The following is a 57671-nucleotide window of genomic DNA, read 5'->3' on the forward strand; positions in this document are numbered from 1 at the left end:
TCAAAAAAGCCTTTGCAAAAAAGGAAAAAGAAGCCTGCGGTCTAACTGTACCCAGTTGACCGTCAGGTTAGTTCACTCAGAGAGATTATTCGATCGTCATCAAGGCAATAGAAAATGAGAGCCTGATTGCTGAAACAGTCCTTAAACGTTGCTTCTAGCCATTCCGAAATCTTGAATTGATATCTGTATTCAGCAACGCCACAGACACTTGGGGGAGAGCAATTCTTGCAATCTGGCTGCGATCGCTTCAGTTTCTGGAGCAGGCACATTCCGATCGCGAGTACGATCGACATTTATAGTACGTCGTTTTCCCACAGAGAGTTCTGGCGTTACTGAAAGCACTATATACCAAGGCTTGGAGGCAAGCGATAAGTTCCCCGCTTCGGGGAACTTAAGCTTAATTGTCACCAATGGCCGCAGGCATCGCACCCACATACAGCAGATTGCCAGCTTACAGATGACAGTAGCAGCATTTAGCAAACCAGTTTTTTAGATGTTGAGGATTGATTAAATCGAGTGCGACGGCAATTACGGCAATTAATGTATCAATCATTTTTTATTTCCTGGAAAAAATACGCAGAAAAGACTTAAGTTGCGACCAATATAATTCCATGATACTGATGGCTTAGAAGCTTTGAAAACAGCTATATTTTAGACATTTGTGCGCTGGTTGCAAGAAAATATAGACGTATTTACTGCCTATAAAGCCAGTTTGAAATTTATTTGGGTTAAATTTGTTTAAGTCCCGCTAAGAAACTCTCAAAGCTGTTTCAGACATCGCAATGAAATTTTTCGCTAAAACTCGCTGGTGAATTGGAATATCAATAATAAACTTTGCCCCCTGATTAGGAGCGGAAATACAATTGAGCTGGCCGCCATGTTTCTCCACTACAATCTGATGGGAAATTGACAACCCAATACCGATGCCCTTCCCAAGAGGTTTAGTAGTAAAAAATGGCTCAAATAGGTGTCTGCTGATATCTTCTGTCATCCCAGACCCGTTATCTTTAATCTGGATTACTACCCGATTGCTGTCCGTGACTTCAGTGCGAATGACAATCTTAGAGGGATTGGCTTTAATTTCACTTAGCGATCGCGTCGCATTGTAATCATCTAGGGCATCAATAGCATTAGCGACAAGATTCATAAACACCTGGTTAAGCTGACCGGCATAACACTCTACCAGAGGCAGATTGCCGAACTCTCTGACCACCTCAATCGGAGGTCGATCGCCCCTTCCTTTAAGGCGGTTATGCAAAATTAACAGCGTGCTATCAATACCCTGGTGAATATCCACTGGTTTCATCTCAGATTCATCTAAGCGCGAGAAGATTCGCAGCGACTGAATAATTTCGCGAATACGGTCTACACCTACCTTCATTGAAGTCAGCAGTTTAGGCAAGTCTTCAACCAAAAACTCTAGTTCTATCTCGTCTATTTTATTTTCAATTTTTGCTCCAGAAACGGGGAATTCCTGCTGATAAAGATTCACGAGTTCAATCAGACTTTTCGTATAGTCATGGGCGTAAGAAAGATTTCCAAAAATAAAATTAACGGGATTATTGATTTCATGAGCTACACCTGCAACAAGCTGACCTAGAGAAGACATTTTTTCGCTCTGCACAAGTTTAGTCTGGGTCAATTGCAATTCGCGAAAGGCTTTTTCTAAGGATTGAGCTTGGGTTCGCAATCGAGCTTCCGATTGTTGCAATCCCGCCTCTGCTTGCAGACGCTCTTGAATCTCCTGTTTGAGCAATTGATTGGATTGGAAAAGTTCCGCCGTCCTTTCCTCAACTCGCCTTTCCAACTCAGATGCCAGCTTCAAGAGCGAGGATTCCGCTTTGACACGCTGTTCGATTTCTGCTTGCAAGCACACATTTTTCTCTAAGAGTTTCTTCGACAGGTTGCGGATTTTCATGTGGACATTAACCCGAGCTAAAACCTCTTCATGCTGAAGAGGCTTAGTGATATAATCCACCGCACCAAGACTCAAACCTTTAACCTTATCCACCGTATCCGCAAGAGCCGTCATAAAAATCACGGGAATGTCTCTCGTTAAATCATTGGCTTTCAAACGGCTGCAAGTTTCAAACCCATCTATTCCCGGCATAAGCACATCCAACAGAATTAAATCGGGCGCGGCATATTCGACCTTCTGGAGAGCACTTTGACCGTCCCTAGCTACCAATACTTTGAAGCCATAATCAGCCAAAAAATCGAACAGAACACCTAAATTAGTCGGGGTGTCATCTACGATTAAAATTGTGCTTTGTTCGGGAAGTTCCTTATTCATTATGTTGCAGTCCTATATTTCTTAATAAACTCCAAGATTTGTTGTTCTTCAAATCCTTTGACTAACTGGCGCAGATGGGTAGCAAAAGGCCCCCATTGCTCATTAAGTTGTTCTAACTTTGTCGCTTGCTCCGCAATGCCTCGAAGATCGCCCATCATAGCCAGATTGAATAAAACGGCGATTTCTTCATCGGGTGGAGCTACAAGTTCAGAACTTAGAGATTTTTGTTCTGCTTCAGCTTTCCGAATTTCTTCCAAATTTTCTTCATAGATCCATTCTAACTCTAAATGAGTACGTAATTTTTCTAAAAGCTCCTCTATTCGTATGGGTTTTGGGATAAAGTCATTGCAACCTACCTCCACACTTTGTTGTTTATCGAAATCAAAAACGCTGGCAGAAGTAGCAATCACTACTAACTTAGTCTGAGCTTGTGATTTGCGAATCCGGCGGGTCGCTTCTAAGCCACTCATTATTGGCATCATCAAGTCCATTAAGATACAGTCTGGTTGAAACTCCTGCGCCTTGTTTAAACAGTCCTGACCCTCCGTTGCCTCCATCAGTTCAAAGCCTAAAGGCTCGAGCATTCCCACCATCATTGAGCGATTCTGCCACTTATCGTCAGCTATGAGAATTTTTCGCTTTCTACCTTTGAAACCAACGATGACGTGAGCATTCGCTTTGGCTGCATTAGTCGCCCATTCCGATACCTCTGGTAAATCTAAATCGAAGAAGAAAATGCTCCCTTGTCCTAATGTACTCTTCACCTTTATTTCACCGCCCATCATCTGGACTAATTGGCGGCTAATTGCCAGTCCTAATCCTGTTCCTTCAATCTTAAGATTGGCCTCCCCTACTTGGTGAAAAGGCAAAAATATGTCTTGCAATTGCTCTGGTGCCATACCAACTCCGGTATCTTCTACTTGAAACCGGATTTTGCCATTGTGATATCCTACTTTGAATGCCACTCCGCCTTTTTCGGTAAACTTAATCGCATTGCCGAGTAAGTTAATTAAAACTTGCCGCAACCGTTTTTCATCACCCTCAACGGCAAGAGGTAGTTTGGTAATTGGCTCGTAAATCAGGGAGATTCCTTTTTGTTCTGCCCGAATATTGCAAATTTCAGCAATGCCTTCCAAAAATTCTGAGAAAGGGAAATTACTCAGGTGAATTTCCATTTTTCGGGCTTCAATTTTGGACAGGTCTAAAATATCGTTAATTAAGGTTAAGAGGTGTTCGCCGCATTGACTAATAACATTCAGACCATCTTTTTGCTGCTCAGCTAAGTTTTTTTGTCGTTTGAGGATTTGGGTGTAACCCAAAATGCCATTAAGTGGCGTTCGGAGTTCGTGGCTCATATTAGCAAGAAACTCACTCTTGGCAGAGTTGGCGGCTTTCGCTAATTCTTCTGCTTTTTGTAAATGGATATTTTTTTCTTGTAACTGTTGCGTTCTTTCTGCCACCTTTGCTTCTAAAGTGGCGTTGGCTGCTTCCAAATCGTTATAGAGACGGGCATTTTCAATTGAAATAGCTGCTTGAGAAGATAAAAGTTGTAAAACTTCTAAACGTTCGGGAGTAAAAGCACCAGTTGTGAGATTATTTTCTAAGTAAAGAAGGCCAGTAAGTTTTCCTTGATTAACGATTGGAGTACATAATACTGACTTGGGTTTTTGGTTGACGATATAAGTATCCGCTGTGAAGGTTCCCTCGCAACTCGCATCGTTTAATACAACATTTTCCTGAGTTCGGGCAACATAGTTAATCAAAGATATGGGTAGTTGCTGACTTTTTTCTACGGGTATTGTTTGCAGCACTTCTACATCGCTATCTACGGTTCCGTAAGCTTCAATTAGTAGATTTCCAGCTTTTTCTAAAATTAAAATGCCACTTTGAGCGCCCGCATTCTCGATCGCAATTTTCATCAATTTCGCCAATAGCTTACTCAGCACAATTTCGCCAGAAAGAGCTTGAGATGCTTTGATCACAGTAGCTAAATCTAGATATCCTGCACTCCCTCCACTCGTCGAAGTAGTGATCGTCGGGACCGGGCTACCTTGACTTTCGGGCTTGGCTATCCGGGAAAATATTTGAGGATATCTGGCTTCCAAATCTTTGACTATAGCTTTAGCTCCCCAGCGAATATATCCGTAGCGAGCATCGGTTAAATAAATCCGAGCAATTTTATCTTGAGAACGGGAAAAATAAAAGTCTCCTGCTAATTCGTTGGCTAATGCTTCTTCTTGGATATATCCCTGTTCTTTGGCTCCTGCTATGGCGCGATCGTAATAATCGCTGGCTTCTAAAGGTTGTCCTAAAATCCGCGCTTTTTCTGCTTCTACTAACTCATACTTGTGCTGAAAATTGCACGGCGCATGGAACGCCCAAGTCTTCATTCTTTCTTGGTTAGCTGCTACTACACTTAGATATTTTTCTTTCTCTTTTGGCGAGGCTTTTGGATACAGTGCTAGGATGGAAAGAGAATGGTAAAAGTTGTCGATACTCATGTGGATTAATCCTGCACCCATGCTGGCATATTTTAATGCTAAATGAGAAATTATCACTGTTTGATTAAACTCTTTAAATAAATAAAATAGCATCATTTTGCCGGCATAATAGGCATAGAGCAAAGTCCCATTGTTAGAAGCTATAATTCCTGGTAGTAGTTCTTCTTCATTAAAGCTTGCACCTAGTAAATGGTATTTGTCTGAGTTTTTGTCCAGTAAATTGTCAACTATTTGTTGGTGAACTTTCACAAATAAAGTATCATATTCTTGTTTGAGCTGAATGGTCATACAAACATATTTTGCCTGTTCTTGCTCAAGTTTTTGTAGCTCTCCCCCGCTAAAAAATAAGTGATTGCAATAATTTGCTATACTGTGACAAGCATATTCTATATCTCCAGTTTCTATACCACTTTGAATTGCCTCGACCAAAGATTCTAGGGTTGTCTTAAGCGGATCTTTCCAAAATCTTGCCAAACAATTAAATATACAAATTATTTTTGATTTAAGGGTAAGTGCGTTAAATTTTTCGAGTAAACAAATAGCTAATTTGCCAAATCGATATCCAGAATCTATGTCTCCTAATCCTCCACAAAGTAGCACTCCATACCAAACATAACCAAAAGCAGATTCAGGCGAATTTCCATACTTAATAGACAAAGCTATTTTTGTATAAAGGATTCGCGTAAACATCGCAGGATTTACAATAAAAGCTGGTGTTATAATAAGATTTAATATTCGCATAGCTGCGAGTTGATCGGGATCTGTCATTGTCGGCAAGTTAGCTAAATCATCAACTCTCAGTTCTTGAGGTGGTTCTTGCTCTAGGCTAATTCCGAACATTTGCAGAACGGCTAGTCCATTATCTATAGCTGATATTCTCCGATTTTGAGACATCTCTAATTGAATTCTAAGTTCGTAAACCTTGCCTTTTTCCAGAAGGGTTTTCGCTTGTTTCAGGCTCGTCTCAGACAAATGTTGCGATCGCTCAAAGTTAGTGTTTATATATTCTGTTTCTGCTGCTTCCAGATGGAGGTTAAACGTCAGCTCATATTGACTCTCCCAGCTATCATCTACGAGTAGTCCTAAACCCACATTTAAATATTTGACAGCCGACTCATAAGCTGTGGCAGCTTTCGCTTTCTGTCCGGCGATCAGATTCAGTTCTGCCAACTCATATCTTTCCCACTCCAAAGTGATTAAATCCGTTCCATAATTTAGTTGGTTAACCAGTGCAAAGATATTTTCTTTTCGTTCTTCAGGGCTTGTGGAATTCAGCAGTAGTTGACCAATTTTTCGGTGGGTTTCTTTTTTCCGATCGTCCGGTATCAGAGAATAAGACGCCTGTTGCACTCGATCGTGCAAAAACTTGTAGGTGACATTAAACTGCTCGGTTGACTTTTCTGTGGATGTTTCCGAGTCAAATAGCAGGGGGATGTTGTAGGAATTATTTAGTGGCAGAACGAAACCAGCTTGTAGCGCTTCCCATAAATCCCTGGCAGTCTCTGACTGAGATTTTTTATGAGCAATTGCCAAAACATCTAAACTAAATTTATCTCCTATACAGGCAGCTAATTTTAAGACATTCTGCGTCGGGGACGATAGCTTTTGAATTTGGCTGACCATCAATTCGACGACATTATCGCTGATATCAATGCCTTGAAGCAGTTGGATATCCCACTGCCAACAAACTCGATTGAAATCAAAGGAGAGAAGTTGGTCTTGATAAAGGGATTTTAGCAGTTGATTTAAGAAGAAGGGATTTCCCTGGGTTTTGTTAAAAACTAACTCAGCCAGGGGCAAAACTTCAGAAATTCGACTGCGAAGGGTTTCGCTCACTAATTGGTTGACATGGGAGATTTCTAAAGCTTGGAGGGTAATATTATTGACTACCGCATTGGTCTTTTGAATTTGCTCTAAGGTATAAATTAAGGGATGAGTGGCACTGACTTCATTATCCCGATAAGCCCCAATTAATAGCAGATATTTACTATCTGGATCGGTCATAATTAGCTGGATAAGCTTGAGGGAAGCCGAATCTGCCCACTGCAAGTCATCCAAAAATATCACTAGGGGGTGTTCGAGTTTACTAAACACCTGTATAAATTTTTGAAACACTCGATTAAATCGGTTTTGAGATTCAGTGGGTCCCAAAGTCGGAACCGCAGGCTGTGGATCAATAATCTTTTCTACTTCGGGAATAACCTCAATAATAATTGACCCATTGGCCCCAAGTGCTTCGAGAATTTTAGCTTTCCAAAGTGCTACTTGAGCCGAATTTTCAGTGAGCAGTTGCCGCATCAATCCTTGAAATGCTTGAATTAAAGCAGCATAAGGAATATTCCGCTTAAATTGGTCAAATTTACCGGCAATAAAATACCCTCTCGCTGCCACTATTGGTTTATCAACTTCGTTAACCAAGGAAGATTTACCGATACCTGAATAACCAGAAACTAACATCATTTCCGTTTTCCCACCACTGACGCGAGCGAAGGCTTCTAGCAAACTAGCAACTTCTCTTTCCCGTCCATAGAGTTTTTGCGGAATCAGAAATTGGCTGTAGGAATCTAGTTGACCTATAATAAAGTGGGAAATCTCTCCTGAAGAAAGCATCTGCTGGCAGGTTTCTAAGTCAACTTTTAGTCCGAAAGCACTTTGATATCTATCTTCAGCGGTTTTGGATAATAATTTCATTACGATCTCAGAAACTGCATCCGGGATCTCTGAATTCAGTTCTTTCGGTGGTATTGGTGCTTTAGCTATATGGCAGTGAACGAATTCTAGGGGGTCTTTTGCGGAAAAAGGTAGCTTACCCGTCAGCATTTCATAAAATGTAACACCGAGGGAGTAAAAGTCGGTGCGGTAGTCTACTGTGCGGTTCATTCTGCCGGTTTGTTCCGGCGACATATAAGCGAGAGTTCCTTCTAATAAGTTGGGATTGGTGACGGTTTGATTTTCTCGCTCTAAGAGAGAAGCAATGCTAAAATCAATGATTTTTACTTCTTTTGTTTCTGGGTCAATTAGGATATTTTGGGGCTTAATATCTTTATGGATCACATTACTGTGATGGATCTCTCCCAGAGTGTTTGCCAACTGAATTCCGATTTTTAAAAATGCGTTTATAGCCAAGGGTTGATTGTTAAGATAATCTTTCAAGGATTGACCGCTAAAATTTTCTACTATCAGCGCTAAGCCGTTATGATAGTTTTCTAAGGCTATGGGTTTGACTATTCCTTGACTGTCTAAATGTCGGAGTATTTTATGTTCGTGTCTTAATCGGGAAATTTCTTCGATTGTCGGATGCTCGGCTTTGAAGGTTTTGATAATTGCTGAGGTTCTATCAATATCTTTTGTGCCGCGATAAATAATAGTATTGACACTTTCGTAAATGGCTTCGCTTAGGTTGTAACCGAAAATGCTAGTGGTCATCTGCGTAATTTCACTAATAAGAAATTGAAGAGCCGGCGGTATCTAAGTAGGTATACTGATATTTGTGACCGGATTAAAAAAATCTTCTAATGCACTACAAATAAGTATAATCTAAGCTTTTTAAATATTTTTTGAAATTTAACAAATCTCAATATAATAAAAACTAATAATTGTCCGGCAGTATGAATATCTAGAGCCTTTATCATAAAGAGGAGGTACAATAACAGCAGTATCTCAACCAGATTCAAAGATTTTATAATGTAACTTAATTGAATGCGAAATCTATCGCTTTTCCTAATTCTTGTACGGGTTTCCCACTACGCTGCTGAAGTCCTCCCCATTCCAGTGCATCTAGGCTCCAATAAGCAAGAGCAAAAATGAGAACCAGGCTAAGCGAAACGATCGTCAATTGCCAAAGGGCGAAAAGCTAGCGAGATTTTGTGGTGCGATCGGTTGTCATAACTAAGCTGTTGTGCATTTAATTTGTATGTTGAGGGCGGGCAAGATGCCCACCCCACAAGAGGAAAAATTTATTTGACTATGCAATTTAAATGCGGATTAGCTTATTTCCCGAAAGTGAATAAACTGATTGCTCTGTGACAGCCCATCTTTTCTAGTAGGAAACTACCTTCTAGAGCAGTGTGAGGTTTTACGCTCTGTATTAGATTGTTGCCCTTGTAAGGCAGTTTGGGAGCGACAAGAGGTAATGACGATCGCAGCGATATCAGATTGTTGTCTTTGTAAGGCAGTTTAGGCTCAACAAGAGGTAATGACGATCGCAGCGATCGCCCAACTAACCCAGAAATCCTGTTTGCGATCCATTGGCATTCATCAAAATACACCACATAAATTGCAGTTACGTCTACAACAGAGTGAACCGTTTCCTGTAGACTCAAACGCAGGAAAGCAAGTTTATGGAGGAGCATCGGTAAATGCAGTGGATTGTAGCGCAACAACCCCCCCTAGGTAGCAGTTCCGCCATAGAAAGCCAAACGGCAGGAGTCATTCCTGAATTGGTCATCATCTTGATCATTCTGCTGCTGATTGCAACTGTTGTGGCACTCGTAACCCAACGGTTGCGAATTCCCTATGTGACGGGCTTAGTGTTAGCAGGTCTGCCCATTACGGAGGTCTTGTCCCGTCGAATTGGTTTAGATCCATCTTTAGTGTTGAATCTTTTCCTACCAATTCTAATTTTTGAAGCCTCGATCAATACCGATATCAGCCGTCTCCGCAGCACCTTTAAGGCGATCGCCCTGCTGGCGGGTCCAGGCTCTATCTTTTCCTCAGCAATTATCGCTGTTCTGGTTAAATTTGGACTGGGGCTAGACTGGATTCCAGCGTTGCTGATCGGAGTCATTCTGGCAAACACTGATACAGTCTCGATGATCGCGGTTTTTAAAGAGATCCGCGTGCCTTCTCGATTGTCCACCATTGTTGAGGGAGAAACTCTGTTCAATGATGCGGCTGCTCTAATTTCATTTAATTTGGTTTTGGTAATTTATGCGACAGGCTCTCTCACCGCTGTACAAGGCGTGAAAGAACTGCTCGTGGTTGCATTAGGTGGGGCAGTGGTCGGGGGTGTTTTAGGTTACTTGAGCGTGCCGATATTTGTTCGCTTAAACGATCCGTTGAGTAGCCTTTTGCTAACCGTCGCTCTCGCATTGGGAACCTTCCAAATCGGACAATTTTTAGGCGTATCGGGCGCAGTGGCCGTGGTCATCACCGGACTTGTTTTTGGCAACCTCGGGCTGCCTCGCAGTTCGTCTGCCTCGGATCGGATTACCTTGCTGAGTTTCTGGGAATACGCTGGTTTTGGCGTCAATACGTTTATTTTCCTGCTGATTGGGATTGAAATTAACCCGCTGACGCTGTGGAAAATTTTGCCATCCATTCTGTTCGTCATTCTGGCCTATCAACTGGGACGGATTCTCTCGGTCTATTTGTTATTAGCGGGGCTGCGTTGGTTCGATCGCCCCATTCCGCTACGCTGGCAGCACATTTTGGTTTTAGGGAATATTAAAGGGTCTCTCTCAATGGCCCTAGCTGTTGCGATTCCCTTGACCTTACCAGGACGCGATAACATCATTGCGCTGGTGTTCGGTGCAGTTTTATTCTCCTTGGTCGGACAGGGATTAAGTTTACCGTGGATAGTAAAACGGCTAAAAATTAGCCGTGTTTCTGATGTAATGCAGGAAGCTGGGCAGTTACAGATTCAGTTGATCGCTTCCAAAGCGGCTCAAGATGAGCTAGATAGTTTGCTGAAATCTGGCGTGTTGCCGAAGGCAGTTTACGAAGAGTTATGGGCATCGTATCAAGCACGAGTAGCACACTCTGAGCGAGTGCTGCGCGATCTCTACAACAAACATCGGGCCGGTCAAATAGAGGGCGATCGCAGCGGGCTAGATACGATTCGACGGCGATTGCTTTTAGCAGAAAAAGGAGCCGTTAGCGATGCCCTCCGCAAGCGAATTGTTCCAGAGGATCTGGTTCATCCTTACATCAAAGATTTGGATGAGAAACTTCTAACGTTGGCAGATGACTAGCGCGAATGCCGAGGTAATCAATCATGGGGTGAACTAGCTCTGGACGGGTGACGACCAGGATGGTAGAGCCTGCTTCAAGAACAGTATTGCCGTTCGGAATCTCCAGATTGGCGCAGGCATGGCATTGATAACCAATAATCAGCGAACCTGTGGGAAAGCGGGAGTCTTGAGCAATTTGAGCAACGGTGCGACCTGCCACATTGCAATCGCCTGGAACTGGCAGCTTTAGCACCTCGACTTGTCCTTGTTCAAAGTGCATCATCGATTCGATTTGAGGGTATTCAATCGCATTTGCCATTGTTGCGACTGCCAAGTCGATCGTGCTGATGATGTGACTGGCTCCGGCAAGTCGATAGGCTTCCATGAATTCGCGATCGCGCATTCGCACCACAATATGGGAAATGCCATAGCTCCTGGATAGGGTGATCAGCGCTAAATTCAGTGCATCATCCCTCAGTGATGCAATGACTGCGCTTGCTTGTTTAATTCCGGCTTCCAGAAGAACCGTTGTGCTAACTGCACTGCCTTCAAATGCCATCACTCCGATTTTTTCACGAGCAAAGCGACAGGCAAGCGGGTCGAGATCGATGATTGCAACCGTATGACCGAGTTTTAATAACTGCTGGGCTAAACCCAGCCCCATCATTCCTGCCCCACCAATTAATACGTACATGACTGACTGTCATCCCAAGAATGAACATTACAGATTTATCACTAAGCTGTTAGTCATTTAAATTTATTGCCTCAACCCCTTGCAGTATGGGGTCTAGCCCACCAATAGTGCAGTTTGAATGTCGAACAGCTTATAAAGCTACATAATCTTAGGAACTTTAAAAAACTCCCCATCGCGATCGGGTGCTCCCTCCAAAATACTTTCTCCGTTAGCAAAAGGTTGCAAATCGTCCGATCGCATTACATTGCTAACATCGATCGCCCGCGTTGTCGGCTGCACTTTACTCGTATCCAGTTCGCTCAATTGCTCAAAATAATCCAAAATACCGTTGAGTTGACCGGTAAACTGCTCTTCTTCTTCAGGCGTTAATTCCAATCTAGCTAAATTCGCTACTTTCCGCACTTCTTCTCTGTCAATCATAAAAATTAGGAATTGGGAATTGGGAATTGGGAATCGGTAATTGGGAATCGGTAATTGGGAATCGGTAATTGGGAATCGGTAATTGGGGATTGGGGATTGGTAATTGAAGATGAGTGCTTCGCTATTAGTCGTTACCCATTACCCATTACCTCTTACCCATTACCCATTACCATTAAAACTGATGTTAAAAATACACATCAATCTGCGATCGGCCTGTCGTCTTCAGCCAATTTTGCACCTCAATGTAATTGTTTGGGGCCAAGCGAATGGCCTCCTTCCAATAATCCGCAGCTTTATTAAACAGCCCTTCTGCCACTTCAAAATTGCCAGCTTCCTTTTCCTTTTCCCCTTGATAGTGGTAAATCACAGCAATATTATTCAGCGCTTGCGGCATTCTCGGATTGAGCTCCAGGGCCTCGTCGTAATACTCCAAAGCTTTCTCGTGTTCGCCGTTGCTAGTATGGATCAGCCCCATATTGTACAAGACATAACTGCGATCGTAAGGATCTGTCTCAAGCTTCAGCGCTTCATGATAATTGTCCAGCGCTTCAGCATACTCGCCATCTGCTTGAGCTGACATACCATCCCGGTAATAAGCAAAAGCTTCCTTCGCCTGCTTTTTCGCCGGCATAATCTTCAGGATGATATCTGCCATTACCGTGAAACTTTTGTCAATAAAGTTATCGTTGCGTTGAGTTCTGGGCATATGCGATTCTTTGGTTAGCGGCTAATCAGAAACATTAGCCTGTAAAGTTTTCCTATTAATAATTGCGCAACTGTTTTAGTTAGCAGTTGTGTTGAGGGCGCTCTCAAATTCTAGTCGATCGCAAATGCGAACCTTAAAATACGCCCTTGGATCTAACACTCGCGCAAGTTCTATCTATTTTATAGAACTCTTGCAAGACTTGCAAAAAAAACCAGATTTCTTTAACCTATCTCTAGCGCTCTACACAAAACTTACCAAAACCCCTCCCTGAAGGGAAAATTTCTGGAGTAGCGTGTGTGAGCGATCCAATAGCTGCAAGCTTCGCCAACGGGCGATCGCACCGTACCCTACTAACTCTACCCACAATCCCCCCGCCGTTGCCCCCATGAGTCAACAGCCAAATACCCTGATGAGTAGAAAAAAAATCACAAAGTTTTATTAAGTTATGCGGGTTCAGCCAACACTTAAAAGTTAATCGGCAAAACAGTAGCAATATTTTGCTCCCAAGTCAAGGGCAGCATCAAAAAAAATCCGAAACCAGGGCGTCAAAACGGGATCGAATTCCCGCAATATATAATAAAAATAACCGGGTAATGTTCACAGAGAGAAACCTATGGCTCCCAATCCCACCATTATGCAAGCCGTCGAACAACTTGGCTACCGCGTTACGGTTGGAGACGTGGCGGCAAAAGCTGGATTAGATGTCAATTTTGCCCAACGAGAACTGTTAACCCTCGCCTCCGAAGCAGGCGGCAACCTGCAAGTAGCAGAGTCCGGCGACATTGCCTACCTATTTCCCAAAAACTTTCGAGATATTTTGCGAAACAAATTCTTGCGCTTGCAGTTGCAGGAATGGTGGCAAAAAATCTGGCGAATTTTATTTTACCTGATTCGGATATCTTTTGGCATAGTGCTGATAGCTTCCATCCTCTTAATTTTTGTTGCTATCACGCTTTTACTCTCCAGCAACAGCAGCGACAATAACGGGGGAGGAGGAGGAGACGGTGGTGGCGGTGACAGAGGCGGCGGCTTTTTCTTTTTTCCCTACTTCTGGAACGAGTTACCCTGGATATTTTACTGGAACCATGACGAACCTTACTACCAGCAGCGATCGCGCTTAACCGGCCAAAAACCCCAGATGAGTTTTCTGGAAGCAGTTTTCTCCTTTCTATTTGGAGACGGCAATCCGAATTACAATTTAGAAGAGCGCAAGTGGAGCGATATTGCCGCCGCGATTCGCAACAACCGAGGTGCCGTCGCCGCCGAACAAATTGCCCCATATCTCGACAATCTCGGACAAGGATACAGCCGAGAATACGAAGAATATATGTTACCTGCTCTCGCCCGTTTTGACGGCCGCCCCGAAGTCAGTCCCGAAGGGCAAATAGTCTACCATTTCCCGCAATTGCAAACCACAGCCACCGAGAGAAATTCTGAACCAGTAGCAGCTTATTTGCGAGAAATGCTGTGGCGTTTCAGCCACGCTAGCTCCGGCCAAGTCATGCTCGCAGCAGGGTTAGGATCGCTCAATCTGGTTGGTGCGTTAGTTTTAGGAAATTTATTAGCTAAAAGTGCGATCGCAGGTGGATTTATCGGTTTCGTCAGCGCTATTTATCCAATGCTCCTGATTTACGGCGTCGGATTTCTCGCAATTCCTTTAATTCGCTATTTCTGGATTCAGTGGAAAAATAGCAGGATAGAAGCCCGCAATCAAGAGCGGCAGCAGCGAGCCATGTTATTAAACGAACCCGATACTAACTTGCAGCAAAAATTGGCATACGCCCAGCAATTTGCAGCAGAAAACGTTCTAACTGGAGAAGACTTAGCTTATACAACAGAAACCGAATTAACCCAACAAGAACTAGAACAGTCAGCAAAAATAGATGCCGAATGGCAAAAGCGGATCGATCGATCTTAGATTTTATATTTTAGATTCAAGAATTAGCGGTTTTGAGCCAAAATCTAAAATCCAATGAACCTTTGTAGTGAGGACTGAAGTCCTCGTAAAATTTCGAGGATTGAAGTCCTCACTACAAACAAGTTTGATTGCCAGTTTAATAGAATTCGATCGCTCGAACATGATATGGATCGCGAATTAAATAACTTACAATTTTAATTGTTATTGTGGGATGGGCGTCCCGCCCGTCCAAAAAGGGCGGGATCTCCCGCCCAACCCCTACTCCCCACTTTCAAGAGTGTAAGTTATTTAATTCTCATTCCTATGATATCAATTCCGGTTGCACGAGTGACATGATAGGTCGGACACGGCGCCGTGTTTTTGGACTAAGCTGTTGTGCATTTAAATTGTATATTTCGAGTCCCGATCGAACAATCGTCAAATCCTCTCCCCCTCTCCCCTTCTCCCCCTCTCCCTCTCTAATACCATAGGCAATCTAGATGCAACACAGCTTACCCCGATTAATGGTAGGGACACAGCACGGCACAGTGTCCTGACTGTGGGTAACATTAATTACGATGCTACCAGATTTGATATGAAATTTAAATTTTAGGCACTTGAGACTCTTTCGTATTCCTAGTTTTTTTAACAATCTTAGGGCGTTTAAAAATCAAACAATTTTGGTCGTACTTCGAGTCGTGGCGCAGAGCCACAAGTTCCCACCCATCCTCCCCCAACTGATTGACAAATAGATGCAGCGAGCCTTGTTTCCAATCTCGCTGTTCTTCACCATTTACATATAAACTAATCAGCTTATTTCCAAAAGGATACATATTCGCATCCACAAATAAATAATCCCACTTTTGCATAGCAATCCTTAATGTAGTTAGTAGTCAGTTGGCAGTTGGCAGTTGGCAGTTGGCAGTTGGCAGTTGGCAGTTGGCAGTTGTTAGTTGGCAGTTGGCAGTTGTTAGTTGGCAGTTGGCAGTTGGCAGTTGGCAGTTGGCAGTTGGCAGTTGGCAGTTGGCAGTTGTTAGTTGTTAGTTGTTAGTTGTTAGTTGTTAGTTGTTAGTTGTTAGTTGTTAGTTGGCAGTTGGCAGTTGGCAGTTGGCAGTTGGCAGTTGGCAGTTGGCAGTTGGCAGTTGGCAGTTGGCAGTTGGCAGTTGTTAGTAGTTATTGGTTATTTGTTGTTGGCTCTAATAACCAATGACTTTTCGGCGAAGATGCTTTTCGCCCCAATGCCCAATGCCCAATGCCCAATGCCCAATGCCCAATGCCCAATGCCCAATCCCCAATCCCCAATGCCCAATGCCCAATGCCCAATGCCCAATTCCCAATGCCCAATGCCCAATTCCCAATGCCCAATGCCCAATGCCCAATGCCCAATCCCCAATCCCCAATCCCCAATCCCCAATGCCCAATGCTCAATGCCCAGCAGTTACTGAACAGCAATCCTAGCCAGAGTAGTGCCCCGGTAATAGTGCAACAAAATCTGCTGGTAGCCGTATCCCTGCCTTGCCAAATTGTATGCCCCCCACTGACTCATTCCCACAGCGTGACCGAAACCTTTGCCAGCAACTTGAAAACCCGTAGGAGGCCGCCCGCTATTTCTCCCACTAAAAATCCCGCCGTACTGAGGAATCACAGTAAAGCGGGTACTCCTCAAATTTAGAACCCGACGCAAATCGGCGCCGCTCATGACCCTAGAACCGCCATCTCCGACTACTTTCATACTAAGGACACTTCCATAACGGGTAGTGCGTTCAGGCTTCATCGAGATCACATTTCCGACGCCAGAAATTTTGCTGCTGATTTGAGCCCGGGAAAAATTTTCTTTCCACTGGTAAACCGGCGCCCCTTGGTCGAAGTCAGGAACAGCCCGCAGGTAAGGCAGGGGTTCCGTCCAAACATCCTCGACATTTTCAGTATGTCCCCCAGACGCAGAGTGGAAAACGGCTAAAATAATCTGACCGTTGTAGGTCAGAACTTGGCCTGCGGTGGCATCGACTGCCAAATAAGTGCCAGAAGATTCTGTTTGCAGTCCTTTGTAAACCTGCGAAGACTGAGTATTGTCCACGTCGTAAAGCTCGGTTTCGCTTTTGAGGCGCTGGTGGATAGCGTAGGAACGGGCGGCGACTGCTTGGGCTTTCAATGCCTCAATAGGCCAATTGCCGTTCATTTCGGCGCCGAGAACGCTGTAGAGATATTGTTCGATATCGACGTAGTTGACGGCTGTCAAGCCTCCTTTTTGGGGAACTAGAAGCGTGCGTCCCCGATACCACCGATCGCCAATCCAAACATAACCGTTCCCCGTCGGCTCGATCCAAACTTGGTTGGCGGCCCAGCGACCGATCGCCACTGTTCCCGATCGAAATTGAGCTGACTGAGAACTGTTTGCGGGCAGTTCGCCCAAATTGCGCCCGCTGCCGTCGCGGATTGCAGCCTTAGTAGAACTCCCGACTTTTACCTGACTTGCCCCGTCTTGTACCGCAACTCGCAAGATCAGCGCGGCCTGTGCTGGGGCTACCATTACCAGCCAAAACAACAGCGAAATCCAAAAGTAGCGTTTTTTTAATGTCGAAAGAACGGAAACAAAGAATACTCCTGGCTGCATTTGAAAATTTTCCTCCTATGCTGTACGAGTTTGAGAATTTTTAAGGGGAAGGGAAGGGAAGGGAAAAAGGAAGGGGAACGGAAGAAAGAAAAGGTTAGAATTGGGTTTGGCACTCTGTGCGCTTGTCAAAAATGATTTGAGCGACTAGATGTTCGCAGGAACAACGATTTATCCCGGTTCCTGCCTGCGACTATTTCCTTTATGTCGGATTGACCGCACTCTGGATATATGTAACATATTTTTTAAGACTTAATTGAGGTGATTTGACTCTTGCAGATTACATTTCTCGGAACTAGTTCCGGCGTCCCCACGCGATCGCGCAACGTTTCCAGCATCGCCCTCCGCTTGCCCCAGCGAGCGGAACTCTGGCTGTTTGACTGCGGCGAAGGAACTCAGCACCAGTTTCTCCGCAGCGACCTAAAAGTCAGCCAACTGAGCCGTATTTTCATCACTCACCTGCACGGCGACCACATTTTCGGCTTAATGGGTTTGCTGGCTAGCTGCGGTTTGGCGGGAAATGTCAAGCGCATCGATATTTACGGGCCTCCGGGACTTGAAGAATATTTGCAAGCTGGCGTTCGCTATTCTCAAACTCATTTTTCTTACCCGGTGAAAGTGCACAAAAGTCACGAGGGAGTCATCTATGAAGATGACGAATATATTGTTAGTTGCGGCCCTTTGAAGCACCGAGTTACTGCTTTTGGTTATCGAGTAACTGAGAAAGACCGTCCGGGACATTTTGATGTAGAAAAAGCGAAGGCTGCGGGTATTCCTTCGGGGCCACTTTACGGTCAGTTAAAACAAGGAAAGACGGTCAAGTTAGAGGACGGGCGACAGTTTAAAGGTACTGATTTTTGTGGCCCGGATCAAATCGGGCGCAAGTTTGTTTATTGTACAGACACAGTTTTTTGTGACGGGGCGGTGGAATTGGCGAAGGATGCTGATTTGTTGGTTCATGAAGCGACTTTTGCTCATCAAGATGCTCAAATGGCCTTCGATCGCCTGCATTCAACTTCGACAATGGCGGCTCAAGTGGCTTTGATTGCTGGGGCGAAACAGTTAATTATGACGCATTTTAGCCCGCGTTACGCTCCGGGGAATGCGATCGTCCTGGACGATTTGCTTGAGGAAGCGCAGGCAATTTTTCCGAATACGAAAATGGCCTATGACTTTTTGACTTACGAAGTGCCCAGACCACAGGAAGCTGGTGCACATTAGACGAGCAATTGCATTCAATCGCTTTCCAATCAGGAAATTATCTGCGTCGATCAGTGTTTATCTGCCTTACATCTGCGGTCGATCGATCTGTCAGAGACTCCGGCTGTGGTCGTGAACCCTTGTCAAGCCCAAAAGACCGATCGCCCCCAGCGACGGCCCAGGAGAGCCAATGGTTGCTACAATCGGGGAGGGTATATGTTGTGGCTAACACTACAGCCCGTAACCCTGAAAGCTAATAGCTAAATTATTAAAAATCTGCCTCTCCTGCCATGTTTAAAAATCTGCTAGGCGATCCCAACGCGCGCAAACTGAGAAAATTTCAGCCTTGGGTAGCTGATATCAATATTTTGGAAGAAGACTTCCGCGCACTCTCAGACGACGGCCTCAGAGGCAAAACGGCGGAGTTTCAAGAACGTCTGGCAAAAGCTAAATCTCTCAACGAGGAGAAAGAGATCCTAGACGAAATCTTGCCGGAAGCTTTTGCAGTGGTGCGGGAAGCGGGACAGCGGGTTTTGGGACTGCGCCACTTTGATGTCCAACTCCTCGGCGGCATCATCCTCCACAAAGGCCAAATTGCCGAAATGAAAACCGGTGAGGGCAAAACTCTGGTGGCGACGCTGCCGGCTTACCTTAACGCCCTCAAGGGTAAAGGGGTACACATCATCACCGTCAACGATTATCTCGCAAGGCGGGACGCGGAATGGATGGGACAGGTGCACCGATTCCTGGGATTGACTGTGGGACTGATTCAGCAGGGCATGGATCAGGTGGAACGAAAGAAAAATTATAGCTGCGATATTACCTACGCGACTAACAGCGAAGTCGGCTTTGATTATTTGCGCGACAACATGGCTACTGTCATGGAAGATGTAGTGCAGCGTCCTTTTAATTTCTGCGTGATTGACGAGGTTGACTCGGTGCTCATCGATGAAGCACGGACGCCTTTAATTATTTCCGGCCAGGTGGAACGCCCCAGTGAGAAGTATATGCGGGCGGCTGAGGTAGCTGCTGCTCTGAGAAAGGAAAATGAAGAACATTACGAGGTTGACGAAAAGGCTCGGAATGTGCTGTTGACCGATGAAGGCTTTGGTGAAGCTGAGCGGTTGTTGGGTGTTACGGATTTGTACGACCCGGCTGACCCTTGGGCGCATTACATTTTTAATGCGATTAAGGCGAAGGAATTGTTTATTAAGGATATTAACTACATCGTCACTCCCGATCGCGAAGTCGTGATTGTGGATGAGTTTACCGGCCGGGTGATGCCGGGACGGCGCTGGAGTGACGGTTTGCACCAGGCGATCGAAGCCAAGGAACGCGCGGATATTCAGCCGGAAACTCAGACGCTGGCGACAATTACTTATCAGAATTTCTTTTTGCTTTATCCGAAGCTGTCGGGGATGACTGGGACGGCGAAGACTGAGGAGACAGAGTTTGAGAAGATTTACAATCTGGAAGTGACGCTGATTCCCACTAACCGGATTACCAGCCGCACAGACCTTTCGGATATGGTTTACAAGGCGGAGGCTGGGAAGTGGAATGCGATCGCCCAAGACTGCGCGGAAATGCACGAAATCGGTCGGCCGGTGCTGGTTGGCACTACAAGCGTGGAAAAGTCGGAGTTGCTGTCGCGGCTGCTGCTGGAGCGCAAAATTCCTCACAATTTGCTCAACGCTAAACCGGAAAATGTGGAGCGGGAATCGGAAATTATTGCTCAAGCCGGACGCAAGGGTGCTGTGACGATCGCCACGAACATGGCCGGGCGCGGTACCGACATCATTTTGGGCGGTAATTCTGAGTACATGGGCCGCCTGAAGTTGCGGGAGTATTTGATGCCCCGGATCGTGCAACCCGAGGATGAGGACGGGTTTTCGCTAGTGCAAGTGCCCGGTATTGGCGGCCGCCCCGCACCTCAAGGTTTTGGTCAGACTGCGAAAAAAGTAAAGTCTTGGAAAGCTTCGGCGCAGATTTTCCCGACGCAGCTATCGAAAGATGCCGAGCAACTGCTCAAGGCGGCGGTGGAATTGGCGGTGAAAGAGTACGGGGAGCGATCGCTCTCGGAATTGCAAGCCGATGATATCGTGGCTGTAGCTTCGGAAAAAGCGCCGACAAAAGACCCGGTAATTCAAAAATTGCGGGAAGCTTACAATTTAACTCGCAGGGAGTACGATGCTTTTACCAGCACCGAACACGATGAAGTGGTGCAGTTGGGAGGCTTGCACGTTATCGGTACAGAACGCCACGAATCGCGCCGGATTGACAATCAGTTGCGCGGCCGGGCGGGACGCCAAGGAGACCCGGGTTCTACGCGGTTTTTCTTGAGTTTGGAAGACAATTTGCTGCGGATTTTCGGTGGCGAACGCGTGGCCGGTTTGATGAAGGCTTTCGGTGTTGAAGAAGATATGCCGATCGAATCTGGAATGCTGACTCGTTCCCTCGAAGGCGCTCAGAAAAAAGTGGAAACCTACTATTACGACATCCGCAAACAGGTATTTGAATACGACGAAGTGATGAACAATCAGCGTCGAGCAATCTATGCGGAACGCCGCCGAGTATTGGAAGGTTTGGACTCCAAGGAACAGGTAATTAAGTATGCCGAACAAACGATGGATGACATCGTGGGAGCATACATCAATCCCGATTTACCTTCGGAAGAATGGGAACTTGACAAACTTGTGAGCAAAGTGAAGGAATTTGTTTATCTGCTGGCTGACATGACACCGGATCAGCTAGAAGATTTGTCCGTTGAGGAAATCAAAACTTTCTTGCACGAACAAGTCCGCAACGCTTACGACATGAAAGAAGCGGAAGTTAATGCGATCCGAGCGGAATTGATGCGCGATGCTGAGCGGTTCTTTATTTTGCAGCAAATTGATACTTTGTGGCGGGAACACTTGCAGCAAATGGATGCTTTGCGCGAGTCTGTAGGGCTGCGCGGTTACGGTCAGAAAGACCCGCTGATCGAGTACAAAACTGAAGGTTACGAGCTGTTTTTGGACATGATGACGGATATCCGCCGCAATGTGGTTTATTCGCTGTTCCAGTTCCAGCCGCAGCCGGCAATGCAAGTTTCGCCAGAGATGGTTTGAAGATAGTTAACAGTCAACTGTTAACAGTTGACTGTTGCTGGTTTTCATGCTCTTCCTGGAAGTTGATTTTACACCACCCGTGTCATGGAAGAAGAATAAAAGAAGACCAAATACAGATATTCGCATTGAAATATTGTATAACCTGGAATTATGCCAACTATTTTACAAATAAGTTTTTACTCACATCTTACACCATTGTCAGCAACAGGCAAGATGCCTGTTCCACAAAAGATAAATTTTCTTGTGGAACAGGCATCTTGCCTGTTGCTAAAAAGCTAATTGAGAATGGTGCAATATCTCAGTTTTTACCGACTTTACTTTTACAGCCATGAACCAAATGAACCACCTCATGTTCATATTGACAGAGACAAATCATCGGTTAAATTTTGGTTGGAGCCAGTCAGCTTAGGAAACAACCTTGGTTTTAGTGCTAAAGAACTTCGTAAAATACAGTCGGTAGTACAAGAGAATCAACAAACGCTATTGGAGGCTTGGTATGGGTATTTTGGCGATTCGAGCGGACGAGAGAGTTAAGCACATTCATTTTACAGAAGAAACCATTAGTGTTGATTTGATGGATGGAAGAATCATTACCGTGCCTTTAATTTGGTATCCAAGATTGTTCCATGCAACGCCCGATCAAAGGGAAAAATGGGAAGTATGTGGAGGAGGCTACGGCATTCACTGGGAAGAAATTGATGAAGATATCAGTACAGAAGGAATGCTGCGAGGCGCACCGGCTCCGAGGCCTAAAATTACTCATTAGACCTCTTGCAAAAATCCTTTTAATCAAATTCTGGAACGGGCAAGATGCCCATTCCACAAGAAAAAAAATTTTGTGGGATGGGCAAGATGCCCATCCTAGTTATTTTTGCAAGAGGTCTATTAATTTCGATCGCTAGTTCACTTCTCCGCTTTCGTAATATAGCCTTTCTCACGTAAGAGATAAAGAAGGTATTTAAGCTAGATTTGAGATTAAAGCCAATCTTCTTGATCGCTTTTTTGTTTCCTGTAAACTTCACCTTTGGCGTGAATTTTACGGGTTTTTTCGTAAAGAGTTTCTTCGGTATGATTCCATTTTTGCAGGACTTTTTTTAAGTCCGATTGAATATCTCTAGCGCCGGGAAAGCCTCGGTAGCGAATTATTAATCTTGCTAATTCCGATAAATTGTAGTCGGTTGCTTCTCCTGCTATTAAAGTATCGACACTGGCTCGATCGCGCTTGTATTGCGGATGCTGCTGATCTTGATTTTTCGGTGCTAAATCCATGTTATTTGTCCGGAAAATATTTTTAAATTTTGTTTAAATAATCTTGTTTGCTGTTTTTGATACAAGCCCAGTATTTTCGCCTATATCTGGCTGTAGTTTTAAAGCTTTTTGTTGATAAATTAAACCTTCATTGGTTCGCCCTTGGTGTTCTAATACTTTGCCTAAGTTCCAATAAGCGGCGGCTAAATCTGGCTGCATAGCAATAGCTTTTTGATAGTACATTATGGCGTCATCCAGCAGGCCTTGTTTGTAAAACATACTGCCCAAATTAACATATGCTTCGACAAAATTTGGGTCGAATTCGATCGCCTTGGAGTAGGCGCGAATTGCCGCGTCTATTTTGCCTTGGGCTTGCAGGATATTGCCTAGAGTTTTGTAGGCGGCGGCGAAATTGGGTTGCTGGCGAAGTGCTTGGTAACAGGAGGCGATCGCCTCTACATATTTCTGTTGCGTATAATAAATTTCAGATATCTTGTTGAGTGGAACAGCCTCATCCGTCTTCAGGGCTAGTATTTTTTGATATTGAGCGATCGCCTCCTCAAGTTTTCCTGATTTCTGAAGGCTCTCGCCCGCTGAGAAATACTGCTCTACTAACTCGGAATTTGCGGTCATAGATTTTACTTTAACAGCCGAAACTACTTTACCACAAGTGTTAGTTAGCAACCGCGATTTCTAGGGATCTTCTGACTATTTAATATTTTAAATTTGTTTTTGTAGCAACATAAGCTGTGTTGCATCTAGATTGCCTATGGTATTAGAGAGGGAGAGGGTCCGATGGGGATCGGGGGAGAGGATTTGACGATTTTCGATCGGGACTCGAAATATACAATTTAAATGCACAACAGCTTAGGACTTACGCAATCATTCCAGGTATGGGGGCAACCACGGGGGGTTTGCCCCTACAAAACACTCACTATATATTTCGGAAGTGTTGATAGATAAATTAGCTAAATGTTCGATCGCCCTAGCTGTTCAAAAATTAATTGAACGGGCGATCGAACAAATCAAGGAGACAGTCGCCACACCTTAATCGTGTCGTCAAAACTGCCGCTGATCAGAGTCTTGTCTTGAGGATTAAAAGCCAATTCCACCCAAGTAGAATGACCCTTCAGCGTACCGGGTTCCCCGCCATCCATCGCCCACAGCTTGATAGTCCCGCTCAAATCGGCGCTGGCTAGCGTCTCGCCGTCGGGACTGAAAGCTAGAGACTGAATTCGATCGGCATGACCCCTAAAAGTCACCTCGCCCGAAGGCTGCGGCCCGTGTTCCGTGGTGATATCCCAAATCCTCACTGTATTGTCCCAACCGCCACTGCCCAAAATTTTACCATCCGGGCTGACAGTAAGAGCCGAAACAGCATCGGCGTGACCCGTGAGAGTCGCTTGGAATTCCCCAGTCTTCCAATTCCACATCTTGATAGTACCGTCGCCGTTGCCAGTAAAGAGAGTGTCTTTATAGGGACTGAAAGCCACCGAATGCACCTCATCAAAAACCCGCTTGAGAGTTTCCAACTCAGCCCCGCCTTCCACTTGCCACAGCTTCAAAGTTTTGTCCTTACCGACACTGGCGAGGGCCTGGCCGTCGGGACTGAAAACCACCGAGAACACGCCGTCTGCGTGTCCGTCCCAAGTCCGAATTAACTTGCCAGAATACAGATTCCACAATTTAATCGTACCGTCAGCGCTGCCGCTGGCGATCGTCCTGCCGTTGGGACTGACCGCCACCGACCACACAGGCCCCAAATGTCCTGCTAAAACCTTGAGCACCTTGCCGTGACGCTTGTGCAGCAGGCGAATTGTGCCGTCGTTATTCCCGCTGACTATCACGCGGCCGTTGGGAGTGACTGCTACCGACCAAACTGGATTTTTGTCCCGATCCGCCAGAGTGCGTACTGCGGGCACGGACTGCGATTCCTGACGGCTGAAATCCTGCATGGGAGGCGGATTGAACCGAATTTCGGGAATGCTAGAAGCAGGTTCAGAAGAAGTGAAAGCCTGCGGTGCAGGAGATGGCAAGCGAGAACTCAGCACTACCGACAGCAGGGCAACCGCCGTTCCTCCCCAAAGGGCTAAAGTCCACTTGGGTTTGCTGAGAATCACGTCTATCGGTGCCGGGCCGTGTTTCATGTCTGTGAGAATTGCCTCGGTCGATCGATAGCGTTTTGATGGTTCTCGCTGCACCATTTTATCCAGAATGCGGCCGAGTCGCGCCGAAACTGGTACTTTCAAATAATGCCTCCAAGCCCAACTGTCGGCTTTGATGTCAAACAAATCAAAGGGCGAAATTCCCGTTAACAAGTGAATGCAAGTGACGCCCAAACTGTAGATGTCGCTGCTCTTAATCGCTTGACCTTTAATTTGTTCCGGGGCCGCGTATTCGGCAGAACCTGTCACCGTTTCTGTTTTCAGCGGCCCGCTGTTTGCCGGAATTGCAGCGCCGAAATCGACTAAAACTAGCCCAGAGGCACTTTCCTGAGACACGGAATGTAAATCCTCTTTCCCTGCCAAAGCTGGGGATGCTTGGGGAGATTTGCGGTGAATAATATTGGACGGTTTGATATCTGCGTGAATCAGTTGATGTTCGTGAACAAATTGCAGGACTGGCAACAATTCGCTCAGCAGATACCAAACTTGAATTTCTTTAACAACACCTTTTTCTGAAAGCCGATCGGCCAAATTGCAGCCTTCGATGTATTCTTGCACTAAATACTGGCAGCCTTCGACTTCAAAAAATGCCAGCAGTTTCGGTATTTGCGGATGTTTCCCCACCTCGTCTAGAACTGAGGCAGACCCGCGAAATCTCCGGTTTTGCTGGTTTTGACCGTCCGCGGCTGCTGCCGATCCGCAGAACTGTTGAATGACGCAGCGGGGCGCAGAAGGTTGGTCTTCATCGACTGCTAAGAAGGTGCGGCAAGTGAGACTTTGACCGAGGGTGTGAAAGACTCGGTAGCGACCTTTTAGCAGCAAATTCGACTCGCAACTTTTGCAGACTGTCGCGCGATCGAGATTTTGGGGATTCGGGCAATGGGGATTGATGCAGTAACTCATTTGTCTTTCCGCTGGAGACCCCCGTCCGACATTATTGCTGGTGGGGGAGGAAAGCGGGGCGGTGCGTGCCGCTTCCTGTGGACAAATTAAATAATTGGAATCTTTGCTCGATCATAATTGTTTCCCAGATTTTCGCCACAATTGCTGCGGTCGATCGCGCGTAAATTATTGCTGACTTTCCTGCGAGCGAGGTTTAATAGGTCGATCGTACGGGCGGGCTCTCCTGCCCAACCCCTACTCCCCACAAGAAAATCATTCTTTGTGGAACAGGCATCTTGCCTGTTCTTGAGAATGGTGCAATATCTCAGTTGTTACCGAATTAAGCTATACTGTCACTGCGAATACTTGCATTGCGATCGCACCAAAGCAAGCGCGAGGCATTGCCAAATATCCGCGATTCTTTGTTCTATGGAGTCAATCTCAAACTGCAAATCTCCAATCCAATAACAGATTAAAACTTAGGCAAATTTTGCCAAACTAACTACTAACTTTTAACTATTACTTATGCCGTTAATTCGCGTCCCCAAACCTTGGGAAATTCTCGACTCCCAAATTACCCCAGAAACAGCCTTTCTCAACCGCCGCCGCTTCATGACAAATTTAATTGGCGCAGGCGTGACAGCTTCGCTGCTGCCGCTGACCGGCTGCAAAAGCAATACTAGCTCAAAAAATGCTTTGGAGCAAAGCTCAACCCAAGTATATTCGGGATTGAGCCGGAATCCTGCCTTTGCGAAAGTCGATCGGGCGATTACCGACGAAGCCTTAGCTACAAAATACAACAATTTTTACGAATACGGCGGCACAAAATCTATTTGGGAAGCTGCTCAAGCTTTGCCAACAGAAAACTGGAAAGTAGAAGTAGCCGGTTTAGTAAAAAATCCCCGCACTTATGATATTGACGACCTCTACAAAAAATTTCCCATCGAAGAAAGAGTTTATCGATTTCGCTGCGTAGAAGCGTGGGCGATGGTAGTTCCTTGGGTCGGATTTCCCATGAAATTGTTGATGGCTGATGTCGAACCGACATCGAACGCTAAATTCGTTCGTTTCACATCATTTTACGACCCCAAAATTACCAAAGGTGCAAGTGTATTTTCGCAATTTTATCCTTGGCCGTACACCGAGGGAATGCGAATCGAGGAAATGGCAAACGATTTAGCATTTTTTGCCACAGGCTTGTACGGCAGAAAACTACCCAAGCAAAATGGTGCACCGCTGCGGCAAGTAATTCCTTGGAAGTACGGTTTTAAGGGCGCAAAGTCGATCGTAAAAATTGAATTTGTCGAAAAACAGCCCGCCACTTTTTGGAATACAATCGGCCCCAACGAATACGCCTTTGAAGCAAATGTCGAACCAGACAAGCCGCACCCCAGATGGTCGCAGGCCAGCGAACGGGTAGTCGGCCCCGGTAACAGTTGGTCGTGGGAAACTCGCCCGACTTTGCCCTATAACGGTTACGGCGAATATGTGGCAAGTCTTTACAGTTAATTACAGCAAATTGTAGATCGAGGGCGGACACGCACCATCCACCGCCCCTACAAAAATCAGTTTCTCTCTTTCTCTTTCTCTGCGTTCTCTGCGGTAAAAAAATATTTCAGATTCACTTCAAAGAGATGAAATACAGGACACGGCAGTGCCGTTTCCCTACCCGATATCTGTAGAGAATTTTTGCTAAGTCAAAGTTAAGATTAAAATCCAAATTACTTTATTTGAGAGACGATCGAGTAAGTTAAAGAAAATTAAATCAGCGTTCATCAGCATTCATCAGCGGTTTAAAAAAAATATTTAAGCTTCATCTAAAATCTCAAATCAACTGACAAATTCCTCTACTCTCTGCCAAACTCGCTCCAATAAATCCGGCGTGCTAACATCAAACCATTCAATTTCAGGATAAGCCCGAAACCAAGTCCGCTGTCTCTTCGCAAATTGCCGCGTGTGCAAAATTGTTAATTCTTTGGCTTCTTCCAGCTTAATGTCACCCGCCAAATATTGTTTCATTTCCTGATATCCCAGCGTGTTTAACAGTGGCAAGTCGCAGCCGTATTTTTTACACAAATATTCTACTTCAGCTATCCAACCGCGTTCTAGCATTTGTTCGGTGCGCTGTTGGATACGATCGACCAAAACATCAATCTCACAATCCAACCCTATTTGTAAAATAGGATAATTGGGAGGATTTTCGCCCTGCTGCTCGGAAATAGAGCGACCCGTGACATAAAATACTTCCAGTGCTCTTAAAGTTCTGACGGAATCATTGAGGTGAATTTTCTCAGCGGCAGAGCGATCGACCTGCTGCAACATCGCGTAACATTGAGATTGTCCGAGTTCTGCAAGTTGCGATCGCAATTCGGGCATCGGCGCTACTCTCGGAATTTTCAAACCGCGCACGATCGATTTAATATATAAGCCCGTCCCACCAACCAACAACAGGGGAGGAGAAACAGGAAAATCGACATCAGCAATTAATTTTTGAGCTTGCTGTTGGTACTCTGCTAGTGTCAGAGTTTCTGTCGGATCGCAGATGTCAATCAAGTGATGCGGTACAGAAGTGCGATCGACCTTTGTAGGTTTTGCCGTTCCGATGTCAAATTCGCGGTACACTTGACGGGAGTCCGCACTCAGAATCGAGGATTGCAGCCTCTGAGCTACAGCCACAGCCACTCCCGACTTCCCCGTCGCCGTCGCCCCACAAATCGTAATTAATCTAGGCATAAGCTGTCGCACATTTCCCTATAAAAACTCTCAAATCCTCTCCTATCAATGCTTTCCCCTCTCTCGCTTCACTGATTCACCGCGCTGCGCCTGGGGAGTCGCGAAGCAATATCAAAACTATTCCCCTCCGTCCCCCTAATAAATTTCCATTCAGAAAGCCCTAGCATCGCCATTAACCGTTTTGTGCTATAATTTTAGAAGTTTTCCTATTTTAGAAGCTTTTGGGGCTTTAGACCTCATTATTGGAGCTATTTTTGTATGACCAGCAGCTACAGCGCCGACCAGATTCAAGTTCTCGAAGGTCTCGAAGCAGTCCGCAAACGACCGGGGATGTACATCGGTACCACCGGCCCGAAAGGACTCCACCATCTAGTTTACGAGGTTGTGGACAATTCCATTGATGAGGCGCTGGCTGGCCACTGCACTCACATCGAGATTGACATCAACGCCGACGGTTCCGTTACCGTGACAGACGACGGCCGGGGTATTCCGACCGGCATCGTTGCCAAGACTGGCAAATCGGGAATAGAAACAGTAATGACTGTACTCCACGCCGGCGGTAAATTTGGCGGTGGTGGCTACAAGGTTTCTGGAGGATTGCACGGTGTAGGTATTTCTGTTGTTAACGCGCTGTCCGAGTGGGTAGAAGTGACAGTTTGGCGCGACCAAAAAGAACATTTACAGCGCTACGAAAGAGGCAATCCAGTTACTGAACTTACTGCCAAGCCCAACAAAGGCAATCGCACTGGCACTTCAGTTTCTTTCTTGCCAGATACTCAAATATTTAGCACGGGCATTGAATTTGATTACACTATACTCGCGGGGCGCTTGCGAGAATTGGGTTACTTGAATGCGGGCGTTAAAATTACCTTTAGCGACCACCGTTTGGAACTGCTCAAAAGTAGCGAACCTCGCATCGAAACATACTGTTACGAGGGCGGAATCAAGGAATACATCGCCTACATGAACCGCGACAAGCAGCCCCTGCACGAAGAGGTGATCTACGTGCAAGGAGAACGCAACAACGTGCAGATAGAAGTGTCTTTGCAGTGGTGCGTCGATGCTTTTAGCAGCGACAACGTTCTCGGTTTTGCTAACAACATTCGGACGATCGACGGTGGTACACACTTAGAAGGTTTGAAGGCAGTCTTGACGCGGACGATGAATTCGATCGCCCGCAAGCGCAACAAAATCAAAGAAAACGAGCCCAACCTCGCAGGCGAAAACGTTCGCGAAGGTTTGACAGCAGTGATTTCGGTCAAAGTCCCAGACCCGGAATTTGAAGGTCAAACTAAAACTAAGCTAGGAAATACAGAAGTTCGGGGAATTGTCGATTCCTTGGTAGGCGAAGTATTGACCGAATATTTAGAGTTTCGCCCCCAAGTAGCTGACGCTATTTTGGAAAAAGCAATTCAGGCATTTAAGGCTGCTGAAGCTGCCCGCCGTGCCCGCGATTTAGTCCGCCGCAAATCGGTCTTAGAATCGTCTCCATTGCCCGGAAAACTGGCAGATTGCAGTTCCAGAGACCCGTCAAAATCGGAAATTTATCTTGTGGAAGGGGACTCGGCCGGCGGATCGGCAAAACAAGGGCGCGATCGCCAATTCCAAGCAATCCTGCCTTTGCGCGGTAAAATTCTCAACATTGAGAAAACAGACGATGCCAAAATCTACAAAAATAACGAAATTCAGTCGTTAATTACAGCCCTCGGTTTGGGCATCAAAGGCGAAGAATTCGATCCGGGTCAATTGCGGTATCACCACATCGTAATTATGACTGACGCTGACGTAGATGGGGCCCACATCCGCACGCTGTTGCTAACATTTTTCTACCGCTATCAGCGAGCACTTGTAGAACAAGGTTACATCTACATTGCTTGTCCTCCTCTCTATAAAGTGGAACGGGGACGCAATCATTACTACTGTTACAGCGAACGTGAAAGGAACAGTCTCATCCGCAATGAATTTCCGGCGAATGCTAACTATACCGTCCAGCGGTTCAAAGGTTTGGGCGAAATGATGCCGACACAGTTGTGGGATACAACGATGAACCCAGAAACTCGGACGCTGAAACGGGTGGAGATTGAAGACGCTGCTGAGGCCGATCGCATCTTTACGATCTTAATGGGCGATCGTGTCGCCCCCCGCCGCGAATTCATCGAAACCTACGGCCCCAAACTCAACCTCCTCGACTTGGACATCTAAGTTAGTTGACAGTTGGCAGTAGTCAGTTGACAGTTGGCAGTAGTCAGTAGCCATCGGTCATCAGTCATCAGTCATCAGTCATTCAGTAGCCATCAGTCATCAGCGACTAACTAATGACTAATGACTGATGATTCATCCTCGCCAGCAAACAACTGCCAACTGCCAACTGCCAACTGCCAACTGACTACTGACTACTTTTGTTATAAAAATTAATACAATCTCTCATCAAATCGATCTAAGGTAAATGCTTAGGTAATTTTGAGATTTTTGGCGCATCCATCAACTACCACAAAAATAGAAGGTTGGACAATATAGCGTCAGGAACCTCGGCCTTAAGGCACGAGGCTTGCGGGAGAAATCCGGTAAGCCATTCTGACCAGACTAAGGCTTAACTGCCTACGTTTTGAGAGTCACGACACCCCGTGGATGCGTAGCTAGTCAAGAGCTCTGTCCGAAGCAATTAAACAGTTCTAAGGTCACGCTTTACAGTGTTGCAGGTCTAACAAGTTCTCAAAACATTGACCGACAAGCTAACATTACCCCGCAAGGGAGGCTCTTTGGAGCAGAATACTATGCGTACAGGATTGGAAGATTTGAAACGGTAACTGTCCCGTTGAAAGTGCAACACAAAGGTACACCGACTCAACCAATTCGCCCGGCGGTAGTAAATCAAAAATGTAAAGCCGTCCTCAAAGGACGGGGTTTCTACCCAGAATTTTGATGAGCATCAATTTAGCTACCAAATTGCGTGAGGGAACGAAAAAGTCCCACACAATGGCAGAAAACGTCGGTTTTGTCAAGTGTTTTTTAAAAGGCGTTGTAGAAAAAACTTCTTACCGGAAGTTAGTAGGAAACCTCTACTTTGTCTACTCGGCAATGGAAGAGGAAATGGAACGCCAAAAGCAGCATCCGGTTGTTTCAAAAATTTACTTTTCCCAGTTGAATCGCAAACAAAGCTTAGAAAAAGATTTGTTTTACTACTACGGTGCGAATTGGCGCGAACAAGTAGCTCCGTCAGCCGCAGCAAAAGCTTATGTGGAGCGCATTCGCGAGATTTCGGCGATCGCACCGGAACTGTTAGTAGCTCACTCTTACACTCGCTACCTTGGCGATTTATCCGGCGGACAAATCCTGAAGGGAATTGCCCAGCGCGGGATGAATCTTTCCGACGGAGAAGGCACTGCTTTCTATGAATTCCAGGATATTCCTGATGAAAAAGAATTCAAGGCTAACTACCGTCAGGCAATGAATGAACTGCCGATTGACGAAGCAACAGCAGAGCGAATTGTTGACGAAGCTAATGCAGCTTTTGGCATGAACATGAAGATGTTCATGGAGTTAGAAGGCAATTTGATTAAAGCTGTCGGTCAGATGCTTTTCAATACCCTGACGCGGAAGCGCGGCGGCGGCAGTACCGAATTGGTTACTGCTGATTGAACCAATACTCATTGGCAATAATTTGAGCCTCGTTTAAGAGGAAAAACTTAAATCCTGGGGGTTTGATGGCTGCTTTTACAGTCACCAAAGCTCCGGGATTTTGCATGGCGGGCGATCGGCTTTTTAACTCACAACTCAACACTCACAACTCCAAGATATTTAACGCCCGATGCCGCGATTAGGAGGCTCCTCGTCCGGGACAGGCAAAGAAGTTGGCCTTACCTGCCGCTCCAAATACTTGCTCAAAGCGTAAGCGATATCCCCGCGAGTCATCGGCTTCAAAGGATTAATTTTATTAGTTCCGAGTTCCACATTAACAAACCCTTCATAAAGTGCAGTAGCCATAGACTTTCTAGCCCAATTAGGGATTTCGCCTGCATCTGGATACTTAGCTAAAATCTCGGCAACACTGGCGTCAGGAAACTGAAAAACCCCGTAAGCTTGAGCAAAAATCGCCAAAGCTTCAGCGCGAGTTACCCTTTGATTTGGAAAAAACAGTCCGTCGCGATATCCACTCATCGTGCCCGTTTTCAAAGCAGTTTGAATCGCACTGTAAGCCCAGTAACTCTTAGGTACGTCCGGCAATTCCCTATCCGGTTTCTGAGCAGTTTTCCGCCGTTCCAAACCAAAAGTTTTGACTAAAATTACCGCCAAATCGGCGCGGCTGAGAATGCCCTCAGCATTAAAATTGCCGATCGCATCTTTATTCATCAATCCTGCACTCACAACCCGGTCGATCGGGTCAATTATTTGTTGAGCTTTAACCGCCATTGGCACTCCTTGCACTATCGCGATCGCAAAAAAAACACATACTAACTTTTTCACGATTGATATTCCGGTATTTTATATTAAAATAAAACATTTGCTTCCGGCAAAGCGCCCTGCATTTTACCCAGCCAATCAATCAAATTATCCAACTGCTTTTGGGCGCTCAAAACTGCCATACCCCGAATAGTAACCTTCCCCTTGCTGTAGACAAAACGAGAGCGCAAATGTTCGGGCAAATTAGCCTTGAGCAAATTCCAAGCAGGTTCCTCCATCGGCGTTTCCAAAACAATGTGCTGCTTATTTTCCGGTTTAATGCGAGAAAAACCGATTTGCTTAGCGATTTGTTTGAGTTCGACAACCCGGATAAGTTGCTGGGCCGAAATAGGAATGGGGCCGTAGCGATCGCACCAATCGGCCCGAATCTGCTGCAACTCTTCTAGAGTATTAGCAGAAGCCACAGACCGGTAAGCGCTCATCTTTTGATCCAAATCCGCGATGTAATCAGCAGGAATAAACGCTGTCAAAGTGAGGTCGATTTGCGTGTCCTCCACTTTCGGAATTTCCTGACCCTTAATTTCGCGAATAGCTTCCTCTAACATTTCAGCATACAAATCAAAACCGATCGCCTCCATTTGACCCGACTGTTCAGTACCCAAAACATCACCCGAACCCCGAATTTCCATATCTCGGACGGCCAACTGATAGCCCGAACCCAACTGCGCGAACTCTTGAATTGCCCGCAGCCTCTGCCTTGCAGCATCCGACAGTTGGTTCTGCTTCGGATAAAACAGCCAAGCGTGAGCTTGAATCCCCGCGCGTCCCACCCGTCCCCGCAACTGGTATAGCTGACCCAAACCGAACCGCTGCGCGTCTTCAATCAAAATTGTATTGACTCGCGGAATATCCAAACCCGACTCAATAATCGTCGTGCACACCAAAATATCGAACTGGGCCGCGCTGAAAGTCAGCATGATAGATTCTAGTTCCGAAGCCTCCATTTGACCGTGGGCGATCGCAATTCTCGCCCCCGGAACCATCTCCTGCAACGTATCCGCCAACTCCTCAATCCCCTCAATCCGGGGCACCACATAAAACACCTGACCGCCCCTGTCCAACTCTTGACGAATTGCCGTCCGCACCGCTTCCAAATTGTAGGGGGATAAATGCGTCTGAATCGGACGCCGACTCGGTGGCGGAGTCGCAATCAAACTCATCTCGCGAATCCCCGACAGCGACATATACAAAGTGCGGGGAATCGGCGTTGCGGTGAGAGTCAGCACATCTACTTCAGTTTTCAAAGCTTTAATCGCTTCCTTTTGCTTGACCCCAAACCGCTGTTCTTCGTCCACCACCAACAAGCCTAAATCCCGAAATTTAATCGCTTTGCTCAAAACAGATTGAGTACCGACAATCACGTCTAACTCCCCAGTTGCCAAACGCTTGTGAATCTCCCGGCGTTCGGTTTCTGTGCGAAAGCGATTGAGCAAACCAACTTCTATCGGATAAGGAGAAAAACGCTCCGAGAGCGTGTGATAGTGCTGTTGGGTTAAAATCGTCGTCGGTGCGAGCAAAGCCACCTGCTTGCCCGCTGTAACCGCCTTAAAAATAGCTCTCAGAGCGACTTCTGTCTTGCCAAAACCGACATCGCCGCAGACCAGGCGATCCATCGGTCGATCGCCCTCCATGTCGCGTTTCACATCCTGAGTTGCCTTCAACTGATCCGGCGTTGGTTGGTAAGGAAAAGAATCCTCTAATTCTTGTTGCCAAGGCATATCGGGAGGAAAAGCATAACCTACTTGCTTAGCTCTTTTAGCATAAAGATTCAGCAAATCCACTGCCAATTTTTTAACAGCTTTGCGAACTTTTGTTTTAGTTTTTTCCCAAGTTTGACCAGTCAGTTTGTTGAGATCCGGTACTTTATCGCCTACAGTCCGAAACCTCGACAAAGCCCCCAACTGGTCGGCCGCCACCCTGAGAGTACCGTCAGCGTATTGCAGCACCAAATATTCGCGAGTTTCGCGATCGATCGTCAAGCGTTCCAACTTGAGAAACTTGCCCACTCCGTGCTGGCGGTGAACCACAAAATCGCCCGGACTCAGCTTGTTCGGGTCAACTTTTTTAGAAGCAGCGCGGCGGCGCTTGCGGACGTAGCTAAAAGTTGCCAGGGAATGCTGACCGTAAAATTCCCGATCGGTAATTAAAACTATCCGAAAAGTCGGCAGAATAAACCCTTCCAATTCTGCCAGCCCGCTGTACTTCAAGGCGACGGGAATGTGCTGCAACTGCAACTTGTCGATCGCCAAATAATCGCGCGGATTCACCACAAACTGAGCCGGACAGTCGTGTTCCGACAGCAGAGAAACCGATCGGCTCGGTTGAGCCGAAACCAGAAAAATGGTAAAACCCCGATCGCGCTCTTCCCTGAGCATTTGAGACAGCTTCGCAAATTGGTGAGGCATCACCGGCACGGGACGAGAAGCCAAATTGATCGCAGCCGGTAGCGGGTCGCCCTCTGTAGAGCTTTGAGCTTTTTTAGCAGTAGAATCTTCTGCCAATTCTGAAAGTTCAAGTCTGTCGAAAGCTGCGACATCTGCCATTGATTCAGCAAAAGTGCGGTGAATTTTCGGAACTTTCAAATTAGCAATTGGTAACTTTTCGGTTTCCCCACCCGCAACTTCCGTTTGCCGATCGCAATTTTCCCACTGTTCCTGTGCGTTCTCGAACCAGCGGTCGCTGTGAGCTTCGCACCCTTGGGGTTCGTCAACTACAACTAAAGTATTTTCGGGCAAATAATCCAACAAAGACGCAGGTTTCTCAAAAGCCAAACCCAACAGCCTGCGGACAAATTTTTCGGCTTCATTGTCTGTGTCAAGAGAGCCTATTTGGTTGATTTCGTCAAGATTTTTTTCTGCTAAAACCGCTTTAATAATTGCGTTAAAGTTAGTAGGAGTTAAAACTAACCGATCGACCTTATCGAGCGATCGCTGGTTCGAGGGATCGAACTCCCGCAGCCGATCCAAACTATCCCCGAACCACTCCAGCCGCACCGGCAACTCGGCAGCCACCGGAAACACATCGACAATATCGCCCCGGCGACTCCACTGGCCCTCCATTTCGACCAGAGTCACCCGATCGTACCCCATCGAGGCAAGTTGGCGGTCAAGTATCTTCGAGTCTTGAACCGCACCTCGATTCAGTGTCAGACAGTAGGGTTCAAAAGCACTTATAGGTGGCAAGTGAGGCTGGAGAGCTCTTTCTGTAGCTACAATCGCGATCGGCTTAGACGAATTGGCGATTTTTTCTTCCTTGTCTACCAAATCCGCCAGCACCTGCATTTGTCCCCAAGTCATTTCGTTCTCGTCGGAGTAAGATAGCTCGTAGGGCGAAGCCTCCGAAGTCGGGTAAAAATGTACGGTTTGCCAGCCCATCGCCTCTAAAGAGGCCACCCAGCGGCCGGCTTCTTCGAGAGTTGCCGTCACGGCCAATAAGTTTCGCCCCTCTTGCTGTGCGAGGGCGGAAGCTACCAAAGCTTTAGGCAAGCGGGCGATGCCGGACAGTTGCACGCAGTGATGCCGTTTGAGCTTGTTGAGAAGTTCTGTTGCTAGGGGCGATCGCCCCAGGGTACGAATTATCGAAGAGAAAGTCATCAAAAAGATGGGTAGAAACCCCGTCCTTCTAGGACGGCTTTATATTGTCTTTTTTTTTTTGATTACTACCGCCGGGCGAATTGGTTGAGTCGGTGTACTTTTGTGTTGCACTTTCAACGGGACAGTTACCGTTTCAAATCTTCCAATCCTGTACGCATAGTATTTGCTCACTCAGAGCCTCCCTTGCGGGGTAATGTTAGCTTGTCGGTCAATGTTTTTTAAGCTTTTTAGGCTAGCAGCACTGTTTCAGTGACCTTAGAACTGTTTAACCACTAGCGACAGAGCAGGGGACTAGCTTCGCATCCCAGGGTGTCGTGACTCAAAAAACGTAGTCCGCAAAGGACTTAGGCTGGTCAGGATGGCTTTCTAGATTTCTCTTTCAAGCCTCGTGCCTTCAGGCCGAGGTTCCTGACGCGGTGTTAATTTTAATCCCCGATGGGCGAAGGCTCTTCCTCGCTACCTACTAACTAAGTTCGATTGTACGACAAACATCTATCATTGCGGCGATCGGCTTTTGGTAATTCCACTGAACTGCGGGTAGATTTTTGCTACAGGTCTTCTCTAAATATCTCGAACTTGCGATCGCGATCGAGCCAGTTCCGTTAATATAGGGCCAGGTTGAGAAACAATTTCGATTTTGCGATCGAGATTCGCAGCTTCCAGACCTCTCCTGTGACTGCACCCAAAGACGGATACCCTGCCACGTACTCAAGTTGTGAAGATCGAAGAATTTTAGACATTAGGGAAATCCCCCAGATACTGGCGGCCTCGTCAATCTAAAATCTAAAATCTAAAATCTAAAATCGACTAACCGGGCACAGCGCTTTGCCGTTACTACCGAAAATTTTAGAAATGTCCCCAAGTACCGATATTCTGATTGTTCTCCTGCTGATTTTCCTCAATGGCTTGTTTGTGATGTCAGAGATGGCCATCATCTCTGTACGGAAGGTGAGACTGCAACAGATGGCCAACCAAGGTTCGATCAATGCCCGTGTAGCCTTGGATCTGGCTAATGCCCCCAATCAGTTCTTGCCGACAGTTCAAATCGGGATTACGATGCTGGCCATTCTGTCGGGCGCTTTCGGAGAAACGACAATTGCTAAAAGGGTAGAGCCTTTGTTGCGGCTGATTCCTGCCCTCGCGCCCTACTCTCAGACGATCGCCTCAGTAGTGGCAATTTTAACGATCACTTATCTGACCTTAATTATCGGCGAACTCGTGCCGAAGCGGCTGGCGCTCAACAACCCAGAGCCGATCGCCTCAAGCGTAGCAATTCCCATGCGAATGCTCTCAAAAATTGGCGCTCCTGCGGTTTATCTGTTAAGTTATTCCACTGACTTAGTGATGCGGATCATGGGGATTGTGCCTTCAACTGAACCGCAAGTTACAGAGGAAGAAATTAAAGTTTTAATCGAGCAAGGAACAGAGGCCGGAACCTTTGAAGAAGCCGAACAAGACATGGTAGAAAGAGTGTTTCGTTTGGGCGATCGGCGAGTCAGCGCCTTAATGACCCCGCGTCCCGATCTTACCTGGCTCGATCTAGATGATTCAGTGGAAGAAAACCGCCAAAAAATGCTCGGCAGCGGTCATTCTCGGTTTCCCGTGTGTCAGGGAGGACTCGACAACGTTGTCGGTTTAGTACACGTTACCGATATGCTGTCTCGGACTTTAACGGGTCAACCCCTGGACTTAAGCGCTTCTTTACGAAGACCGTTATTTGTACCCGAAAGCACGCGGGGTTTAAAAGTATTAGAACTTTTCAAACAATCTAGCAATCAAATTGCCTTGGTGGTAGACGAATACGGCGTCATTCAAGGATTGGTTACAGTCAACGACATTTTAGTCGAACTCGTTGGCGACTTTCCCTCGATTGAAGATGCTGACGAACCTCAAACCGTGCAGCGCGAAGACGGTTCTTGGCTGTTAGACGGAATGCTAGCAGTCGAAGATTTTTTTGAGCTGTTTGGAATCGAAGAGTCAGCCGAACACAAAGGAAGTTATCACACAATGGGCGGTTTTGTGATTACAAATTTGGGCAAAATTCCCACCGCAGCCGAGCATTTTGAATGGAACGGTTTGCGCGTGGAAGTAGTCGATATGGACGGCAACCGAGTTGATAAGATATTGGTAATGCCGATCGAGCCAACGGGCGATCGACCTAGAACCCAACCAAAAACCTAAAATTTGAACTCAGCGGTAAGGTGCGCATTGCGCACCCTACATCCACAATCAAGCGGATATTTCAGACTTACTTCTTTTTGCTTCTAGCCTCATCCTTCCGCAAAGATTCCAGAATAGAACTGCCCACATAATTGCTAAAAACCACCTCTCCAGCTTTATTGTAGTGGCAACAACTATCTACATAAACAGCATCTTTTGTCTTGTCGAACACATTAACCCCATTCAAAATATTAATATTATTTTTTTGTAAATTCGGTAATTTACTCAAAAGAGCCGGATATCCAAGTTCAACAGCCTTAGCATAAGGAGTCTCATTGTTAAAAGCAATTCGCTTCTCAGCTTCACCAAACACCCTTTTCGTCTGATAATATTGATTCGGCTGGAGAACTTGAAAATAAGGCACATTACTAGCAGACAATACTTTGTGCATAAAAATAGAACTTTTAGCCCAATTCCATGCCATTTGTTCAAAAGCTGCGGAATCCTCTAAAACCGACTTATTTTTATTAATATAAATCACGCTGCCTTCGTCATCTTGTTGATTTTGGCCGCGTTCTTTTTCAAACGCAACTACATCTTTGCGATAATTGTTGACTAAATTTTGAACGTACACCGAAGTCAAAGCATCGCACGCAGCGAAAGAGCAGTGTTGCAAACTTTCCAAACCCTGATTAATCTTAGTTTTATTTTCTTGAATTCTGAGAGTTGTTTGCATAGCCTTGGTAGAAAGGCTATTATTCGCCAAGCTAGTCAGCGGCAGAATGTGTTGAATGCTGGGCATCGCCAGATTAATTTGATTTTTATTGTTTAAATTAGAAAGTGCTACTTCATTAAAGCCATCTATGTTGACGACCATATCTAATTCTTGACCTAAAGCCAAAAAGTAGTTTAAAATTAGCAACTGCTGCGGCTGTTTGTAGCCTCCCGTAGCAAAAGACAAAATTACAAATTCTTTATCTTGTAAACCTGGCAACTGTTTCAGGTATTGAGGTAAAATTTTGTTTTGAATTTGAAAAATGGAATAATCGGAAGCCACGGAACCGCCAAAAATTCCGATAATAAATTGATTTTTCTTATTTTTTTTAAACGGGTAATCGTAAGGAGAGATAAATCCGTAGTTGTTAACCTTAAAACCAGGCCGAAAGTCAGCACTGGGTTGTTGAATAAACCCAAAGAAAGGATGAAATCTTTCGACAATAGACTGATTCAGCCGCACTCCTTCTAAATTAATTCCTAAATCCGACTTATTTTGCGTCTTTTCTCTAGTATAGAAAAATTGCTTGTGCTTGACAAAATACCATCCCAGGGAACCGAGTTCCACGAAAATAAGTAAAAGCGCGAAGTTAATCAAAGCAATTTTTAGGGTTTCTTGGGTTTTGCTAACAAACTTAAAATCTTTCATGAATATCTATTTCGACTCTCTTACTACTTTAATAATGGAACTAGACACATAGTTTGCCAATACTTCCTCTCCTACTGAATTATAGTGACAGCAGGCATCTTTGTAAACCGTCTCTTTTGTATTGTCGAAAATATTCACTGCGCTAAAAATATTAACCCGATCTTTTTGCAGATCGTCTACTTTGGACAACAGCACCGGATAACCTTTTTTCACCCCTTCAATGTAAGGACTCTTGTTGTCGATCGCGATTTCGTTTTCCTTGGCGGTAAACGCTCGCTTAGTGGGATAATACTGGTTGGGCTGGATAAAGTGAAAATAGGGGATATTTCTAGTTGATAAAATTTGATTCATCCCGATCGACGATTCGTACCACAGCGAGGCTATTTTGTCAAAAGCAGCGGCATCCGGCAAAACAAAGTCAGCTTTGGGAATATATACTATACCGCTATTTGCCGTCTCTGGGTTGGATTGTTTTACTTGTCGGTCGTACTTGACAACTGCTTGCTGGTAACTGTTGACTAATTGTCTCACTTGTAGCGAGGTAACAGCGTGACACAAAGCAAGTTGACAAGTTTGCAATTTGTCAATACCTGCTTTCAATTGTTTTTTGTTTTCGTTAATTTGCACGATCGAACTCATCGCTTCCGGTGACAAGTTGTTGTTGGCTAAACCAGTCAGAGGCTGTATGTGCTGAACGCTGGGCATTCCTATTTCTACTTGGGCTTTGTTGTTCAAATTTGACAGCGCTACTTCGTTAAAACCGTCAATATTGATGACTATATCTAACTCTTGACCCAAAGCCAGAAAGTAATTTAAAATTAATAATTGTTGGGGCTGCTTGTAGCCTCCATTGCCAAAGTTTAAAACAATAATTTCCTTGTTGGCAAATTCTGGATCGGTCTTCAATTTGTTAGAAAACCTTCGAGTCACGTATTCATCAACTGCAAAATTATTGGCAACTGAACCGCCAAAAACTCCGATAATAACTTGATTTTTATTGGTTTTTACAAACGGATATTCGTATAGTGAAAAAAAGCCCTCTTTGTTGACTTTTAACTTTAATTTTTCATTTGTGAAAGCACCTTGTTTGAGTACATATCCAAAAAGTGGGTGCAGTCTTTCTACGATAGATTCATCAAGTCTAATGCCGATTCTTTCAATATCTTCTACTACTTTTTCTTTGGCTTTAGTTCGGGTATAAAAAAACTGCTTTTGGTTGATAAAATAAAAAGCGAGCGACAAAGCTTCCAGACAAATAAAAGCGATCGCCAAATTGACAGCGATTAAAACCGATAGATTTTTGCCTTTTTTTAATAGCGTTGAATCTTTCATAAAATTAGACAAATTATGGTTGACGCTTTGGCAGTTGAGACTGCTTCAATTGTTGGCAGAAATTTTGGTTGATTTTGATGCTGGCCAGTCGGTGTCCGATTTCGTTCCAGTGTCCGCCGCAGGGTACAGAATTGTCAAAACCGTGGACGCAAACTTGATACTTTTCAGTATAACCTTGGAACTGCTCGGCTAAAGTTAATACCCGAAAACCCTCGCGCGCGCCCAATTTTTCCAGCCTCCTGTCGGGATAAAACAAATCCTGAATATTGTTTTCCTGCATAAACTTTTTGCGCTTCGCCGGATCGCGCTCGACTTGGATCGGATCGCCGATAACTACCAGCAAGAAATCAGCATTTTTCTGCACTACTTCATTCCGCATCGTCACAATCAAACCCTCCGTCACCCTCCAAGCATTTTCCCAAACAGCATTCTCCGGCGGCTTGAAATTCTTGGCACTCAAAGCCGTAAAATCCTCAGACAACTGCCGCTTTTTCCGCTCTAAATCCGCCTTTTTCACAACCTGCAAAATCCTGGAATTGCTGACAAGCCACCCCGGTAACTTGTCAACAAACGAAACAGCTTTCTCGTTGCGATCGATCGGCGCCAGATTGCGAAAAGACATATCCGGCACTAACTTACCGCTAGCATCATACACAAAAAATGGTCGGTAAAGGTCGTATTCCAATTTCGGCGAATTATTAATGACATCATTGCCAGTAAAAAAGGCAAGCACTACAATATCGGGATTGTAATCCCACACATTTTTTCGCAACATAACTAATTCTTGAGCTGTGCTGTAACCCTGCACTCCGAAATTAATTACCTCAACATTTTTTCTCCCCTTGATGGCCGCGCAATTGCCCAATTTTCGTTCCAATTTCGACCAGAAAGTTTGTTCGACAGGTACGTGAATTGCTTCGGTGAAAGAATCGCCCAAAACTGCCACCCGCAAGGTATTTGGAGGTTTTGCTTTTGTGTGTTCGCGATCGCGCAAACCCTCGCTATTCACCTGCACAAAACTCGCACCTTCCCCATTCCACTCGCCCGACACACCAGGTTTCAGCTTCCAGCCCAAGTTCGGATCGGAAGTGTGAAAACCAGTTGGCGCGGAGTCTGCGAAATCTCCTATTTTGGGATAGCCTTCAATCCTCGCAACTCGCAATCCAATTTCACCAATTATCACCCCCATCAATAAACCGCCGAGTGTCAAACCTAAATTGACACCCAAATTTTTCAACTTGCTCATTATTTCAAAACAGGGTGTAAATAAATGGAGCAATCACAGAACCCTGACTCAATACAATCAAAGCTCCCAAAAATACTAAAGTCACAATTAACGGCAGCAGCCAATACTTTTGGCGTTCTTTCATAAACGCCCACAAATCTTTGAGAAAGTCTAATGTTGATTCAAACACTTAGAAAGGACGCTCCATACTAACTTTTGTTCTTGCTTTACTCGGGACGCGGTAAGTATCCATTTTAGGATTGAGTTTCCGCCGCATAGCATCTTCACCAAATAGGCCTTTGATAACTCCCATCGGCCAAACTATCAGGTAAAAAACTATCCCTAGGACGATCGGCGTTTCGATTTTGTTGAGAATCAGTCCAAAGCGCATCCAAGCGTGATAAACGGGATTGAGCGATTTCGGCGCAACTAACGCTAACACAATTAGCACTGCGCCGACAATCCAGGGCCACCAAGGTATAGAATGCCGCCGCAGTAAAGGTACTGCTAAACCGAACAGCACTGCAATCAGCCCGCCAATTAGCAGTCCGAAATCGCGCAAGCCTTTTTTATCGAGTTTTTTAATTTCGTCGCTCATGGGGAAGAAGGAAGAGGGAAGAAGGAAGAGGGAAGAAGGAAGAGGGAAGAGGTATGAACAATCCTCTAAAACTCTTGATAAATCTCGCTTGTATCCGAGGCCCGATCCCCCTAAATCCCCCTTAAGAAGGGGGACTTTGACACTCTTGTCCCCCCCTTATTAAGGGGGGTTAGGGGGGATCGGGGTCTAATACTCAGACAGTAGACTGGCAGTACATTTGAGGTTAAGTTGAGGCTAATGGTTTTACTGGAAGTTTTTTCTATTATGAAAAAACTCCAAAAATTGCCCTTTTTGCTAATCGAGTTCAAATTCATTTTTCCAAGCATCATCTTGTTTCCAAGGAATTTGTTCGGACTTGGGAAGCAAGAAATTCTCTAAAACCAGATAGTCCATTTCCGTTCGCATGAAACAGCGGTAAGCATCCTCTGGAGTGCAAACAATGGGTTCGCCTCGCACGTTGAAAGAAGTATTTACGACAATCGAACAGCCCGATCGCTCTTCAAAATGACTGATTAAGTCATAGTAGCGAGGATTAGTTTCTTTGTGAACAGTTTGAATGCGAGCCGAGTAATCGACGTGGGTGACAGCCGGAATCTCCGATCGCGGAATGTTGAGCTTTTCAATGCCGAACAACTGCTCTTGTTCCGGAGTCATCGGAATGCGGAGACTGGATTTGACAGGTGCTACCAATAGCATATAAGGGCTGGAATGGTCAATCTCGAAATAATCCGCAACTCGTTCGGCCAAGATTGAGGGCGCAAAAGGTCGAAATGATTCCCGATATTTAATTTTCAGGTTCATCACGGACTGCATCTTAGCACTGCGGGGGTCGCCAACGATCGATCGACCGCCCAGAGCCCGCGGCCCAAATTCCATCCGCCCTTGGAACCATCCCACCACATTTCCCTGTTCCAAAATCTCAGCCAACTGCGGCATTAATTCGGCATCGTCCAATCGGTGATAGCTGGCTTTTACAGCATCCAAATATTCGAGAATTTCTGCGTCAGTAAACCTCGGCCCCAAATAAGAGCCGCGCATTCGATCGTGACAAGTTAAATGAGCAACAGACTTCGCCACAGTTGCCACCGCTTGGTTTGCAGCGAGAACTTCAGTCTTCTCCTCAACCGCTGCGTTTGCAGTGACAAGTTCAGTTTTGAGGGATTCTCTACTATTTGCTGTCGAGTTCGCGCTCGCAGTGCGAGTTTGTTCGCAATACTGATACCAAATCGCCAAAGCCGCGCCCAAAGCACCGCCAGCATCTCCCGCTGCCGGCTGAATCCAAATATCTTTGAAAATACCTTCCCGCAATAGTCTGCCGTTAGCAACGCAGTTGAGAGCAACGCCGCCTGCAAGACAAAGATAATCGACATTCAATTCTTTTTTAACTGTTCTGCAAAGCCGCAAAACAACTTCTTCGGTAACAACTTGAATGGAAGCGGCAATATCCATTTCCCGCTGAGTCAATTTTCCTTCAGCTTGACGCGGCGGCCCTTCAAACAGTTCGTCAAACTTCTTATTTGTCATGGTTAAGCCAACAGTATAGTTGAAATAATCCATGTTCAAACGAAAAGTTCCGTCATCTTTGAGGTCGATTAAATAGTTGAGAATCTTGTCTACATACTTGGGTTCGCCGTAAGGAGCTAAACCCATGAGTTTGTATTCGCCAGAGTTGACTTTGAAGCCGGTGTAATAGGTGAAAGCTGAATAAAGCAAACCCAAGGAGTGGGGGAAATCAATTTCCCACTGGGGAGTGAGTTCGTTACCATCTCCCAACCAAACTGAGGTTGTGGCCCACTCGCCCACGCCGTCGAGGCACAAAACGGCTGCTTTTTCAAAGGGGCTGGGAAAAAATGCCGATGCTGCGTGCGATTGGTGGTGTTCGGTAAATAGCAGAGATGGCAGTTTATTCGTTTTGCAGTTTGCTATTGCTGCCAGATCTCTTTTGAGCATGGTTTTGAGGTAAAGCTTTTCTTTGAGCCATATCGGCATGGCTGCTAGGAAAGAGCGAAAACCTTGGGGTGCGTAGGCTAAATAGGTTTCGAGAAGTCGCTCGAATTTGACTAAAGGTTTGTCGTAAAAGACTATGTGATCGAGTTCCCGCAAATCTATTTGCGCTTCTTTCAAGCAATAAGCGATCGCATTCTTGGGAAATCTGGCGTCGTGCTTTTTGCGGGAAAATCTTTCTTCCTGCGCTGCTGCTATAATTTCTCCGTCGCGAATTAAGGCTGCGGCGCTGTCGTGATAGTACGCCGAGATTCCAAGTATGTTCATTCGTCTCCTCACAAATCGCAATGCGTTTGTATCTGACTATTTAGAATAGCTATCGATTATAGCTGCTTAAGTGCAGATTGGGAATTGAGTTTTGCGATCGCCTTTAATTTTACGCACGATCGATGTCGGTGCAACGTCCTGGGGCGATCGGGTTTTTGAGAGCATCAAGCTAGCGCCGGCCAATCCTGCGCCCCCAAGCTCTGAAGTAAGTTGCCACCGGGAATTGATAAAATTCACCTACCAACCACAGCACGATGCCTAAATGCGACAAAAAAGCCAAGCCTGTCCAAGCTGCGGGCAGCCACGACAACCGGCTGCCGGGAACCGGGGGAAAATAGTAAGCTGAAAGTCCCAGCAAGGTAGTGGGAAGGAAGATTAGACCGATCGCTGCTGCAAAGTAGGGCCATCCGAATTCTACGCCTTCGAGGTGCGCTCCTATCCACTGTTTGCCGTTCCAGTGCCAAGTTACGGGCGGTTGGCGATCGGCCATTTGGAGCGATTGTCTTTCCACGCTTGCGGTATAAATGTGCTGGCAGAAGTTGCAAGCTAGGGCGTCCATCATCGGCATGGTAGAAATTTGACCGGTGCGGCACACGGGACAGGGATATGTATCTTGAGGGTTGAAAGGTCGGGTTGATTTTTTGAAAGTCTGCATGGATCGGGCTGTTTGTCAAGATATTGACATATCTTAACAGAGCGATCGGGCCTTGGGTCGGGCGGGTTTATGAGATTATTGATTAGACCTCTTGCAAAAATAGCTGGGACGGGCAAGATGCCCATCCCACAAAAAGTTTTTTTCTTGTGGAACGGGCATCTTGCCCGTTCCAAAATCTTACTTAAAAGGACTTTTGCAAGAGGTCTATTGCTACATTCTGACTGCAAAAGAGGCTGCTAATTCCCGTTCTGGTTCCATACCAACTGTGGGCGGCATGGAACGATTGGCTACCTGCTCGATTAATTGTAAGTGCTGCGGCAGCATTTTAACTAAACTATATCGTTCTAATGCTGTTTGACGGGCTTTGACGCGAATTTCTGCCATGCGGGTAGGATGGTCTAAAACTTCATCGATGCGATCGGCTACTTGTTTCGGCGAGAAGTAATCGACTAGCAAACCGTTTTCTCCATCCCGGATCACTTCTCTCACCGGCCCGGTGTCGGAACCGATTACTAAACATCCTGTGGATAAAGATTCAATCATCGACCAAGATAGCACGAAAGGTCTGGTCAAATAAACGTGTACGTCTGATGCTTGAATTACTTTTAAATACAGTCCGTAAGGTAGGGGGCCGACAAAGTGAACTCGCGACAAATCTAGGGGTACTTTTTTGAGCATATAGTCTTTGTAAGACTCGCCGTTGGGTAAAGAACGACCGTAACAAACTCTTTCGGAACCGACAATTACGACGTGACAGTTGGGGCGGCGTTCTTGCACATAGGCGATCGACTCAATGAACTCTGGAAAGCCGCGGTAAGGTTCCATGCCGCGCGATACGTAGGTGACAATTTCATCAACGCCGGACAAGTCTAAGTTGGGCAAAATTAGTTTAGCACCGGGGTCTGGTTTGAAGTAATCGGTGTCTACGCCGTCGTGGAGTACGGACAATTTTTGTTGTAATTCTGGGGGAAATTGCGATCGCTGCCAATAAGTGGGCGACAAACCCCAATCGCAAGAGTATAAATCGATCAGAATCGGCGCATTTTTGACTCGAATTCTGGCCATGTCGTCAACTGTTAAAGGTTCCGCCGGATCGAAATCTGCGTCGGAACCGATCGCATGATAAAACCACTCGAAATAACACAAAAGGGGCGTATTTGGGAAAGCTTCTTTGACAAACAGTGTCGGCCCCCAACCGGAATGTCCGCAGATAATATCGGGTACAAAACCGTCTGCTTTGAGTTGTTCGGCCATTCTAAATACGGCTTGTCCGTAGATGACGGCACTTTCTAAAGGGCGGACGTATTGGTGAGTTTGGGCGTTGGGTTCGCGGCTGGGGGTAAATGATGCTTTGCGAACACCGGGAATGTTCCATTCTGGGCGCTCGTTTTTAGTGCCGAAAACAATTTGATTTTTGGGATTTTCGCCTAAAGCCGTGATAATGTGGCGGTATTGGGCGGGGAAGTTGGGATGGAGAAATAATGCTTTCATTTGGCAGTTGGCAGTTGGCAGTTGGCAGTTGGCAGTTGGCAGTTGTCAGTTGGCCCGATTGCTTGTCAAAGGGTTGGCAGTTGTTAGTAGAAATTCAGTATTTAACTGCGAGTAAAAGCTTGGATTTTACTCCTTGTAGGGGGGTGCTTTGCATATCCAGACGCAATCTCGCGGTACTGAAGATGTGTTTTTTAGGATGATTTCATAGTTTAAATGGTTGAGAAATTTTTCCATAATTGTATCAGTCATGACTGAGAATGCAGTGCCATCTCTGCGTCCTAATAAGTTTTTTTCCCACTCGCCGGCAAATTTTTGCCACCCTAATTCGCTGAGAATATTGCCGTGGTGAAAAACGCAAATGCGATCGCCCCGCAGCAGTTTTGGAATTCGAGTGAGGTAGTTGAATATATCTACCGGCTCTACGTGTACCATTGTATCGTAACAAAAGCAGACATCGGCTGAACCTGGGGCGATGCCGTCTAATGTTAAACCGTCGAGTTTAACGTAAGAAACGCGATCGTCTCCCAAGCGCGATCGGGCGGCTTGCAGCATTTGACTGGAAATGTCGGCACAAATTAGCCGATCGCAATATTTCAGCAGCAGCGAACCGGTTTTTCCACCTCCGATACCAATTTCTAAAACCCGATGTTCTTTTTTGATGTACGGTGCGATAAATTGCTGTTCTATCAGCGCTTCGTATTCGGCTAAGGAGTTGGCCGCACCGGCAGCTTTACCTATCCATTCGTCGCCAATATGGGCAAGTTCGGAATTAGTTTTTTGCCACTGTTGGGCGTAACTGTCCCATGCCGTTTCATAATCTACTTTAGGCGGTATTATTTCCATTTTATTTGTTTTTTTGTCTCAGAATACACAAACAAAAATCACTTGAGAGTCCTCCCGGCAACTCCATTAAGATTGTTTCAATCTCAAGCAATAACTTTATTATTGTTTCACTCTTGGGTTCTCCGTCTGAAAGTCGATCGTGAGCTAAGAAAGGGTAAAGTTCGTGAAGCAACCCTCCACCGGCTAGATTCAAGACTTCCACATCAAAGTAGAATTCTAAAAACGGAAGTATCAGCTTTGACCGGACTGCTTCTGAAGGGTCTCTCCTAAATACTTCCTCAATACTTGGACTCGAAAATTTTTCAGTTGTTCCCGACTTTAGCGTGTAGTGAAAACAGTTGTAAATGCGATCGATCAAATCCACTTGAGCTTGATTATATATATTGTAGCAATCTCCTATGTATTCATTGACAATAAAATATCCATCGGTTTTTAAACATTTCCGAACTATTGATAAACATCGTTCTAGTTCTTTGACGTGATGCAGCGAACCAGAGCAAAAAACTAGATCGTATTTTTTATTCTCATCAATCTCAAACAAATTAAAGTCATCTTGATAAAAATTAATCTCTACTCCCGCTGCTGCGGCATCTTTTCTAGCAATTTCTAAAGAAATTTCTGAAAAGTCAAAGGCATCAATTTGAGTGACTAATCCTAATTTAGCCATCAAAATCTCGTGATTCCCCACACCGCAACCAATAGACAAAAGACGATCGAACCGTCGATTTTTCAAATATTTTTTGACTAACCAGGTTAGCCAGTAACCTTGAGTATTACCACCTGACAGCCGATGGTTTATAGCTTTTTCAATAATCGGATTAGACAACCAGTAACCTGGCTTCCCTATTCCGGCTGTTGGGTTAGTCTCCCAGTACATTTTAGCTGTTAATTCATTTGAGGTGTGCTCTTCTCTGATGCTCGAAAGTTGACGCCATAGTTTTTTACCATTGAATTTTGAACGATTACTTTTTAGTAGTAAAGTAAGCTTCTCTAAAAATTTGACCATAAGCTTGAGTCATTTCTGCAAAAGTATTCAACGACTCTAACACATATTTAGCATTTTCTGCTAAGCGCTGACGAAAAGATTTATCCTCCAATAAACTAATCAAAGCTGCAACTAATTCGTCCGGGCGATCCGGCGTATAAAACAAACCGTTAATTCCCGGTCTCACTTGTTCTTTAATCCCGAAAACAGGCGTTGTCACAATTGGCAAATCGCAGGCCATCGCCTCCAAAATCACTCTCGGAAAACTTTCTACGCGAGAAGTGCAAACAAAAATATCAGCCGCTTTATAATATTTTCCCGTCTCTCCAGTTTCCGGGACTACTGTCACTCTTTGCCGCAACTCTTCCGGCAATTCTCCCACCATATCGGCTAATTTGTTGCTGTAAATACTCGGCCGATCGCCCACAATGAAACACCTAATCTTATTGTGCCATTTCTCAGGCAAAAGTGAAAGTGCCTTAACTAAATCATGCTGGCCCTTGCGTTCGCATACCGTGCCCAGCAGCAAAAGTACCACATCTTCCGCTGCAACACCCAGACTTTTTCTAGCCAATTCAGAATTCTCCGAATTTTCCAGTTTCCTCAACTCTAAGCCGTTGTAAATCACTGTAAAATTGTGGTGGCTGTTGAGAGGCAAATACCTCTCCCGCGTTGCATCCGCCACAAAAATCACCTTGTAAGGAAAGCGAAAACACTCTAAAGCTCTCGCCGCAATCTCCGAACCAAACCTATTAAAATAAGTTTGCCAAGGTTCGCTTTCGTGGACGTTCCAAACCGCCGGAATTCCTAAGTGATGCGCCGCATCAACCATAAAGAAATTTTCTAAAGTATTGGCATAAATTGCATCAACTTTTAAACTTTCAATTTCCTTGCTAAAACTTCGTATAGCTTCATCGAAAGCATCGCGCTGATAGATGTGTTCGAGGGGATTGTCGCGCACAATGACTTCAATTCCCTGCTGTTCGTAAGCTTGACGCAGGGGCCCGTCTGTTGTGCAAAGTACGATCGGCAAAATCGCACCCTCAGCCGCCAATTTCACCGCGATTTCGTACTGATGCAGCGGCGCACCAGTGAAATCCAGCGAATTGCTGCACATCAAAACTTTGATAGGATGGATAGAATTGTTTGCTACTGACAACAAACCAGAATCATCAAATTTCAACTCTTCCTTATCCGTTACAAAATCCGTTGCCGAACCTTCTTCCTTCATAAAAAACCGTCGGGGTTGAATATGAAAATACTCATCTTCTAAAGACAAGTGAGGACTGTAAAAACTGTCATTTTTCCCCGCATACTTGCGCCTAAAAGCCGCCACTTCTTGAGGATTGTCAGTAAAACCCCTAGAAGTTCCCTCTTTGTGCAACAATTCCGCATCGGGACAGTAAACGCAGCGATAACCCCGTTCTAAAAGCCGATATCCGTAATCTGCATCATTGTAAGCAACAGCAAAATTCTCCTCATCAAAACCGCCCAATTCTAAAAACAATTGACGCGGAGTAATCATGCAAGCCGCTGTTACCGCAGAGTAATTTCGCGTCACCATCGCTTGAGAAAGATAGCCTCGATTGTCGCTATTCATCAGCTTAAAAGCGTGACCCGCCAAACCGTGATGCAGCCCGTGAATTACGCCCGCGTGCTGAATTCTGCCGTCTGGATATAAAAGCCTCGCGCCGACTGCACCCACAGCGGGAATTTGAGCGTATCCCACCATTTGACTCAGCCAGCGCGGGTTAATTACCTCAGTATCGTTGTTCAAAAACAAGACATATTCGCTATCCACTTGTTCGGCAGCGCGGTTATTAATTGCTGCAAAACTAAACTTGCCACCAGGATTTTTGATTCGCAAAACTTGGCAATTTAATTGTTTTAAATATTCCAGAGTTTTCGGATCGTCGCTTTCGTTGTCGATGACGGCAACTTGATAATTTGTGTATGTTGTAGTATCTAGAGAATCCAGACAGGATTTCAGCAATTTGAGCTGATTTTTAGTAGGAATTATTACCGTTACTGATGGGCCGTTATTCGGGAAATCCTGGGAAAATATGCCCAAATTTTCTTTAATTGCCCATTCGTGCTGAGCAACATTACCGTTAATTTTTCTGCGGTTTAGTGCGTCTTGAATGGCTTTTTGACCTGCGGCAAAACTGGCGGGTTTCGCGGCCCCAGATATGGCTGTAGAACCGGGTGCTGTTCGCCAGTGATACAGCACTAGCGGCAAATGCGCGACGTGGCGAGAAATTTCAGTTGCTCTCAAGGCAAAATCGTAATCTTGCGAGCCTTCAAAACCTATCCGCAAACCGCTTATTTGTTCAAAAATGTGTTTTCTTACGGCGCACAAATGACCGAGATACATATAGGAAAGCAACAGTTCCGGCGACCATTCCGGTTTGAATTGCGGGGCGAATCGGCGACCTTTGGTGTCGATTTTGTCGTCGTCCGAGTAGAGAAAATCGGTGGTTGGATGCGCGGCAAAATATAAGGCGACTTCGCCTAATGCGTCGGGAGTTAGTTCGTCGTCGTTGTCTAAAAACAGGATGATGTCGCCCGTTGCGAGTTCCGCTGCGCTGTTGGTGGCGGCGCTGATATTCCCGTTTTCATTGCGGAATTTTAAGAGAATGCGATCGTCCTTTTGAACCCAGTTTTTCAAAGTGTCAGCAACAGTGAAATCGGTGCTGCAATCGTCGGCAATGCAGAGTTCCCAGTTTTGATATACTTGATTGATTACGCTGTCGATCGCGCTTTCGAGAAAATCTATCTGCGGGTTGTAAACTGGCATCACCACCGAGATTTTTGGCAGCGGTTCCCGGCAGGATTTTAACCGAGAAATTAAGTAATTGCGCGCGCGATCGTTCCACTGATTCACTGCCAGCCAAGCGTCGTACCTATCAATCGGTTTCGGAACCACAAAACCCGCAGGTGGCTGCAAATCCCCAGGCACAGCAAACTGTTTTTGCTGCCGGTAAATCTTCCCCAACTGGCGAATCACCCTCACAATTTCCCAAGGCATCGGTACAATTCTGCCGAGACGCTGTTTTCTCTCCGCCGCCCGCTGCCGGATTGCCTCTATAAAAATCGAAAACTCCTCAAACTTATCAGCACTTCGCTGCCAGATATGGTAGCGCCGCACGGTCAATTTTTTCGGCGCTTGAAAATACAAAATTTCCCCAGTTTCTAACTCAGCTTGGAGAGAAACGTGCCATTCACCAGGAGGCAAATCGACAAGGGCTTCAAAACCGCTTTCCGAACTGTTAACCCAGTCGGGAAACACTTCGCCGACATCTTTTCGGCGCAAGCCGTAGGCGCATTCTACAGAAGTATCGCCGCACAAAAAACTTAATTTAACAATTTTGCGATCGTGGTGGCAGCACCAACCTGCAAACAAAATTTGACCCTGACGCTGTTCCCACACCACCGGTACATCTAACGATGCTTGAATCGTGGAAACTAACAGCGGATAAGTGGCAAAAAGATGCCATTTACCTCGCTCGTCTTGCGCTTCCAGCAGCACTTTGTGTCGTCCCGCAGGCGCTTCCAACTCAATTGTAAAACCAGAGGTTTTCGCAGCTGTAACATTAGATTTTGCTGGCGCTATATCGTTTCTTTCTATGCCGTAAACAGCCGAGAAACTATTATTTTCAATTCGCGCTCTGACTGCTTTTATCTGCTTTTTTGTGTTAAAAACCCAGCCCACAATTAGCAGGCTTGAATCGCAAACTTGCCAAGTAGTGGGTTGGTCTAACGAAAAAATAAATATTGGGAAAAAATCGCGGATTCGGCGCTGAAAAATCGACCATTGTTCTTTTATTTGCCACAAGCCAGAAGACTTGATTGCAGCCATCTCGGCCTGGAGTCTTTCTGTTTTGTGGCGCGATTGTTCTAAATCTTCCAGAGTTTCCTTTAATTTTTCCTGAGTCTGACTTTGTACTGTTTCCAACCACAATAACTCAGCTAATTTTTGGTCTAATTTAAATTCTTTTTCTTCAAATTGTACCTGGGTTTTCCCTAATTTTGCTTCTAATTCCAATACTTTCTCTAAAGCTGTTTGAAATTGCGTTTCTTTGCCGGCAAGCTGTACCTGAGTTTCCCCTAATTCTGTTTCTAATCCGAGGAGTTTCGTTAAGGCTTCTTGAAATTGAGATTCTTTGCCGTCAAGCTGTACTTGAGTTTCTCCTAATTCTGTTTCTAATTTCAAGACTTTTGTTAAGGCTTCTTGAAATTGCGATTCTTGACCGTCAAGCTGTACCTGAGTTTCTCCTAATTCTGCTTCTAATTCGAGCAGTTTTGCTAAGGCTTCTTGAAATTGAGATTCTTTGCCGTCAAGCTGTACTTGAGTTTCTCCTAATTTTGTCTCTAATCCCAACACTTTCGCCTGAGCGTGGTGAAATTGTTCTTGCCACTGTTTGACTTCGGAATTGCTGTTTTTTTGCTGTTTTTCCAGCAAGCGGATTTTTAGCCAATCTTCAAAAGGCCAGACAGGAGATGCTGGAAAATGAATAACTTTGTCGATCGCACTTTTCGATTCGCTGCTCAGATTTCCTGCTTGGGTTTCCAAAAATTGATAGATTTCTAATGCTTCGGGAAAATATTCTTCTATTAAACTCGGTCTGTGACTTTTGACAATATCGTTGACTAATAAAGATTCTTCAAAATTGCTGCCCGGTATTGCACCTAAATTAACATTAAATTTTCCGTTAACTCGATCGATGAAAAGTTCGGGAGTATTGCCGATCGGGTAAACGTTCGCTAGCAGACAGCGATCGGGAAAACGTTCGTACAATTCTAAGACTTTTTGATTGTAGTGAATCCACATTTTTACTGCCATTTCGGGATTGTGCAGCAAGCTGACATCGGTTCCCCGGCGGTATAGGGAATCGACTACTTCCCAGGGCGATCGGTAAACGCAGATAAAATTAGCTTCGGGAAGCAAAGTTAACCAAAAATCCCAAAAAAGGGCTGTTCGCGGGTCTTTCCAACCCCAATGTTTGTTTGTTTTTTGATTGTCGGCAATTAATTTTTTGGCGATTTCCACGTATTCTGCTGCTACCGGAATCGTTTGTTCAAACGTACAGCCGAGTTCATCTATGCCGTGCGATCGCAAAACACTTTTGTGGAAATCCACAAAATCAGCATTCTCGAAATGACCTTTCACATTTCCTTCCGCCGGGCCCACTAACTTTTTGCCAATATCAACACCGACTTTCTGAAACAAAGAAGCCGTTAAAGACGTACCGGAACGGTGCATTCCGGTAACAATAAAAACCGACGGTTTGCTGTCATTTGTACTCACAATTTCTCTCCCTCGCCCTAATTCCCACACCAAATTTACTCGCTACTCTCCCGCTAAGCCGATCGACCGCCTGACTTGAAACCACGCGCTTCTCAGCTTCCAGAACTTGCTGCTTTCCATTGCCAAAACTCGATTGTGCGATCGCTCTAATTCTTGCTTGACATTAATTAGCTGATTTTGAGTTTGCTCCAACTGCGTTTGGACAGATACTAACTGATTTTGAGTTTGCTCCAACTGCGTGTGAACTGCAATTAATTGAGTTTTAGATTCTTCCACCTGCGTTTGAGATTCTTCCAACTTTGTTTGAGCAATCATTAACTTGCTTTGACTTTGCTCCCATTCTATCTTAGCCGAAGCTAACTGAGTCTCTATCAATTTGAGTTTTGTCTGAGTAGACCCCAACAAAGACTGCGATTGCCTTTGGTTAACCAGCGATTTAACGGTGCAATTTTCCAGAATCCATTCCCAACCGTAGTTATTGATTGCTTTGACTGTTAACACATCCTCCAGCCCTACAGTGTTTTTCGGTAAATAACAGTTCCAACCAGACTGCAAAGCCACATCTGTTTCAAAATATCCAGCTACATCCGGGCGATCGTAAAAAGGCTCGCACCTCTGCACAACCTCACCGTTTACCAGCACTTGCAGATCCTCAATTCGACCGTCTAGGTTCACATCCGCCGCCCATCCTTCCAGATACAAATTCTCCTTATTTGTAAAAGCAGCAACATCAATATATCCTTCTGGGTGGTGATTGAATTTCAACTCTGAAAAATCTCTAACTAGCTCATTTGTGACAACATACAAATCCTGAAACCTGCATATGCCTTTTTTAATCCGGTGAACAAAAGCTTTGCCTCCGCTAACTTCCGCGATAAGTTCTCTCACAAAATTTTCTGTTACATAAGTTGTGCCGTATTCCTCCTTATCTAAAGACTGACTTTCGCTTTGAGCGCTAAACAAAATACCGTTGGCAGGCATTTCTATGTGAGGTGGCAGCAAACACTCATCGTGAACGCTGAACATCAAAATGCCGTTAGGAGTCAACAAATCATATAAATTTTGCAGCCAACTTGTAAAAGTTCTTTCCGGCATATGGCTGAAAAAAGAATTAGCCAGAATGCAGTCAAACTTGCGGTCAATTAAATAATTTTCCGGTTTTCCAGTTGAGACAATACCGTTGACGCCCAAGTATTCAGTTTGAAACTTAACCGCGTTAGCATAAATATCAGAAACCCAAATTCGTTCCGGCGGCATTTCCTGAATCAAAAACCGGGTAAATCGACCGTAACCGCAGGCAAAATCTAGAAAATAGGGTACATTTTCAAAACTGCCAAAATGCCATTCCACAACTTGTTTAACCGTATCCAAGATGCGGCGCCCGATCGCATAATACCGCACCAAAGCCCGATCGCGATCGTCTTTGACATTGCTCAAGCTGAACAAATACATTTCATCGTCTTCGCAGATATTCAATTTAAAATTTTCGGGAAACTTAGCCCGATCTCGAATAAATGCTTTGATTACGGGATTTTCGACTAAATCTAAATTGATATCGCTCATTGTTTTTACAAAATTTTAGATAACCTCAGTTGATTGCTCTTGCACTAGAGAATCAGCATTAACAACAGTTAAACACGGTTCGATCAGCAAGTCAACGATGCCGTTACCGCAGGACTCAGTACAAGACTGAACTCTAAACATCGCCACATCCACACAGCGATCCAGATAAGTCAAATCTCCATCTACCGTTCCCACAACCCCAGCATTCAGAAAATAAACCCCCGGATTCAGCAAACATTTAAACTGAAACTTCACTACAATTGTCGTTCCCGCTTCCACATACCTAACTGACTGAGTAGAACCCTTCAAAGAAGCACCCGCCAACTCAAAACCGCTAATCGTTTTAATCAACATTCCAAACCTAACTTTGGAAGTTGACCGCGAGAAAGTGACAGAGTAAGTGTAAATATAATCTTGACGACCGATCAAGTGATTTACCACATTTCCCTTCAGCGTCTCGATGCGGGGGTTGATAATTTCCGCTCCGCGAGACGGATACCTCACCGTATTCGACGGTATCATCCCCGGATCGTAAAATTCATCGTAATATTCCTTGGGTTTGGAGAGATGTTGATCGGGTTTAACTTCCCTCTTTGTGCTTTCTAAATTAGCATCCTGAAGGTTGTCTTGACTTTCCTGTTTTGTCAGTTGGTTCAGAGCTCGAATATCTGACTTCAACCCCAGAACTTGATCCGGATCGGCATAAATCAGCTTTTGATACTTAGAAATTACCACCTTCGGCGTGTGAGCGAGCAGCAATTCTCCGCTATCCATTAAAATCGCCGACGTACAAAGTTGCACCACAGAAGTAGCAGCGTGAGAAACAAATAAAATCGTTCCGCCACTTTCCTGAATGCTTTGCAAGCGGGCAAAACATTTGCGCTGAAAAGCTTCGTCGCCCACCGAAAGCGCCTCGTCAACCACCAAAATATCCGGCTCGACGCTAGTCGCAACGGCAAAAGCCAGCCTGACAAACATACCGCTAGAATAAGTTTTGACTGGCTGGTCGATGAAATCCCCAATATCAGCAAAAGCAGCTATATCGTCAAATTTTTCTTCAGTTTCTTTTTGATTGAATCCCAGTAACTGAGCGTTAAAAAACACATTTTGCCGCCCGGTAAATTCCGGGTTAAACCCGCTTCCGAGTTCCAACAAAGCGGAGACTCGCCCTTTAACATCGACGCTTCCTGCGGTAGGCGTCAGCGTCCCCACAATTATTTGCAGGAGAGTGCTTTTTCCCGAACCGTTGCGACCGACAACTCCCAGGGTTTGTCCTTGAGGAATTTCCAGATTGATGTCGTGGAGAGCCCAAAATTCGTCAGCAAGTTTTTTGCTGGGGTAAATAATTTCCTTTA

At 45.4% G+C, this 57671-nt stretch carries 42 protein-coding genes (1 of these 42 running past the window's edge); 13 read left to right on the plus strand and 29 right to left on the minus strand.

All coding sequences use genetic code 11. The features are described 5' to 3' along the window. Positions 1 to 189: 189 nt before the first annotated feature. From QUB70_RS05720 to QUB70_RS05735, 4 genes are all read right to left on the minus strand, one after another. Positions 190 to 435, minus strand: a complete 246-nt coding sequence (locus QUB70_RS05720; protein ID WP_332978913.1) for a hypothetical protein — start codon at positions 433 to 435, stop codon at positions 190 to 192. Between the two features lie 313 nt (positions 436 to 748). Then, positions 749 to 2293 carry a hybrid sensor histidine kinase/response regulator gene (locus tag QUB70_RS05725; protein ID WP_332978915.1) on the minus strand — a complete coding sequence of 515 codons (1545 nt, stop codon included), beginning with the start codon at positions 2291 to 2293 and terminating at the stop codon, positions 749 to 751. Beyond that, a complete protein-coding gene (locus QUB70_RS05730) occupies positions 2293 to 8220 on the minus strand; it encodes a hybrid sensor histidine kinase/response regulator (protein ID WP_332978916.1) in 5928 nt (1975 codons plus the stop codon). Before QUB70_RS05730 ends, QUB70_RS05725 begins: the two co-directional genes overlap by 1 nt. Before the next feature lie 563 nt (positions 8221 to 8783). Next, entirely contained in the window at positions 8784 to 9146 is a 363-nt protein-coding gene (locus QUB70_RS05735; RefSeq protein ID WP_332978917.1) for a hypothetical protein, read from the minus strand. Between the two features lie 6 nt (positions 9147 to 9152). Between QUB70_RS05735 and QUB70_RS05740 the strand changes: the two genes are divergently transcribed. After that, on the plus strand, positions 9153 to 10766 hold the full coding sequence (locus tag QUB70_RS05740; protein ID WP_332978918.1) for a cation:proton antiporter: 1614 nt from the start codon (positions 9153 to 9155) through the stop codon (positions 10764 to 10766). Here the strand turns inward: QUB70_RS05740 and QUB70_RS05745 are convergent. The 3 genes from QUB70_RS05745 to QUB70_RS05755 form a co-directional block, all read right to left on the minus strand. Beyond that, positions 10723 to 11439 (minus strand): potassium channel family protein, encoded by a 717-nt coding sequence (locus QUB70_RS05745; protein ID WP_332978920.1) that lies wholly within the window; start codon positions 11437 to 11439, stop codon positions 10723 to 10725. The genes QUB70_RS05740 and QUB70_RS05745 overlap by 44 nt on opposite strands. 138 nt (positions 11440 to 11577) lie before the next feature. Continuing rightward, on the minus strand, positions 11578 to 11859 hold the full coding sequence (gatC, locus tag QUB70_RS05750; protein WP_332978921.1) for an Asp-tRNA(Asn)/Glu-tRNA(Gln) amidotransferase subunit GatC: 282 nt from the start codon (positions 11857 to 11859) through the stop codon (positions 11578 to 11580). Between the two features lie 184 nt (positions 11860 to 12043). Next, on the minus strand, positions 12044 to 12565 hold the full coding sequence (locus QUB70_RS05755; protein WP_332978922.1) for a photosystem I assembly protein Ycf3: 522 nt from the start codon (positions 12563 to 12565) through the stop codon (positions 12044 to 12046). Positions 12566 to 13178: 613 nt separating this feature from the next. On the opposite strand from QUB70_RS05755, the gene QUB70_RS05760 reads away from it, so the two are divergent. Beyond that, positions 13179 to 14483 carry a hypothetical protein gene (locus QUB70_RS05760; RefSeq protein ID WP_332978923.1) on the plus strand — a complete coding sequence of 435 codons (1305 nt, stop codon included), beginning with the start codon at positions 13179 to 13181 and terminating at the stop codon, positions 14481 to 14483. 581 nt (positions 14484 to 15064) lie between these two features. On the opposite strand, the gene QUB70_RS05765 is transcribed toward QUB70_RS05760, so the two are convergent. After that, positions 15065 to 15331: a hypothetical protein gene (locus QUB70_RS05765; RefSeq protein WP_332978924.1), complete on the minus strand. Its 267-nt coding sequence runs from the start codon at positions 15329 to 15331 to the stop codon at positions 15065 to 15067. 35 nt (positions 15332 to 15366) lie between these two features. Between QUB70_RS05765 and QUB70_RS05770 the strand changes: the two genes are divergently transcribed. Continuing rightward, positions 15367 to 15513, plus strand: a complete 147-nt coding sequence (locus tag QUB70_RS05770) for a hypothetical protein (RefSeq protein WP_332978926.1) — start codon at positions 15367 to 15369, stop codon at positions 15511 to 15513. A gap of 21 nt (positions 15514 to 15534) precedes the next feature. After that, complete coding sequence (locus tag QUB70_RS05775; protein ID WP_332978927.1) at positions 15535 to 15672, plus strand: hypothetical protein; 138 nt, start codon at positions 15535 to 15537, stop codon at positions 15670 to 15672. A 228-nt stretch (positions 15673 to 15900) separates the two neighbouring features. Here the strand turns inward: QUB70_RS05775 and QUB70_RS05780 are convergent, their stop codons facing one another. After that, positions 15901 to 17076 (minus strand): SpoIID/LytB domain-containing protein, encoded by a 1176-nt coding sequence (locus QUB70_RS05780; RefSeq protein WP_332978928.1) that lies wholly within the window; start codon positions 17074 to 17076, stop codon positions 15901 to 15903. A 270-nt stretch (positions 17077 to 17346) separates the two neighbouring features. Here QUB70_RS05780 and QUB70_RS05785 point away from each other — a divergent pair, with 270 nt between their 5' ends. From QUB70_RS05785 to QUB70_RS05805, 5 genes are all read left to right on the plus strand, one after another. Beyond that, a complete protein-coding gene (locus QUB70_RS05785; RefSeq protein ID WP_332978929.1) occupies positions 17347 to 18294 on the plus strand; it encodes a ribonuclease Z in 948 nt (315 codons plus the stop codon). 269 nt (positions 18295 to 18563) lie between these two features. After that, a complete protein-coding gene (secA, locus tag QUB70_RS05790; RefSeq protein WP_332978930.1) occupies positions 18564 to 21380 on the plus strand; it encodes a preprotein translocase subunit SecA in 2817 nt (938 codons plus the stop codon). A 125-nt stretch (positions 21381 to 21505) separates the two neighbouring features. Then, on the plus strand, positions 21506 to 21712 hold the full coding sequence (locus QUB70_RS05795) for a hypothetical protein (RefSeq protein WP_332978983.1): 207 nt from the start codon (positions 21506 to 21508) through the stop codon (positions 21710 to 21712). Then, positions 21666 to 21914: a DUF4160 domain-containing protein gene (locus QUB70_RS05800; RefSeq protein WP_332978931.1), complete on the plus strand. Its 249-nt coding sequence runs from the start codon at positions 21666 to 21668 to the stop codon at positions 21912 to 21914. The genes QUB70_RS05795 and QUB70_RS05800 overlap by 47 nt, the downstream gene beginning before the upstream one ends. After that, entirely contained in the window at positions 21877 to 22146 is a 270-nt protein-coding gene (locus QUB70_RS05805) for a DUF2442 domain-containing protein (RefSeq protein ID WP_332978932.1), read from the plus strand. The genes QUB70_RS05800 and QUB70_RS05805 overlap by 38 nt, the downstream gene beginning before the upstream one ends. Positions 22147 to 22355: 209 nt before the next feature. Here the strand turns inward: QUB70_RS05805 and QUB70_RS05810 are convergent, their stop codons facing one another. The 3 genes from QUB70_RS05810 to QUB70_RS05820 form a co-directional block, all read right to left on the minus strand. After that, positions 22356 to 22649: a DUF3288 family protein gene (locus QUB70_RS05810; protein WP_332978933.1), complete on the minus strand. Its 294-nt coding sequence runs from the start codon at positions 22647 to 22649 to the stop codon at positions 22356 to 22358. Between the two features lie 33 nt (positions 22650 to 22682). Then, a complete protein-coding gene (locus QUB70_RS05815) occupies positions 22683 to 23261 on the minus strand; it encodes a tetratricopeptide repeat protein (protein WP_332978935.1) in 579 nt (192 codons plus the stop codon). A gap of 392 nt (positions 23262 to 23653) precedes the next feature. Next, positions 23654 to 25696, minus strand: coding sequence for a serine/threonine-protein kinase (locus QUB70_RS05820; RefSeq protein WP_332978937.1), 2043 nt, complete (start codon positions 25694 to 25696; stop codon positions 23654 to 23656). A 504-nt stretch (positions 25697 to 26200) separates the two neighbouring features. Between QUB70_RS05820 and msrP the strand changes: the two genes are divergently transcribed. After that, positions 26201 to 27184 carry a protein-methionine-sulfoxide reductase catalytic subunit MsrP gene (gene msrP, locus QUB70_RS05825; protein ID WP_332978939.1) on the plus strand — a complete coding sequence of 328 codons (984 nt, stop codon included), beginning with the start codon at positions 26201 to 26203 and terminating at the stop codon, positions 27182 to 27184. Positions 27185 to 27505: 321 nt separating this feature from the next. Here the strand turns inward: msrP and miaA are convergent, their stop codons facing one another. Beyond that, on the minus strand, positions 27506 to 28408 hold the full coding sequence (miaA, locus tag QUB70_RS05830; protein ID WP_332978940.1) for a tRNA (adenosine(37)-N6)-dimethylallyltransferase MiaA: 903 nt from the start codon (positions 28406 to 28408) through the stop codon (positions 27506 to 27508). A 258-nt stretch (positions 28409 to 28666) separates the two neighbouring features. Here miaA and gyrB point away from each other — a divergent pair, with 258 nt between their 5' ends. Together gyrB and QUB70_RS05840 are read left to right on the plus strand one after the other, a co-directional pair. After that, complete coding sequence (gyrB, locus tag QUB70_RS05835; RefSeq protein ID WP_332978941.1) at positions 28667 to 30610, plus strand: DNA topoisomerase (ATP-hydrolyzing) subunit B; 1944 nt, start codon at positions 28667 to 28669, stop codon at positions 30608 to 30610. A gap of 720 nt (positions 30611 to 31330) precedes the next feature. Further along, positions 31331 to 32047, plus strand: a complete 717-nt coding sequence (locus tag QUB70_RS05840) for a biliverdin-producing heme oxygenase (protein ID WP_332978943.1) — start codon at positions 31331 to 31333, stop codon at positions 32045 to 32047. On the opposite strand, the gene QUB70_RS05845 is transcribed toward QUB70_RS05840, so the two are convergent. Genes QUB70_RS05845 through mfd form a run of 3 tightly spaced genes read right to left on the minus strand, consistent with a single transcriptional unit; the run spans position 32034 to position 36462 of the window. Continuing rightward, complete coding sequence (locus QUB70_RS05845; protein ID WP_332978944.1) at positions 32034 to 32189, minus strand: hypothetical protein; 156 nt, start codon at positions 32187 to 32189, stop codon at positions 32034 to 32036. The two genes, QUB70_RS05840 and QUB70_RS05845, sit on opposite strands and share 14 nt — an antisense overlap. Before the next feature lie 17 nt (positions 32190 to 32206). Next, positions 32207 to 32872 carry an S-layer homology domain-containing protein gene (locus QUB70_RS05850; protein WP_332978945.1) on the minus strand — a complete coding sequence of 222 codons (666 nt, stop codon included), beginning with the start codon at positions 32870 to 32872 and terminating at the stop codon, positions 32207 to 32209. Between the two features lie 23 nt (positions 32873 to 32895). Beyond that, a complete protein-coding gene (mfd, locus tag QUB70_RS05855) occupies positions 32896 to 36462 on the minus strand; it encodes a transcription-repair coupling factor (RefSeq protein WP_332978946.1) in 3567 nt (1188 codons plus the stop codon). An 852-nt stretch (positions 36463 to 37314) separates the two neighbouring features. Between mfd and QUB70_RS05860 the strand changes: the two genes are divergently transcribed. Beyond that, positions 37315 to 38643: a hemolysin family protein gene (locus QUB70_RS05860; RefSeq protein ID WP_332978947.1), complete on the plus strand. Its 1329-nt coding sequence runs from the start codon at positions 37315 to 37317 to the stop codon at positions 38641 to 38643. Between the two features lie 67 nt (positions 38644 to 38710). Here QUB70_RS05860 and QUB70_RS05865 read toward each other — a convergent pair whose 3' ends face one another. The 13 genes from QUB70_RS05865 to QUB70_RS05925 all read right to left on the minus strand — a co-directional run. Further along, the gene (locus tag QUB70_RS05865) at positions 38711 to 40045 is read right to left on the minus strand and encodes a hypothetical protein (RefSeq protein WP_332978948.1); all 1335 of its coding nucleotides are present in this window, start codon (positions 40043 to 40045) and stop codon (positions 38711 to 38713) included. 6 nt (positions 40046 to 40051) lie between these two features. Continuing rightward, positions 40052 to 41377 carry a hypothetical protein gene (locus QUB70_RS05870; protein ID WP_332978949.1) on the minus strand — a complete coding sequence of 442 codons (1326 nt, stop codon included), beginning with the start codon at positions 41375 to 41377 and terminating at the stop codon, positions 40052 to 40054. 13 nt (positions 41378 to 41390) lie between these two features. Then, complete coding sequence (locus QUB70_RS05875) at positions 41391 to 42623, minus strand: SGNH/GDSL hydrolase family protein (protein WP_332978950.1); 1233 nt, start codon at positions 42621 to 42623, stop codon at positions 41391 to 41393. Between the two features lie 4 nt (positions 42624 to 42627). Continuing rightward, positions 42628 to 42792: a DUF5989 family protein gene (locus QUB70_RS05880; RefSeq protein ID WP_190734603.1), complete on the minus strand. Its 165-nt coding sequence runs from the start codon at positions 42790 to 42792 to the stop codon at positions 42628 to 42630. Continuing rightward, positions 42793 to 43200 (minus strand): SxtJ family membrane protein, encoded by a 408-nt coding sequence (locus QUB70_RS05885; protein ID WP_332978951.1) that lies wholly within the window; start codon positions 43198 to 43200, stop codon positions 42793 to 42795. Positions 43201 to 43494: 294 nt separating this feature from the next. After that, positions 43495 to 45471, minus strand: coding sequence for a carbamoyltransferase family protein (locus QUB70_RS05890; protein WP_332978952.1), 1977 nt, complete (start codon positions 45469 to 45471; stop codon positions 43495 to 43497). 169 nt (positions 45472 to 45640) lie between these two features. Next, positions 45641 to 46126: a hypothetical protein gene (locus QUB70_RS05895; RefSeq protein WP_332978953.1), complete on the minus strand. Its 486-nt coding sequence runs from the start codon at positions 46124 to 46126 to the stop codon at positions 45641 to 45643. Positions 46127 to 46336: 210 nt separating this feature from the next. Further along, a complete protein-coding gene (locus QUB70_RS05900) occupies positions 46337 to 47617 on the minus strand; it encodes a glycosyltransferase family 4 protein (RefSeq protein ID WP_332978955.1) in 1281 nt (426 codons plus the stop codon). A gap of 126 nt (positions 47618 to 47743) precedes the next feature. Next, positions 47744 to 48460: a class I SAM-dependent methyltransferase gene (locus tag QUB70_RS05905; RefSeq protein ID WP_332978956.1), complete on the minus strand. Its 717-nt coding sequence runs from the start codon at positions 48458 to 48460 to the stop codon at positions 47744 to 47746. 1 nt (position 48461) lies between these two features. After that, the gene (locus QUB70_RS05910; protein WP_332978957.1) at positions 48462 to 49466 is read right to left on the minus strand and encodes a class I SAM-dependent methyltransferase; all 1005 of its coding nucleotides are present in this window, start codon (positions 49464 to 49466) and stop codon (positions 48462 to 48464) included. Next, a complete protein-coding gene (locus QUB70_RS05915) occupies positions 49423 to 54753 on the minus strand; it encodes a glycosyltransferase (RefSeq protein WP_332978958.1) in 5331 nt (1776 codons plus the stop codon). The genes QUB70_RS05910 and QUB70_RS05915 overlap by 44 nt, the downstream gene beginning before the upstream one ends. Before the next feature lie 42 nt (positions 54754 to 54795). Next, the gene (locus QUB70_RS05920) at positions 54796 to 56316 is read right to left on the minus strand and encodes a methyltransferase (protein ID WP_332978959.1); all 1521 of its coding nucleotides are present in this window, start codon (positions 56314 to 56316) and stop codon (positions 54796 to 54798) included. Between the two features lie 15 nt (positions 56317 to 56331). Continuing rightward, on the minus strand, positions 56332 to 57671 hold the 3' portion of the coding sequence (locus tag QUB70_RS05925; protein WP_332978960.1) for an ABC transporter ATP-binding protein. 73 nt of this gene lie beyond the right edge of the window; the window shows 1340 of its 1413 coding nt (coding positions 74-1413); the start codon falls outside the window, past its right edge — the gene reads right to left on this strand; its stop codon occupies positions 56332 to 56334.

Origin of the sequence: Microcoleus sp. A003_D6, from assembly GCF_036702825.1 — a bacterium.
Taxonomy (GTDB): Bacteria; Cyanobacteriota; Cyanobacteriia; order Cyanobacteriales; family Microcoleaceae; genus Microcoleus.

Excerpts from the sequence above, each read along its gene's own strand:
- QUB70_RS05820 (WP_332978937.1), bottom strand. The coding sequence starts at position 25,696 with ATGAGTTACTGCATCAATCCCCATTGCCCGAATCCCCAAAATCTCGAT.
- QUB70_RS05720 (WP_332978913.1), bottom strand. The coding sequence starts at position 435 with ATGTGGGTGCGATGCCTGCGGCCATTGGTGACAATTAAGCTTAAGTTC.
- QUB70_RS05895 (WP_332978953.1), bottom strand. The coding sequence starts at position 46,126 with ATGCAGACTTTCAAAAAATCAACCCGACCTTTCAACCCTCAAGATACA.
- miaA (WP_332978940.1), bottom strand. The coding sequence starts at position 28,408 with ATGCCTAGATTAATTACGATTTGTGGGGCGACGGCGACGGGGAAGTCG.
- QUB70_RS05780 (WP_332978928.1), bottom strand. The coding sequence starts at position 17,076 with ATGCAGCCAGGAGTATTCTTTGTTTCCGTTCTTTCGACATTAAAAAAA.
- QUB70_RS05875 (WP_332978950.1), bottom strand. The coding sequence starts at position 42,623 with ATGAGCAAGTTGAAAAATTTGGGTGTCAATTTAGGTTTGACACTCGGC.
- QUB70_RS05760 (WP_332978923.1), top strand. The coding sequence starts at position 13,179 with ATGGCTCCCAATCCCACCATTATGCAAGCCGTCGAACAACTTGGCTAC.
- QUB70_RS05905 (WP_332978956.1), bottom strand. The coding sequence starts at position 48,460 with ATGGAAATAATACCGCCTAAAGTAGATTATGAAACGGCATGGGACAGT.
- QUB70_RS05815 (WP_332978935.1), bottom strand. The coding sequence starts at position 23,261 with ATGACCGCAAATTCCGAGTTAGTAGAGCAGTATTTCTCAGCGGGCGAG.
- msrP (WP_332978939.1), top strand. The coding sequence starts at position 26,201 with ATGCCGTTAATTCGCGTCCCCAAACCTTGGGAAATTCTCGACTCCCAA.
- QUB70_RS05755 (WP_332978922.1), bottom strand. The coding sequence starts at position 12,565 with ATGCCCAGAACTCAACGCAACGATAACTTTATTGACAAAAGTTTCACG.
- QUB70_RS05910 (WP_332978957.1), bottom strand. The coding sequence starts at position 49,466 with ATGGTCAAATTTTTAGAGAAGCTTACTTTACTACTAAAAAGTAATCGT.
- QUB70_RS05920 (WP_332978959.1), bottom strand. The coding sequence starts at position 56,316 with ATGAGCGATATCAATTTAGATTTAGTCGAAAATCCCGTAATCAAAGCA.
- gyrB (WP_332978941.1), top strand. The coding sequence starts at position 28,667 with ATGACCAGCAGCTACAGCGCCGACCAGATTCAAGTTCTCGAAGGTCTC.
- QUB70_RS05725 (WP_332978915.1), bottom strand. The coding sequence starts at position 2,293 with ATGAATAAGGAACTTCCCGAACAAAGCACAATTTTAATCGTAGATGAC.
- QUB70_RS05900 (WP_332978955.1), bottom strand. The coding sequence starts at position 47,617 with ATGAAAGCATTATTTCTCCATCCCAACTTCCCCGCCCAATACCGCCAC.
- QUB70_RS05870 (WP_332978949.1), bottom strand. The coding sequence starts at position 41,377 with ATGAAAGATTCAACGCTATTAAAAAAAGGCAAAAATCTATCGGTTTTA.
- QUB70_RS05740 (WP_332978918.1), top strand. The coding sequence starts at position 9,153 with ATGCAGTGGATTGTAGCGCAACAACCCCCCCTAGGTAGCAGTTCCGCC.
- QUB70_RS05885 (WP_332978951.1), bottom strand. The coding sequence starts at position 43,200 with ATGAGCGACGAAATTAAAAAACTCGATAAAAAAGGCTTGCGCGATTTC.
- QUB70_RS05730 (WP_332978916.1), bottom strand. The coding sequence starts at position 8,220 with ATGACCACTAGCATTTTCGGTTACAACCTAAGCGAAGCCATTTACGAA.
- QUB70_RS05810 (WP_332978933.1), bottom strand. The coding sequence starts at position 22,649 with ATGGATTTAGCACCGAAAAATCAAGATCAGCAGCATCCGCAATACAAG.
- mfd (WP_332978946.1), bottom strand. The coding sequence starts at position 36,462 with ATGACTTTCTCTTCGATAATTCGTACCCTGGGGCGATCGCCCCTAGCA.
- gatC (WP_332978921.1), bottom strand. The coding sequence starts at position 11,859 with ATGATTGACAGAGAAGAAGTGCGGAAAGTAGCGAATTTAGCTAGATTG.
- QUB70_RS05890 (WP_332978952.1), bottom strand. The coding sequence starts at position 45,471 with ATGAACATACTTGGAATCTCGGCGTACTATCACGACAGCGCCGCAGCC.
- QUB70_RS05840 (WP_332978943.1), top strand. The coding sequence starts at position 31,331 with ATGAGCATCAATTTAGCTACCAAATTGCGTGAGGGAACGAAAAAGTCC.
- QUB70_RS05805 (WP_332978932.1), top strand. The coding sequence starts at position 21,877 with ATGGGTATTTTGGCGATTCGAGCGGACGAGAGAGTTAAGCACATTCAT.
- QUB70_RS05745 (WP_332978920.1), bottom strand. The coding sequence starts at position 11,439 with ATGTACGTATTAATTGGTGGGGCAGGAATGATGGGGCTGGGTTTAGCC.
- QUB70_RS05735 (WP_332978917.1), bottom strand. The coding sequence starts at position 9,146 with ATGCTCCTCCATAAACTTGCTTTCCTGCGTTTGAGTCTACAGGAAACG.
- QUB70_RS05800 (WP_332978931.1), top strand. The coding sequence starts at position 21,666 with ATGGTGCAATATCTCAGTTTTTACCGACTTTACTTTTACAGCCATGAA.
- secA (WP_332978930.1), top strand. The coding sequence starts at position 18,564 with ATGTTTAAAAATCTGCTAGGCGATCCCAACGCGCGCAAACTGAGAAAA.
- QUB70_RS05865 (WP_332978948.1), bottom strand. The coding sequence starts at position 40,045 with ATGAAAGATTTTAAGTTTGTTAGCAAAACCCAAGAAACCCTAAAAATT.
- QUB70_RS05765 (WP_332978924.1), bottom strand. The coding sequence starts at position 15,331 with ATGCAAAAGTGGGATTATTTATTTGTGGATGCGAATATGTATCCTTTT.
- QUB70_RS05860 (WP_332978947.1), top strand. The coding sequence starts at position 37,315 with ATGTCCCCAAGTACCGATATTCTGATTGTTCTCCTGCTGATTTTCCTC.